Source organism: Moraxella catarrhalis, from assembly GCF_001656295.1.
GTDB lineage: Bacteria > Pseudomonadota > Gammaproteobacteria > Pseudomonadales > Moraxellaceae > Moraxella > Moraxella veridica.
In genome coordinates this window covers 1-57,671 of the sequence record NZ_LXHE01000009.1, presented here as the reverse complement: position 1 = coordinate 57,671, position 57,671 = coordinate 1, and the positions used below count along the sequence as shown (strand labels likewise).

The 57,671-nt window shown below is 43.4% G+C and carries 53 protein-coding genes, 1 tRNA gene and 1 pseudogene; 30 read left to right on the top strand and 25 right to left on the bottom strand.

From position 1 onward, the window contains the following. Positions 1-470 precede the first annotated feature (470 nt). Both ilvD and AO382_RS04765 read left to right on the top strand, forming a co-directional pair. A complete protein-coding gene (gene ilvD / locus AO382_RS04770; protein ID WP_064618616.1) occupies positions 471-2,369 on the top strand; it encodes a dihydroxy-acid dehydratase in 1,899 nt (632 codons plus the stop codon). Between the two features lie 144 nt (positions 2,370-2,513). Then, positions 2,514-2,915, top strand: coding sequence for a hypothetical protein (locus tag AO382_RS04765; protein WP_064618615.1), 402 nt, complete (start codon positions 2,514-2,516; stop codon positions 2,913-2,915). Between the two features lie 59 nt (positions 2,916-2,974). On the opposite strand, the gene hpt is transcribed toward AO382_RS04765, so the two are convergent. From hpt to AO382_RS04745, 4 genes are all read right to left on the bottom strand, one after another. After that, positions 2,975-3,511 (bottom strand): hypoxanthine phosphoribosyltransferase, encoded by a 537-nt coding sequence (hpt, locus tag AO382_RS04760; RefSeq protein WP_064618614.1) that lies wholly within the window; start codon positions 3,509-3,511, stop codon positions 2,975-2,977. A gap of 88 nt (positions 3,512-3,599) precedes the next feature. Beyond that, complete coding sequence (locus tag AO382_RS04755) at positions 3,600-4,859, bottom strand: serine hydrolase domain-containing protein (protein WP_064618613.1); 1,260 nt, start codon at positions 4,857-4,859, stop codon at positions 3,600-3,602. A gap of 76 nt (positions 4,860-4,935) precedes the next feature. Next, the gene (locus AO382_RS04750) at positions 4,936-5,832 is read right to left on the bottom strand and encodes a MaoC family dehydratase (RefSeq protein ID WP_064618612.1); all 897 of its coding nucleotides are present in this window, start codon (positions 5,830-5,832) and stop codon (positions 4,936-4,938) included. Between the two features lie 94 nt (positions 5,833-5,926). Continuing rightward, a complete protein-coding gene (locus AO382_RS04745; protein WP_064618611.1) occupies positions 5,927-7,294 on the bottom strand; it encodes a 3-oxoacyl-ACP reductase in 1,368 nt (455 codons plus the stop codon). A gap of 328 nt (positions 7,295-7,622) precedes the next feature. Here AO382_RS04745 and AO382_RS04740 point away from each other — a divergent pair, with 328 nt between their 5' ends. Then, on the top strand, positions 7,623-8,906 hold the full coding sequence (locus AO382_RS04740) for an acetyl-CoA C-acetyltransferase (protein WP_064610418.1): 1,284 nt from the start codon (positions 7,623-7,625) through the stop codon (positions 8,904-8,906). 107 nt (positions 8,907-9,013) lie between these two features. On the opposite strand, the gene ruvB is transcribed toward AO382_RS04740, so the two are convergent. Next, positions 9,014-10,003, bottom strand: coding sequence for a Holliday junction branch migration DNA helicase RuvB (ruvB, locus tag AO382_RS04735; RefSeq protein WP_064618609.1), 990 nt, complete (start codon positions 10,001-10,003; stop codon positions 9,014-9,016). Between the two features lie 297 nt (positions 10,004-10,300). Between ruvB and AO382_RS04730 the strand changes: the two genes are divergently transcribed. The 6 genes from AO382_RS04730 to AO382_RS04705 all read left to right on the top strand — a co-directional run bounded on the left by AO382_RS04730 (position 10,301) and on the right by AO382_RS04705 (position 18,240). Then, positions 10,301-10,786, top strand: coding sequence for an MCR_0457 family protein (locus AO382_RS04730; protein WP_227513629.1), 486 nt, complete (start codon positions 10,301-10,303; stop codon positions 10,784-10,786). Between the two features lie 100 nt (positions 10,787-10,886). Beyond that, on the top strand, positions 10,887-11,885 hold the full coding sequence (gene hemB / locus AO382_RS04725; RefSeq protein WP_064618605.1) for a porphobilinogen synthase: 999 nt from the start codon (positions 10,887-10,889) through the stop codon (positions 11,883-11,885). A 268-nt stretch (positions 11,886-12,153) separates the two neighbouring features. Beyond that, entirely contained in the window at positions 12,154-14,484 is a 2,331-nt protein-coding gene (locus AO382_RS04720; protein ID WP_064618603.1) for an NADP-dependent malic enzyme, read from the top strand. A gap of 102 nt (positions 14,485-14,586) precedes the next feature. Beyond that, positions 14,587-15,759: a tRNA nucleotidyltransferase gene (locus AO382_RS04715; RefSeq protein ID WP_064618601.1), complete on the top strand. Its 1,173-nt coding sequence runs from the start codon at positions 14,587-14,589 to the stop codon at positions 15,757-15,759. Positions 15,760-15,784: 25 nt separating this feature from the next. Beyond that, positions 15,785-16,552, top strand: a complete 768-nt coding sequence (locus tag AO382_RS04710; RefSeq protein WP_064618599.1) for a pteridine reductase — start codon at positions 15,785-15,787, stop codon at positions 16,550-16,552. A 299-nt stretch (positions 16,553-16,851) separates the two neighbouring features. Next, complete coding sequence (locus AO382_RS04705; RefSeq protein ID WP_064618598.1) at positions 16,852-18,240, top strand: APC family permease; 1,389 nt, start codon at positions 16,852-16,854, stop codon at positions 18,238-18,240. Between the two features lie 118 nt (positions 18,241-18,358). Here AO382_RS04705 and AO382_RS04700 read toward each other — a convergent pair whose 3' ends face one another. Then, on the bottom strand, positions 18,359-19,072 hold the full coding sequence (locus AO382_RS04700; protein WP_181878869.1) for a TetR/AcrR family transcriptional regulator: 714 nt from the start codon (positions 19,070-19,072) through the stop codon (positions 18,359-18,361). 397 nt (positions 19,073-19,469) lie between these two features. Here AO382_RS04700 and AO382_RS04695 point away from each other — a divergent pair, with 397 nt between their 5' ends. The 4 genes from AO382_RS04695 to AO382_RS04680 all read left to right on the top strand — a co-directional run bounded on the left by AO382_RS04695 (position 19,470) and on the right by AO382_RS04680 (position 23,398). After that, positions 19,470-20,648, top strand: coding sequence for a fatty acid desaturase (locus tag AO382_RS04695; RefSeq protein WP_064618597.1), 1,179 nt, complete (start codon positions 19,470-19,472; stop codon positions 20,646-20,648). A gap of 81 nt (positions 20,649-20,729) precedes the next feature. Continuing rightward, on the top strand, positions 20,730-22,226 hold the full coding sequence (locus AO382_RS04690; RefSeq protein ID WP_064618591.1) for a protein adenylyltransferase SelO: 1,497 nt from the start codon (positions 20,730-20,732) through the stop codon (positions 22,224-22,226). A 150-nt stretch (positions 22,227-22,376) separates the two neighbouring features. Next, positions 22,377-22,559, top strand: a complete 183-nt coding sequence (ccoS, locus tag AO382_RS04685; RefSeq protein ID WP_064625159.1) for a cbb3-type cytochrome oxidase assembly protein CcoS — start codon at positions 22,377-22,379, stop codon at positions 22,557-22,559. Next, positions 22,556-23,398 carry a sulfite exporter TauE/SafE family protein gene (locus AO382_RS04680; protein WP_064618590.1) on the top strand — a complete coding sequence of 281 codons (843 nt, stop codon included), beginning with the start codon at positions 22,556-22,558 and terminating at the stop codon, positions 23,396-23,398. The genes ccoS and AO382_RS04680 overlap by 4 nt, the downstream gene beginning before the upstream one ends. Before the next feature lie 40 nt (positions 23,399-23,438). Here AO382_RS04680 and fghA read toward each other — a convergent pair whose 3' ends face one another. The 7 genes from fghA to AO382_RS04650 form a co-directional block, all read right to left on the bottom strand. Further along, positions 23,439-24,269 carry an S-formylglutathione hydrolase gene (gene fghA, locus AO382_RS04675; protein ID WP_064618587.1) on the bottom strand — a complete coding sequence of 277 codons (831 nt, stop codon included), beginning with the start codon at positions 24,267-24,269 and terminating at the stop codon, positions 23,439-23,441. A 12-nt stretch (positions 24,270-24,281) separates the two neighbouring features. Then, entirely contained in the window at positions 24,282-25,400 is a 1,119-nt protein-coding gene (locus AO382_RS04670) for an S-(hydroxymethyl)glutathione dehydrogenase/class III alcohol dehydrogenase (protein WP_064611285.1), read from the bottom strand. 215 nt (positions 25,401-25,615) lie between these two features. Then, positions 25,616-26,956, bottom strand: a complete 1,341-nt coding sequence (gene gdhA, locus AO382_RS04665) for an NADP-specific glutamate dehydrogenase (RefSeq protein ID WP_064618586.1) — start codon at positions 26,954-26,956, stop codon at positions 25,616-25,618. A gap of 306 nt (positions 26,957-27,262) precedes the next feature. After that, on the bottom strand, positions 27,263-28,174 hold the full coding sequence (locus tag AO382_RS11030) for a C13 family peptidase (RefSeq protein ID WP_227513628.1): 912 nt from the start codon (positions 28,172-28,174) through the stop codon (positions 27,263-27,265). Next, complete coding sequence (locus AO382_RS11025; RefSeq protein WP_227513627.1) at positions 28,057-28,692, bottom strand: hypothetical protein; 636 nt, start codon at positions 28,690-28,692, stop codon at positions 28,057-28,059. Before AO382_RS11025 ends, AO382_RS11030 begins: the two co-directional genes overlap by 118 nt. 181 nt (positions 28,693-28,873) lie before the next feature. Next, the gene (htpG, locus tag AO382_RS04655) at positions 28,874-30,808 is read right to left on the bottom strand and encodes a molecular chaperone HtpG (RefSeq protein ID WP_064618585.1); all 1,935 of its coding nucleotides are present in this window, start codon (positions 30,806-30,808) and stop codon (positions 28,874-28,876) included. A 92-nt stretch (positions 30,809-30,900) separates the two neighbouring features. Beyond that, entirely contained in the window at positions 30,901-31,371 is a 471-nt protein-coding gene (locus AO382_RS04650) for a pyrimidine dimer DNA glycosylase/endonuclease V (protein ID WP_064618637.1), read from the bottom strand. A gap of 174 nt (positions 31,372-31,545) precedes the next feature. Between AO382_RS04650 and AO382_RS04645 the strand changes: the two genes are divergently transcribed. Then, positions 31,546-33,906: a penicillin-binding protein 1A gene (locus AO382_RS04645; RefSeq protein ID WP_064618584.1), complete on the top strand. Its 2,361-nt coding sequence runs from the start codon at positions 31,546-31,548 to the stop codon at positions 33,904-33,906. A 46-nt stretch (positions 33,907-33,952) separates the two neighbouring features. Here the strand turns inward: AO382_RS04645 and AO382_RS04640 are convergent, their stop codons facing one another. From AO382_RS04640 to AO382_RS04630, 3 genes are all read right to left on the bottom strand, one after another. Further along, positions 33,953-34,729 carry a lysophospholipid acyltransferase family protein gene (locus AO382_RS04640; protein WP_064618580.1) on the bottom strand — a complete coding sequence of 259 codons (777 nt, stop codon included), beginning with the start codon at positions 34,727-34,729 and terminating at the stop codon, positions 33,953-33,955. 179 nt (positions 34,730-34,908) lie between these two features. Beyond that, entirely contained in the window at positions 34,909-36,813 is a 1,905-nt protein-coding gene (gene ftsH, locus AO382_RS04635) for an ATP-dependent zinc metalloprotease FtsH (protein WP_201030216.1), read from the bottom strand. 111 nt (positions 36,814-36,924) lie between these two features. Further along, entirely contained in the window at positions 36,925-37,557 is a 633-nt protein-coding gene (locus AO382_RS04630; RefSeq protein ID WP_064601865.1) for an RlmE family RNA methyltransferase, read from the bottom strand. 140 nt (positions 37,558-37,697) lie between these two features. Between AO382_RS04630 and AO382_RS04625 the strand changes: the two genes are divergently transcribed. The 3 genes from AO382_RS04625 (at position 37,698) to AO382_RS04615 (ending at position 39,308) form a co-directional block, all read left to right on the top strand. Continuing rightward, positions 37,698-38,015 (top strand): YhbY family RNA-binding protein, encoded by a 318-nt coding sequence (locus AO382_RS04625; protein WP_064618578.1) that lies wholly within the window; start codon positions 37,698-37,700, stop codon positions 38,013-38,015. A 75-nt stretch (positions 38,016-38,090) separates the two neighbouring features. Next, positions 38,091-38,684, top strand: a complete 594-nt coding sequence (locus AO382_RS04620; RefSeq protein WP_227513626.1) for a hypothetical protein — start codon at positions 38,091-38,093, stop codon at positions 38,682-38,684. A gap of 138 nt (positions 38,685-38,822) precedes the next feature. Next, a complete protein-coding gene (locus AO382_RS04615; protein ID WP_064618576.1) occupies positions 38,823-39,308 on the top strand; it encodes a hypothetical protein in 486 nt (161 codons plus the stop codon). Positions 39,309-39,396: 88 nt separating this feature from the next. Here AO382_RS04615 and AO382_RS04610 read toward each other — a convergent pair whose 3' ends face one another. Further along, positions 39,397-40,074, bottom strand: a complete 678-nt coding sequence (locus tag AO382_RS04610; RefSeq protein WP_064611265.1) for a CHAP domain-containing protein — start codon at positions 40,072-40,074, stop codon at positions 39,397-39,399. A 277-nt stretch (positions 40,075-40,351) separates the two neighbouring features. On the opposite strand from AO382_RS04610, the gene AO382_RS04605 reads away from it, so the two are divergent. After that, on the top strand, positions 40,352-40,900 hold the full coding sequence (locus AO382_RS04605) for a DciA family protein (RefSeq protein WP_064618574.1): 549 nt from the start codon (positions 40,352-40,354) through the stop codon (positions 40,898-40,900). Between the two features lie 376 nt (positions 40,901-41,276). Here the strand turns inward: AO382_RS04605 and lpxC are convergent, their stop codons facing one another. Both lpxC and efp read right to left on the bottom strand, forming a co-directional pair. Then, positions 41,277-42,182, bottom strand: coding sequence for a UDP-3-O-acyl-N-acetylglucosamine deacetylase (gene lpxC, locus AO382_RS04600; RefSeq protein WP_064618568.1), 906 nt, complete (start codon positions 42,180-42,182; stop codon positions 41,277-41,279). A gap of 264 nt (positions 42,183-42,446) precedes the next feature. After that, positions 42,447-43,022, bottom strand: a complete 576-nt coding sequence (gene efp, locus AO382_RS04595) for an elongation factor P (protein WP_003659052.1) — start codon at positions 43,020-43,022, stop codon at positions 42,447-42,449. A 129-nt stretch (positions 43,023-43,151) separates the two neighbouring features. On the opposite strand from efp, the gene epmB reads away from it, so the two are divergent. From epmB to fic, 6 genes are all read left to right on the top strand, one after another. Further along, positions 43,152-44,192 (top strand): EF-P beta-lysylation protein EpmB, encoded by a 1,041-nt coding sequence (epmB, locus tag AO382_RS04590; protein WP_064618567.1) that lies wholly within the window; start codon positions 43,152-43,154, stop codon positions 44,190-44,192. A 61-nt stretch (positions 44,193-44,253) separates the two neighbouring features. After that, positions 44,254-44,330: transfer RNA gene (locus tag AO382_RS04585), tRNA-Val, on the top strand. Between the two features lie 111 nt (positions 44,331-44,441). Then, positions 44,442-44,918, top strand: a complete 477-nt coding sequence (locus AO382_RS04580) for an Arm DNA-binding domain-containing protein (RefSeq protein WP_064618566.1) — start codon at positions 44,442-44,444, stop codon at positions 44,916-44,918. A gap of 304 nt (positions 44,919-45,222) precedes the next feature. Then, entirely contained in the window at positions 45,223-45,459 is a 237-nt protein-coding gene (locus AO382_RS04575; protein WP_064611256.1) for an antitoxin, read from the top strand. Further along, complete coding sequence (locus AO382_RS04570; RefSeq protein WP_081261367.1) at positions 45,456-45,833, top strand: type II toxin-antitoxin system VapC family toxin; 378 nt, start codon at positions 45,456-45,458, stop codon at positions 45,831-45,833. Before AO382_RS04575 ends, AO382_RS04570 begins: the two co-directional genes overlap by 4 nt. Before the next feature lie 117 nt (positions 45,834-45,950). After that, entirely contained in the window at positions 45,951-47,024 is a 1,074-nt protein-coding gene (fic, locus tag AO382_RS04565; protein WP_064618564.1) for a protein adenylyltransferase Fic, read from the top strand. 390 nt (positions 47,025-47,414) lie between these two features. On the opposite strand, the gene AO382_RS04560 is transcribed toward fic, so the two are convergent. The 5 genes from AO382_RS04560 to AO382_RS04540 form a co-directional block, all read right to left on the bottom strand. Further along, positions 47,415-47,858, bottom strand: a complete 444-nt coding sequence (locus AO382_RS04560) for a YbjQ family protein (protein ID WP_081261366.1) — start codon at positions 47,856-47,858, stop codon at positions 47,415-47,417. Positions 47,859-47,864: 6 nt separating this feature from the next. After that, complete coding sequence (locus tag AO382_RS04555; protein ID WP_064618634.1) at positions 47,865-48,227, bottom strand: YbjQ family protein; 363 nt, start codon at positions 48,225-48,227, stop codon at positions 47,865-47,867. 109 nt (positions 48,228-48,336) lie between these two features. Next, complete coding sequence (locus AO382_RS04550) at positions 48,337-48,858, bottom strand: YecA family protein (protein WP_064618562.1); 522 nt, start codon at positions 48,856-48,858, stop codon at positions 48,337-48,339. A gap of 104 nt (positions 48,859-48,962) precedes the next feature. Next, on the bottom strand, positions 48,963-49,190 hold the full coding sequence (locus AO382_RS04545) for a PA3496 family putative envelope integrity protein (RefSeq protein ID WP_064618560.1): 228 nt from the start codon (positions 49,188-49,190) through the stop codon (positions 48,963-48,965). Positions 49,191-49,284: 94 nt separating this feature from the next. Next, on the bottom strand, positions 49,285-50,541 hold the full coding sequence (locus AO382_RS04540; protein WP_064618558.1) for a hypothetical protein: 1,257 nt from the start codon (positions 50,539-50,541) through the stop codon (positions 49,285-49,287). Between the two features lie 272 nt (positions 50,542-50,813). On the opposite strand from AO382_RS04540, the gene serB reads away from it, so the two are divergent. From serB to hemJ, 5 genes are all read left to right on the top strand, one after another. Next, complete coding sequence (serB, locus tag AO382_RS04535; RefSeq protein WP_064618556.1) at positions 50,814-51,929, top strand: phosphoserine phosphatase SerB; 1,116 nt, start codon at positions 50,814-50,816, stop codon at positions 51,927-51,929. 58 nt (positions 51,930-51,987) lie between these two features. After that, positions 51,988-52,476: a hypothetical protein gene (locus tag AO382_RS04530; protein WP_064618555.1), complete on the top strand. Its 489-nt coding sequence runs from the start codon at positions 51,988-51,990 to the stop codon at positions 52,474-52,476. A gap of 114 nt (positions 52,477-52,590) precedes the next feature. Further along, positions 52,591-53,631 (top strand): biotin synthase BioB, encoded by a 1,041-nt coding sequence (bioB, locus tag AO382_RS04525; protein WP_064607179.1) that lies wholly within the window; start codon positions 52,591-52,593, stop codon positions 53,629-53,631. A gap of 107 nt (positions 53,632-53,738) precedes the next feature. After that, positions 53,739-55,688 (top strand): autotransporter domain-containing protein, encoded by a 1,950-nt coding sequence (locus AO382_RS04520; RefSeq protein ID WP_064618552.1) that lies wholly within the window; start codon positions 53,739-53,741, stop codon positions 55,686-55,688. A gap of 119 nt (positions 55,689-55,807) precedes the next feature. Further along, complete coding sequence (hemJ, locus tag AO382_RS04515) at positions 55,808-56,233, top strand: protoporphyrinogen oxidase HemJ (protein ID WP_064618550.1); 426 nt, start codon at positions 55,808-55,810, stop codon at positions 56,231-56,233. Between the two features lie 8 nt (positions 56,234-56,241). Here the strand turns inward: hemJ and truC are convergent, their stop codons facing one another. Then, positions 56,242-56,976: a tRNA pseudouridine(65) synthase TruC gene (gene truC / locus AO382_RS04510; protein ID WP_064618549.1), complete on the bottom strand. Its 735-nt coding sequence runs from the start codon at positions 56,974-56,976 to the stop codon at positions 56,242-56,244. 185 nt (positions 56,977-57,161) lie between these two features. Here truC and AO382_RS04505 point away from each other — a divergent pair. Beyond that, positions 57,162-57,671: pseudogene (locus AO382_RS04505) on the top strand (IS5 family transposase); the annotation flags it as partial.

Sequence of the window (57,671 nt, the reverse complement as noted above, 5' to 3'; positions counted from 1 at the left end):
ATATACTATGATTATTCAGTTTAATAAAATGTGTCAATGACAAATCATTGATATTTTGGGACATAAGCCTAACAAGAATACCGTTTTATTGCAAATTTTGTGAGATATTGTTACCCAAATTTATTACCCAAATTGTGAGCAATTTTGACTAAATCCTCATCAGATAAAATCAATAAAATTTTGTTTTTATGACAATTTTTTAAGTTGGGCGTGTGTATTTGGTTTATATGTTTGGCTTTTGTAATTTTATGATATAATCTCATAAATATCATTTGATCAATCAGCCAAAAAAGCAAGGCAAAGTGAATAAGCTGCTATTAATAACTAATAGTTATGTTTATTACAAAAAATCAAACAACTTTTTGGTATCAAACAATGCTAAAATAGCAAAAATTAGCCAAATTATGGGCTGCATAAAAGGTCAACGCTGACAATCAAGCAACCCAAAGCCATCAAATTAAGGAATATGTATGCCAATTTATCGCTCAAAAACTTCCACCGCAGGTCGCAACATGGCAGGGGCTAGGGCTTTGTGGCGTGCCACTGGCATGACCGATGCCGATTTTCAAAAACCCATCATTGCCATTGCCAATTCCTTTACCCAATTTGTTCCAGGGCATGTGCATCTTAAAGACATGGGGCAACTGGTCGCTCGTGAGATTGAAAAGGCAGGCGGGGTGGCAAAAGAGTTTAATACCATCGCTGTTGATGATGGCATTGCCATGGGGCATTCAGGCATGCTCTATAGCTTACCAAGCCGTGATTTGATTGCTGATAGTGTTGAATATATGGTCAATGCCCATTGTGCGGACGCATTGGTGTGTATTTCAAACTGCGATAAAATCACTCCAGGCATGTTGATGGCAGCGATGCGTCTAAATATCCCCACCATCTTTGTGTCTGGCGGTCCGATGGAAGCTGGCAAGGTACTCGCTGACGAAACCAAAGATGGTCACATGGCACACGAAACCATCACCAACGACTCTGGTCAAAAAGTACGCAAACTTGACTTGGTCGATGCGATGATCGATGCGGCAGATGATCTGATCAGCGATGAAGATGTGGCAAATGTGGAGCGCTCTGCCTGCCCAACCTGCGGCTCATGTTCGGGCATGTTTACCGCCAACTCAATGAACTGCCTAACCGAAGCACTGGGCTTATCTTTGCCTGGTAACGGTTCGTTATTAGCGACGCACGCCAAGCGCAAGGACTTATTCTTAGAAGCCGGTCGAATGATCGTTGAGATCACCAAGCGCTATTATGATAACGATGACAGCTCAGTACTGCCAAGAAGCATCACCACCAAAGCCGCCTTTGAAAACGCCATGAGCTTAGACATTGCGATGGGCGGCTCGACCAACACGATCTTACACCTTTTGGCAGCAGCCAGTGAAGCAGGCGTGAACTTTAAGATGGCGGACATTGATCGCCTATCTCGATCAGTGCCCTGCCTATCAAAAGTCGCGCCTGCGACCCAAAAATACCACATGGAAGATGTGCACCGTGCAGGTGGCGTAATGGGCATTTTGGCAGAACTTGACAGAGCCAATCTTTTGGACACCTCTGTACCAACTATCCACGCCCCCACTATGGCAGCGGCGCTGGCGCGCTGGGATGTGATGAATCCTGATAATATAGAAGCGCGCGAACGCTACATCGCTGCGCCTGGTGGTGTACGCACCACCGAAGCCTTTAGCCAAAATAAAGTTTGGGGCAATCTTGACCTAAACCGAGAATCAGGATGCATCCGCTCAAAAGAGCACGCCTATTCTCAGGACGGCGGTTTAGCGGTATTATTTGGTAATATCGCTGAACGCGGCTGCGTGGTCAAGACCGCAGGTGTTGATGAAAGCATTTTGACTTTCACCGGTCGCGCCAGAGTATTTGAAAGCCAAGACTCGGCTGTCGAAGCCATCTTAGCCGATCAAATCGTCGCAGGGGATATTGTGATCATCCGCTATGAAGGTCCAAAAGGCGGACCTGGTATGCAAGAGATGCTCTACCCAACTTCTTATCTTAAATCAAAAGGTCTTGGCAAAGCCTGCGCGCTTTTGACCGACGGTCGATTCTCAGGCGGCACCTCAGGCTTATCCATTGGGCACGCCAGTCCTGAAGCTGCCGAAGGGGGCGCGATTGGCTTGGTCGAAGAGTTTGACACCATTCATATCGATATCCCAAACCGCCGCATTCACTTGGATGTCTCCGATGATGTGCTTGCCGACCGCCGCAGCGCCATGATCGCCAAAGGTAAAAACGCATGGAAACCTGTGAATCGTGAGCGCTATGTTTCCCAAGCGCTGCGCGCCTATGCCACGATGGCGACCAGTGCAGACACTGGTGCGGTGCGTGATGTCAGTCAAGTAGAATAAGCATTCAAGCATTTAGTCACTACAGAAATGACTCAGTAAAACCAAATTCTGACTGGATTTGGTTTTATTTTTAGGTGCGATCTTTTTATCGGCGTCTATCCGTGTTAAGATGTTAAGATAAGTTTCTTTAGATGAAGGATAATCATGAAAGTTTTAAATTTTGCCGCCGCGCTGATGACTGCCTTTGCCTTAGCAAGCTGTGCCAGCACCCCTGATGACAGTCAACAAAATAGCTCGGTCAATTTAGGAACCAGTTTAATAAAGCACGCAGTCAAACAAACTTGCCAAACTCAGCTGACCAATCATCAATATTGGAAAATTGCCACCATGAAATTGTCTTCAGAATCTCAAGCCAAGATTTCAGAGACCACATGTGGCTGCGTCGCTGATAAAGCACCTGAAGCGGTCAGCTTGACTGAACTTAGCATAGCCACCATTGATCCAAATGCGCGCGCTGAAGTTGCTCAAAAAATCGTGCTGCACTCGCTCAGACCCTGCATGCTAGAGACCGTCAATGCCCTGATCATGCCGACCACCACACGCTGATCAATAAAAAACCATCTTAAATTAAGATGGTTTTGGTTTTTAAATGCGCTTTTACTGATTTATAGCCCAATTTCACCGATAAATGGTAAGTGGCGATATTTTTGATCATAATCCAGACCATAGCCCACAATAAAACGATCTTCAACCTCAAAGCCGCAGAAACTCACCGCCATCGGAATCTCGCGGCGCGATGGCTTACTTACCAAGGTACAGATTTCAATAGAGTTCGGCTCGCGCGTTTGTAGGATCTCAACCACTTTTGATAAAGTACGTCCTGAATCGATGATATCTTCAATGATCAGCACATCTTTACCCTTGATCTCGCTATCCAGATCTTTGATAATCTTGACATCGCCGCTAGATACCGTGGTCTTATTGATGTAGCTTGAAACGGTCATAAAGTCAATTTCGTGCAGCTTATCAATCTCACGGCACAAATCCGCCATAAAAATTACCGAACCGCGCAACAGGCCGACCAATACCAGCTCTTTGTCGCTACCTGCATAGCGCGCGTTGATCTGTACGCCTAGCTCTCTGACCTTGGCGGCGATTTCTTCGCTTGAAATCATGACATTTAATTGACGTGGTTCGTTCATGACGACTCCTGATAACAATGATTAAAATAATTTAATAAAAGACAGCCGATTGTGTCAAGTCATCCAAAGACTACTGCAGGCTTTTTATTCATAGATTTGCCAAAGCCATCTCAGATAATGCAAATTGTCGCACATCATTGAGCATGGTAGTATCAAAATTATGGATAAACACAAATGCCAAACGGCGACTGGGATCACAAAAAGCAACCGAGCCATTATAGCCCATATGCCCATAGCCCTCTGGAACATCCTGCAAGCTAAATACTCGATGAAATCCCATCCGCCAGCGCATATTTGCCGGCATGACCGCATCATAGCCATCTGTCTGAATCGTACGCATTTTGGATAATGTATCCGCCCCAATAATCGTGCGCCCTTGCCAGACGCCATCAGCCGCGTGTATGGCATAGATGCGCGCCAAAGCATTGGCAGTTGAGACGCCATTTGCGGCAGGTACGGTGGCTGTCAGCACATCACGGCGATGGTACTCTAGCCCATCTTTGGCATTTGGCATGAGTGCATTTTTATAATTAGCAAGGTTCATGTAAGCCGTATCAAAATATAAGCGATTGATATTGGCAGTGCTGATCGGCTTATCGCCCAATGCCTCACGCCATAAATGACTGGCTGGCAGATTTGCCAAAGTGCTTAGGATTTGATCACTGTCAGGCTTAAGAACAGGCTTACGGCGAGGGGAGTTTTTGCTGGGCTGTTCATAAAAATAGCGCTCAGGTTTAGCAATTTGATGAACCAAAGCGTCATCTACACCAAAATACAGCTCGCCAACCACCCCTAAGGGCTGAGCCAAATACTCATTGAGCGCTTCATTGAGTGACATGCCGGTGACACGTTCGATTAGCCCACCAAGCACCCAGCCTGAGACCAGCGCACTATAAGCACTAACATACTGGTGCTCTTCTTGCGACTTAGGAACCTTAGTAGGCATGGCTGCGATGCGCTCTAGCATCCCATCCCAATCAAGCAGTACATCAGCATCCGTCGTCACTGAGCTGATATCAAATAGCCCTGCGGTATGAGATAAAATTTGCTTAAGGAGAATATCGCTCTTACCATTTTGGGCAAACTCTTGCCAATAATCGCTCACATGCGCTTCATAATCCAACAGACCTTGATGGACAAGAGCGGCAACCAAAGTTGCCAGCACCCCTTTACCGATCGAGAAATTCACCGATAAAGTTTGCGATGACCATGGCAAATCTGGCAATGCAAGCCCCGTGGCAGTATTAACCACCTCTTGACCATCTTTATAAATGACCAATGCCCCACCAGCAGGCACATCATCAAACTGTAGTGCCTTTAGCACCTGTGTAAAGTCTTGTTCAAGCATAGCTGTGGTAGATATCAATTTTTATGAACCAAAGCGCTTAAATGAATGTAAATCAAGCGCTTACATAAATCACTCATCATAAATAGGCAAGCGTGCCCACCAAGTGCACTTTTTCGCTGTCTTTGGCATATAGCCCAAATTCGATGCCAAGCTCATCAGGCGTATCGGTCATCAGCTCAATTTTTGATGGCAAAAATACAGGCAATTTAAACGACACATCCACACGATATGCTGTAGGTAGCCCAAAATGACGACTCATGGCAGCCAGGGAGCGCGCCTTGGTCCACATGCCATGAGCGATCGCCTTGGGAAAGCCAAAAGCACGCGCCGACAGAGGGTGCAAGTGAATCAAGTTAAAATCACCAGATACAAAGGCGTATCTACGACCGATATCCTCTTCAACATTGATCGCCAAAAACAGCCCCTCATCCGATTTGGCAGGCTTTGAAAAAACAGGCTTAGCAGCCTCTGGCTTGGCGGCTTGTCTTTGCTCTTTAGATTTTTTTTGACGAGACAGATAAGTGGATACGCCTTCCCATACCACTTCTTCATCCACCCAGACAGTGGTCACAAAATCAAACTGCTGACCTTTATCATGCGCACGCAAATTATCCAAGCGCACTGACAGACGCACCGTTTCTGTATCAAAAATCACACGATGCTGAGTGACGCTGTTTTCGACATGCACCAGTCCAAGCATGGCAAAAGGAAAATCTGGTTTTGCCATCATGTTCATTTGCAAAGTTTGTGACAGCACCGCAAAATAAGTTGCTGGCACACGCCCATCATCCAAAAAGCCACAAATCTTACGATATTCGCGCAAGTTATTTTGATCAATGGCAAGCTTATCTACTGTATAGACTGAGCTTGGCAGGTCTTTTGCCTTGGTGTCCGAAGACGGCAGTAAGCTTTTGATGACATTGGCGTAGGTCGTGTGCATTTTTGGCAATTCGCTAAAATGTTTGTCCGACATAATTTTTTCCTTCATGACCTATGATGGCTTAATAAATGATAAATTAGCAAGGCATTGGATGGTCAATACCCTCCAATGCCAAGCTTAAAGCAAATTAGGCGCCAAGTACGCTTTGACCACAGACGCGCACCACATTACCGTTGAGACCGCCAGCCTTTGGTGACAATAGCCAAGCGATGGTTTCTGCCACATCCACAGGCTCACCGCCTTGGCTCATGGAGTTCATGCGGCGACCTGCTTCACGGATGGCAAATGGGATTTGACCTGTCATTTTGGTCTCAATAAAGCCAGGCGCCACCGCATTAATGGTGCGTGCTGAGTCTTCAAATACCTTGGCAGTCGCCTCAACCAGACCAATAACGCCTGCTTTACTCATGGCATAATTTGACTGACCCAAGTTACCAGCGATGCCTGAAATGGATGATACGCACACGATACGTGCAGCGTCACTCAGCCCATTGTGATTGATCAAATAATCATTCACGCGGTGGATGGCGCCTAAGTTGATGTTCATGACCAAATTCCATTTATCTTCGGTCATCTTAGCCAAAGTTTTATCACGAGTAACACCGGCATTATGCACCACGCCATCAAGCGCACCGCAAGCACGCACGATCTGCTCACCGGCATCTTCAGCTGTGATGTCCAGCGGCAGCGCATGACCACCAATCTGACCTGCGACTTTTTGTAGATTGGCGAGACTGGCAGGCACATCTAGGCAGTACACCTTGGCGCCATCACGAGCCAGCACCTCTGCGATCGCCTGACCGATGCCACGGCTTGCGCCTGTGACTAGGATTTTTTTGCCTTGAAGAGACTCCTCAGTTTGGGCTAAAGCTTTGGTCAAATAAATCGGCTGACCCGAAACGTAGGCAGATTTGGCTGACATAAAAAATTCAAGCGTATGCGCAAGCTCGCTTTCAGCGCCTTTTTGAACATAAATCACTTGTGCGGTGATACCACGCTTAAATTCTTTGGCGATAGATTTGACAAAGCCAAGCACCGCACGCTGCGCCAAGCTAAAGCCAATGTCATCACCTGTGCAGCAGTCAGGACGCGCAATGACAAGGACTCTGCCCGACGCCTTGATACGGCGAGCAATCGGATGAAAAAAGTCATACACTTGCTTAAGCTCATCAGTGCTTTTGATATTCGTGGCATCAAAGATCGCCACCTTAAAACGAGCATTGTCATCTTTTAGGCGATCGCTGAGCGAAGTGGTTTTTAGGTTGGTGAAAGTGGCATCGGTATTGACTTTGGCTTCATAACCACCCAAAATCTCAGCCAAAGCACTCTGCACAGCGGCATCTTCACCACTTGCCACACCCAGGGCAACTTCGCCGCGCACCACAGGCTGACCTGATTCATAACGGTCAAGCTTCATCGGCATCGGCAAACCTAAATTTTTGGCAACTTTTTTACCTAATGGTGATTGAACCAATTCTCCATAACGATCGCTCATAAGCGGACTCCTAATTTTAATGTTTAATGAATGATATGATTGCTTGGTCACGGAGGCGCATTGTGCTCACAGCGTAACGAAACGATGAAATATGACAATTTATTGTACCATAAAATCATGAATTTGAAGAAATCGGTACAAACTTAATACTCAAAAACTGCCATTTATTTACATTTGGTTATACAAAATATTTTTTGTATAATAATTTGTAATTAAAGCCCGAAAATTTCCCACAGGGCGCGCTAATAATGCTAAGCTAAGCCGTGAATTGCTCAAGCTTCGATATGATTCGGCTTTTCATTTTTATTAACGATATTAAGGATATTTTATGAGCTTAAATAAAGTTGCCGTTTTGGGCGGTAATCGCATTCCTTTTGCACGCAGTAATGGCGTGTATGCTGACGCCAGTAACACAGATATGCTGACCGCCGCCTTAGATGGTTTGGTCGCGCGTTTTGATTTGGCAGGCAAAGAAATTGGTGAAGTCGTGGCAGGTACTGTACTTAAGCACAGCCGAGACTTAAACCTAACCCGTGAAGCGGTACTTAATACTGATCTGCCTGCGACAACGCCTGCCTATGATCTGTCTCAGGCGTGTGGCACTGGACTACAAGCAGCATTTGCGGTGGCGAATAAAATCGCGCTTGGTCTGATCGACAGCGGCATTGCAGGTGGTACCGATACCACGTCTGATGCACCGATTGAGCTAGGTGATGGTCTGCGTAAGCCGCTACTTCGTTTAGGTAATGCCAAAACTGCCAAACAGCGCCTATCTGCAATCAGTACAATCAATCCAAAAGATTTATTAGCTTTTCCTCAAAATGGTGAGCCGCGCACTCGTCTATCGATGGGTGAGCATCAAGCCATCACCGCCCTTGAGTGGAACATTAGCCGCGCTGATCAAGATGAGCTTGCTTATAAAAGCCATCAAAACTTGGCGCGCGCATACGAATCAGGCTTTTTTGATGATTTGATCACGCCATACAAAGGCTTGACCAAAGATAATAATCTGCGTCCTGATACCACACTTGAAAAATTGGCAAGCCTAAAACCTGCTTTCGGCAAGAAAAACGCCAACCCAACCATGACCGCGGGCAACTCTACGCCGCTGACCGATGGCGCCTCTGCGGTACTGCTATCAAATGAAGCATGGGCAAAAGAACATGGCTATGAGCCGCTTGCCTATATCACTCATCAGCAAACAGCGGCAGTGGATTTTATTGGTAAAGAAGGTTTGACCGAAGGTCTATTGATGGCGCCTGCTTATGCAGTGCCTAAGATGCTCAAGCGTGCAGGTTTGACTTTGCAAGATTTTGATTTTTATGAAATTCATGAAGCTTTTGCCTCACAAGTGCTGTCAACTCTAGCCGCTTGGGAAGATGAGACTTTCTGTAAAACTCGCTTAGGCTTAGATGCACCACTGGGCAGCATCGATCGTAGCAAGCTCAATGTCAATGGCTCAAGCTTAGCAGCAGGGCATCCATTTGCAGCGACAGGCGGACGCATCTTAGCAAGTGCCGCCAAACTATTGGCTCAAAAAGGCTCAGGCAGAGCGCTTATCTCTATCTGTGCTGCTGGCGGTCAAGGCGTCGTGTGTATCTTAGAAAGATGATTGATTAACATTCAAATAAAACCCCCATTATCCTACTGGATGATGGGGGTTTTATTGATAAAAAATTGATCTAATAAACCATTATTTTATAGCAATTTTAAACAATATCACTCAAGCACATCCATCTTTACCACCTTGTCTGAGATAATCCGCCCTTTACTGGTGCGCTGGATATAGCCTTGCTGTAATAAATATGGCTCAATCACATCCTCAAGCGTCCCTCGATCCTCAGCCATCGCCGCCGCGAGAGCCTCCACGCCTGCAGGACCACCATGAAATCTTTGGGACAGCACCGCCAAATAACGGCGATCCAGCTGATCTAGCCCCTGCTTATCCACAGCCAACATATCTAGCGCTGCAGAAGCAATATCTGCCGTCACCACACCATTCCCCTTGATCTCAGCATAGTCGCGTACGCGTCTTAGCAAGCGATTGGCAATGCGCGGCGTCCCTCGGCTACGATGCGCCACTTCTAACGCCCCACCGTCATCCATCGCAACCCCCAAGAGTCTGGCTGAACGCTTGACGATCGTGGTCAAATCCTCAACATTATAAAATTCAAGTCTTTGAACAATCCCAAAACGGTCAAATAAAGGTGCCGACAAAAGCCCTGCGCGTGTGGTGGCAGCCACCAAAGTAAAGGGCGGCAAATCCAGCTTAATCGATCGAGCAGCAGGACCCTCACCGATCATGATATCTAGCTGATAATCCTCCATCGCAGGGTATAATATCTCCTCAATCACGGGGCTGAGTCGATGAATCTCATCAATAAACAGCACATCGCCCGCCTCAAGATTGGTCAAGATCGCCGCCAAATCCCCTGCTCGCTCAAGCACAGGTCCTGAAGTTGAGCGCAAATTACCGCCCATCTCGCGCGCGATGATATTTGCCAAAGTAGTCTTGCCCAAGCCTGGCGGACCAAAAATCAGCGTATGATCCAACGCCTCTCCGCGCGCTCTAGCAGCAGGAATAAAGACCTGCATCTGCTCACGCACTTTTGGCTGTCCGATATATTCATCCAAACTGCTGGGACGAATGGCGCGGTCAGCGGCGTCGTCTTTTTTGGCATTTGGGTCAATTAAGCGATTTTCTAACATAATTTTTATTTTAAATGAGAATATAAAAGTCTATTTTAGCACAAATCCTTATCCAAAACCGATCCACCAAAATGTCAAAAATCAAGCATTTTTATCAAAAAATTGAAAAATAAGCGTATCAAGCGAAAGAAATCTCCCCAACTTTTGCCAATGTGTTACCAAATCAGAAGATATGCTACAATACACATACATATTGTGTGGGATTTTTTTACTAAAAAAACTTATCATAGGCACTTATCATAAGCCAGCCCAAAATTGATTGATTTGATAATGAAAGTGCTTTTTAAAGCCCCTCTTATGACGATAACGCCTCGGCTTGAGGTCACGACGCTACGAGATAACGCTCGTTTGTTTTTGAGCTGCACACAAAGTAACGCTCATAGACTTGGGATGATGCTCATTGTGATGCTAAGTTTGGGTGTGTGCGCTGCTGCCTCGGCAAATAATACCACGCCTCGCTATCAGCGCATCTCAAGCCCTCAAGCCGTCAGCACTCAAGAGATTTATCTAACAGCGACACAGTATGAGCTGGCATTGATTCAAGTTCTATCCGAGATTTGCCCACCTGTGCTCAATGCTCGCCAAAAAGCCAATTTTAATCGTGCTTATGACAGACAGTTGCGTATTTTTATGCCGTACTCAGCTGACCCCTATCAAAGCTTAAGACAGCTTAGTGCTCAGCGTGAGTATCGCATCATTTTGCATAATGTGCGTGCATGGACAGCCAGCTTTCCTGCTAGCGAAAATCGGGCACTTTGCTATGAGTTTGCTGCTGCCGCTTAAAAGTTCGCTCCACGCTATTTAATTTGATATAATAATATTTGATAATATAATAGATAATATAATATAAATCACTCAAACACGCTAAGATCTGAGAGCTTTTATGTATACTTTTAATCGTCAATTTCCCCATACTCGCCTGCGTCGGCTACGCATCTCTGATGGTATTCGTGAGATGGTGCGTGAGACAAATTTAGCACCGTGTCATTTGATTGCACCTGTCTTTGTCATTGAAGGCATGAGCCAAAAACAATCCATTCACAGCATGCCAAATGTCTATCGCTACTCGATTGATTTGTTGATTGATTATGTGCGTGAATTATATGCCGCTGGCGTGCGTATGATTGATATTTTTCCTGTCATTAACCCCAAGCTAAAAACGCCTGATGGTCAAGATGCCTATCACAACGATACGCTGGCGGTGCGTGCGGTGCGCGCTATCAAAGACGCGGTGCCGCAGATGATTGTCATGACAGATGTTGCACTTGATCCTTATACCACACATGGTCAAGACGGCATCATCGATGAGTCAGGCTATGTCATCAATGATATCACCACCGAAGCACTGATTAAGCAGACCCTAGCACACGCACAGGCTGGCGCCGACATCATCTCCCCAAGTGATATGATGGATGGACGCATCCAAGCAATGAGACAAGCACTTGAAAATGGTGGCTATGTCAATACTGCTATCATGGCGTACTCTGCCAAATATGCCTCCGCCTACTATGGGCCATTTCGTGATGCGGTCGGTTCATCAGGCAATTTAAAAGGTCACAAAAAACAATACCAAATGGATCCTGCCAACCGTGCAGAAGCATTGCATGAGGTTGCACTAGATATCCAAGAAGGGGCGGATATGGTGATGGTAAAACCTGGACAGCCGTACTTAGATATCGTGCGTGAGGTCAAAGATGCTTTTGGTGTGCCAACCTTTGCCTATCAAGTCTCGGGAGAATATGCCATGCATATGGCAGCCATCCAAAATGGCTGGCTCACCGATGCAGTTATTTTAGAAAGTTTAATCGGCTTTCGCCGTGCTGGTTGCGATGGTATTTTGACATATTTTGCACTTGATGCTGCCCGTATGCTAAACGACTAATACCCCCAAATACGCACCTAAAATCGCTTCAGCAACACTGAAGCGATTTTTATTGTGATGCGTTTTTTAATCATAAGTATGCAAAAGATAAGTTTGATATCACCTGAAAATTTTTCATATAATCAATAGGGTTTCACCTACCGCAAGTCTAAAAATCATGCTAGAATAACCAAAGTTTACCAAAAAATCGTGATATTTGGCGACGAAGAATAGCGGCTACTAACGCTATTTAAATCTGCTAAATTAACCCAATTATAATGGATATATTATGACCTCAGCAACAAGAGACCAAAAGGTTGACGATACCGCTTTTAATACCAATGCCGACCTACAAAAACAACAATTTGAACAAGCCGCATTACACTATCATGAGCACCCACGCCCGGGTAAAATCTCTATTACACCGACCAAAAAAATTGCCAACCAGCGGGATTTGGCATTAGCATACTCGCCTGGTGTTGCTGTTCCTTGCCTTGAAATTGAAAAAAACCCCAAACTTGCCGCCAAATATACCGCACGAAACAATTTAGTTGGTGTCATCACCAATGGTACTGCTGTGCTTGGCTTGGGTAATATCGGTGCATTAGCCTCAAAACCTGTTATGGAAGGCAAAGGTGTCTTATTTAAAAAATTTGCTGGTATCGATGTTTTTGATATTGAGATTAATCAAAATGACCCAGATAAGTTTATCGAAGCGGTCGCAAGCCTTGAGCCAACCTTTGGGGGCATTAACCTAGAAGACATCAAAGCACCAGAGTGCTTTAAGATTGAGCGTGAATTGCGTGAACGCATGAATATTCCTGTATTTCATGATGACCAGCATGGTACAGCCATCATTGCTGCCGCTGCTTTATTAAACGCTCTAAAACTGGTGAATAAAGATATCGCAGACATTAAAATTGTCTGCTCGGGTGCTGGTGCTGCTGCAATCAGTTGCCTTGAGCTTATCATCGCACTTGGTGCCAAACGCTCAAATATCTATGTGCTTGATTCTCGAGGCGTTATCACGACACGCCGTGACAACCTAGACGCCTCAAAACAGCTATTTGCCCAAGATACCGATGCGACTACTTTAAGCGAAGTGATTGATGATGCTGACTTTTTCTTGGGTCTGTCAGGTCCAGGTATTCTAACCCAAGATATGGTTAAACGCATGGCAGGCAATCCAATCATTTTTGCGCTTGCCAATCCAAATCCTGAGATTATGCCAGAGCTTGCCCATGCCGCTCGCCCAGATGTCATCATGGCAACAGGTCGCTCAGATTACCCCAACCAGGTCAATAATGCTTTGTGCTTCCCATACATCTTCCGCGGTGCGCTAGATGTGGGTGCTACCATCGTAAACGAAGAAATGAAGATCGCGTGTGTGCATGCCATCGCTGCCATGGCTCACACTGAAGTGTCACTCTTCGAAACCGATAAGAACACCGAAAACAAGCAATTTGGTCGTGAGTATCTGATCCCTGGACCGCTTGAGCCAAATTTGATCCTTAATATCGCCCCTGCTGTCGCAAAAGCTGCCATGGATTCTGGCGTGGCGACTTTACCCATCGAAGACTTTGATGCGTATCGCCAAACGCTGTCTGAATTTGTCTATAATTCAGCCTTGGCGATGAAGCCTGTCTTTACCCAAGCCAAGCAATCACCAAAACGCATCGTCTATGCCGAAGGCGAAGATGCTAACGTTTTACGTGCAGTGCAGGTCGTTGTTGATGAAAATATGGCAAAACCAATCGTCATCGGTCGCCCTGATGTCATTGAAGCAAAAATCAAAGAGTTGGGTCTGCGTTTAACAATGGGTGAGCATGTTGAGGTGGTTGATATCAATAATAACCCAAAACATGAACAATACTGGCAACACTACCATCAAGCCAACCATCGCTTGGGCGTATCTGCCGAACTTGCTCGCCGTGATATGCGCCGCAAAAGCTCGTTATTAGGTGCCATGATGGTTGAACAAGGCGACGCTGACGGCCTATTGTGCGGTACATTTGGTTATTATGATTTACACTTAAACTATGTCCGCCGCGTGATCGGTAAGCGCGAAGGCGTGAGCGACTACTACGCCATGAGCGGTGTGATTCTCCAAGATCGTACACTGTTTATTGCAGATCCTTATATTCATGAAGACCCAACGGCAGAGCAGATCGCCGAGATGACTGTGTTAGCAGCCCAAAGCGTGCGCCGATTTGGTGTTGAGCCACGTGTTGCGCTGCTGTCGCACTCTGATTTTGGTACTTCTCAGCGCGCCTCAGCGGTCAAGATGCGTGAAGCTTATCAGATCCTGCGTGGCATGAATGTAGATTTTGAGTTTGATGGTGAGATGCATGGTGATGCCGCTCTAGATGTACGCGTCCGCGAACAAAGCCATCCGTTTAGCACCCTACAAGGCTCAGCCAACCTATTGATCATGCCGACACTGGATGCGGCACACATCACCTTTAACTTGCTTAAATCAAGCAGTGGTGGCTCAGCCATCGGTCCGATCCTGCTAGGTGCAGATAAGCCTGTGCATATCCTGGTACCTGCATCGACAGCGCGCCGTATCGTCAATATGACCGCCGTCGTCGTCACAGACGCCCAAAAAGCAGATGCCTAAACTGCCTCACACCAAAATGCCAGCTGAATTGCTGGCATTTTTTATTGGATTTTTGGAAAATTATTGCTATATTTAATTTTTTCATCTTTATAAGGATTATCCATGCAAGTATATTTGGTTGGTGGTGCTGTGCGTGATGGCGTGCTTGGATTACCCGTCAAGGATAAAGATTTTATGGTTGTGGGTGCCACGCCTCAGATGCTGCTTGATCTGGGTTTTATACAAGTTGGGGCGGATTTTCCTGTATTTTTACATCCAAAGACGCACGCAGAGTATGCTTTAGCCCGCATTGAAAGAAAGTCAGGTATAGGGCACACAGCTTTTAAGGTGCATGCTGACCCAAGCGTCAGTCTTGAAGAGGACTTAATTCGACGGGATTTGACCATCAATGCACTGGCGATAGAGGTCAAAGATCTATTCGATGATACGCCCATGACCGGTGAAGTGCTTGATTTTTATGGTGGGCTAAAAGATGTCCAAGATCGCACCCTTCGGCATGTCTCACCTGCTTTTAGTGAAGACCCGCTCAGAGTTTTGCGCGTGGCAAGATTCTTTGCCCGCTTTGCACCACTTGACTTTAGCATTCATGATAGCACCGCTGCCCTCATGCAGACGATCGCAAGCTCAGGCGAGATGAGCAGTTTGAGTCGTGAGCGGCTGTACTCTGAATTTGCCAGGGCACTGATGGAAAATCAAGGCGACCAGTTCATTCGCTGCCTACATGACCTTGATATTTTATCATCCGTGCTGCCTGCACTATCCCAACATTTTATCAATTTCGATAATTATCAAGCCGCTATGACGCGCTTGACAAAAGCATGTCAGCTTAATCTGCCACTTGCATCGCGGCTGGCGGTACTTTTAAATGAATTGCCAGCAACAGATGCGGCAGATTGTCTGACACGGCTTAATGCTCCAAAGCACATCTGCCAATTTGTAAAAGCTTTTCAAAACCTGCATGATGCGCTGATCGCTCTGCCAGCGATTGACACTAAAGCGCTGCTGACTTTGATCGAACGCACGCAAGCACATAAAGACAGCGCCCAGCTCATACAGCTTTATGATACTTGCCATGCGTATCAAGGCAGTCCTTTGACTTATCCCAAGCAGTGGCTATTTGACGCCATTGCGCGCTATCAAAGCGTGACGATTGCTGACATTGATCCTGCCTTGACAGGCAAAGCCATCGGCGATGAGATGTCACGCCTGCGTGCCCAAGCTTTGCATGGGCTTTTGGGGAATTTTCAAACGGCATCTGCACTGACCGATTTTTAAATATAACAACAATCAAGGAATCGACATGACCAAAACTGCTCTAATCACGGGCGGTGCCAAGCGTATTGGTGCTGCCATTACAAATCTACTACACCAACATGGCTTTAATGTCATCATTCATTACTATACCAGTCAAGCTGAGGCGGACAAATTAAGCCACACACTCAACCAAATTCGACCAAATTCTGCAACAACGCTTTGTGCAAATTTAGACATCATTCATCACCAAGAACAACTGTCTGAATTTGGCAAACTGTGCATTGCCCAATTTGGTCGTATTGATGCGCTCATCCATAATGCATCTAGTTTTTATCCAAGTGATTTAAACGATACACATCAAACCCTGCTTAAGCATTGGGATAATTTATTCTTAACCAATGCTAAAGCACCGTTACTACTTAGTCATGCCTTATTGCCTGCCCTCAAAAAATCACACGGCTGTATCGTAAGTTTATTGGATATTCATGCTGATGCTAAGCCTTTTATTGGCTATCCCATCTATAATATGGCAAAAGCAGCACACCGCATGATGGTACAAAGCCTAGCCCTCGAGCTTGCCCCCGAGATTCGGATTAATGGGGTGTCGCCTGGTGTGAATATTTTCCCTGAAAATCATCATTCTTCATTTAGCCATCAAATAAAATCCGACCTCATCGCCTCTATTCCACTTGCTCGTATTGGCACCCCAGAAGAGATTGCTCAGGCTGTCTTATTTTTACTAAAAAGCTCCTACATAACAGGTCAAATTATTGCCATCGATGGCGGTCGCAGCCTGACCTTAAAGGGTGGCTGATACACAGATGTTAGACAGTTGGCTTAAATTTAAGATAAGATTTTTAACAATAAACCACTAAAATAACGCAAAAAATTGCTGACAAATTAAAGATTTTAGGCTAAAATTCACACACGCTTACATGGTTATCAATTTACCGTTACATTAGGTCAAATTGGTAGCCTCTTTATTTTGTTTAACCCTTGAAATTTTCGGAGCAGATAGCCTAATCGAACAACCGCCAAATCTTTTGGCACGATGAAGCTAAGTTCTCTTTTGTGTTCGCTGCATTTATGCACACTTAAAAGGAAATACCATCGTTGAATACCTCCTCTACCCCCAATGTCGCTCGCCTGCAGCGTAATTTAAGTTTGTGGCATGTGATCATTATTGGCCTTGCCTACATTCAGCCCATGACTTTACTAGATACTTTTGGCATGGTCTCTAAAGACAGTGGCGGTCATGTACCCATGTCATATATTTTTGCATTGGTGGCAATTTTGCTCACCTCGATCAGTTATGGTCATATGATTCGTGCTTATCCATCATCAGGTTCTGCTTATACTTATACCCAAAAATCTATTAATCCTTCCATGGGCTTTATGGTCGGTTGGTCAAGTTGGCTTGATTATTTATTATCTCCGTTAGTAAATATCATTTTGGCGGTAATTTATTTAGAAGCATTATTCCCTGCGGTCAATCATTGGGTTTGGGTTATTGGTTTGACGGCACTGATGACAGGCGTTAATCTTTTTGGCTCAAAAGCTGTGGCCTATTTTAACAGCTGGATTGTTTTTGTACAGCTGGCTGTCATTGCAGTCTTTGTTTTTTTAACTTACAATGCTCTGTCCGCAGGTCAAAATGCCGATGGCATCATTAGCCCTGAAAATGCTTATCATCTTTGGAGCATGGCACCCTTTTGGGACAGCATGACCTCTGTTGCAGCACTCATTACAGGTGCAACCATTTTGTGCTTCTCATTTACAGGATTTGACGCACTCTCAACATTAGCTGAAGAAACCAAAGACGCCAAAAACACTCTACCAAAAGCAATGATTTTAACGACTTTTATTGCTGGCGTTGTATTTATTATCAGCACTTATTTTATGCAACTGTATTTCCCAAATCATCCAGAAACTTATTTTAAACTCGTTGATGAAACACAACCTGAAATTTTAGAGGCTGTTGGTGGTGCGGTATTTAAGGCGGTGGTACTTGGATTTGCCATCGTTACAGTCATGGCATCAGGAATCTCAGCCCATGCAGGCGTTTCTCGCTTGATGTATGTGATGGGTCGTGATGGCGTGATTAGCAAAAATATTTTTGGTAAAATTCACCCAACTTTATTTACACCCGTCAATAATATTCTCATCGCTGGTGTTGTCGCACTAACCGCTGGCTTTGTCACACTTGAATCGGTGGTAAATCTAATCAGTTTTGGTGCTTTGACAGCATTTAGCTTTGTCAATATTTCTGTGTTATTCCATTATGTCTTTAGAAATAAATATGTGCATAATGCAAAAGATGTATTAAGCTATATCATCGTACCAATTGCAGGCTTTATCAGTGTGTTTTTAATGTGGTTGAAGGTTGACAAACTAACCTTTGAAGTGGGTCTATTTTGGGCTGCCATTGGCTTTATCTGGCTTGGCGTCAAAACTCGTGGTTTTAAAGCACCTGTCCCACAGTTTAAAGAAGAAGATGTTTAATCTTTGACAAAAAATATCCCAAATACTTTTGGGATATTTTTTATTAATAGATTGGTCAAATCATCATCTTGTTAGTCTTTGTACAGTCAATCAGATTTGACCGATTGTAAATCAAGGCTTAAGGCATGATGGTCTGCCCAATCGCCTCTGCCAGCTCAAGAATTTCTGCTTCGCTCATATCTTGGCTGGTCGCCAATAATCTTTGTGAAATCTCATCTGCTGGCTGATTATCCGCCTTGGGATATAATTTTGGTAAATCCAGCATCTGCCGCACCAAAGCACTCTTTAGGGTATCACGCCGACCCAAATAACGCTGATAAAAGCTTGAATTTAACAAACTTGCACCACCTTGCCCAACCGCATACAAGGTTGCCATATAGTCACGAATATTCATCTGACTGTTTTGTTCGGTCAAATATCTTTGAACAATACAAGACATACGAACCATTCGTTCTCGGCGTACATGGTATAATTGGGCAAACATCTTGTTTAATCCAGAAGTTGTTGATGACAGGCGTTCTTCAATATGATTAAATAAAATCGCACGGTGCGGTAAATTGACCAACTGAAGTACCAATCGGGCCACGCCAGCCCCAGCACCGTCTTCAACAATAATCATATCAAGTTTTCGCTTTTCATAATCAATCAAAATCCGTAACAGCAGTTCATCTTTACTGGCAAAATGCTTATAAAGCGTTCCTTTTGCCAAATCCAATGCCAAAGCTAAGCTATCTAGTGTCAAATCCCCCTCGCCAGAGTCAAGCAATAATTGCTCAGCTGTTTGCAAAATACGCATCTCCCGCAACTCAAATTGTTGCTTGCGATTGGTCATGATATGTCCTTTATTCAATACAAATATTTAATACAAAAATAACTATCCAAGATTATAGCAAAACACAATAAAAATGGGTGATACTTTTTTACCTCGTGCATTATTAAACCATTGTTATTGATGATTTGATGATGAATAAAACACAAAATATCAAACAAATGATGCCGTGATTGTTACAATTTTACCCACAAATGATGTGAATAATTGTTCACATTTGGACGGTTTTGTGTTAGCATATTTTCGTATAGAAATTCTTCTGAATATATTGATAATACTTGCCTGACAACATATAATTATCATCAATGTTATGTAAATATTCAAAATGAATTTTCTATTATTTACAAACTTTATCTAAATTATACCAGTTTGTTACCTTTATTATAGGATACTTACCTTTATGAGTATTGAGCGTAATTCTGAAGCGTTTGAGCAAGCACCCATCAACTGGGTACCTGCCATTGTGCTGTTATCCACCTTGTTTCTTGCCATTGCTATCGTGCCTTGGTATCTATGGACGCATGGTGTGGGCATGGGCGTTTGGGTGGCTTTTGCTATTTTAATGGCTTGGACGGGTCTGTCTATCACCGCTGGCTACCATCGTTTGTGGTCACATAAATCCTATGAAGCCCATCCTGTTGTCAAATATATTTTATTACTTGGTGCGACTTTGGCGGTTGAAAGCTCAGTATTTGACTGGTGTTCAGGGCATCGCTCACACCATCGCCATGTTGATGATGAATATGACGACCCGTATTCTTCTCGTCGTGGTTTTTGGTTTAGCCACATGGGCTGGATGCTACGCAAATACCCAAGCGGTCAATATGATTACAAAAATATCCCCGACCTAAAAAAAGATAAGCTACTTGCCCTACAACACAAGTATTATGGTTTTTGGGTAATTGCTACCAATGTTGTTGTTCTGGCGATGATTGGCTGGATCACAGGGGATATGCTGGGTACATTTTTGATTGCAGGTCTTCTACGCTTGGTGTTGACACATCATTTTACCTTTTTTATCAACTCGCTGTGCCATATGTTTGGTACACGCCCTTATACCGATGAGAATACCGCACGGGACAATGGCCTACTTGCCATCGTGACTTGGGGTGAAGGTTATCATAACTATCATCACTATTTTCAATATGACTACCGTAATGGCGTCAAATGGTGGCAATATGACCCAACCAAATGGATCATCGGTCTGCTTGCCAAAGTAGGCTTAGCCAGTAATTTAAAGCGTGTCGATGATTTGACCATCAAACATGCAGAGCTGACCATGCAGTTTAAACGCGCCCAAGAACGCATCGCCACAGGGGGCGAACCAAGTTTAGATGAGCGTTTGGCTGCCTTTAAAGAGCGTATCAGTGCCGAGTATGATGAATTTACCAAAACAGTTGAAGAATGGCATGCCCTAAAAGCCAAAGCGATTGAGCTAAAGCGTGCAGAATTAGCCGACCGATTAAATGAAGCAGATGAAAAGCTCAAAGCACAGCTTGCCCAAATTGAAACTAAAATCTTAGAGCAAAGTAAGCGTGTTGAGCAGGCATATCTACAACTCAAAGGTAAAGCTGTTTAATATCCAAGCCTTGTTTTCTCCACCCTTTATCTATATATTGGATAAAGGGTTTTCTTTTTAATAATAAATAACGGCTCACTTATGAAATTTGTGCATGATTATCTAAAACATGACGAGCGACTATACCGCCACATCACACCCACACCACTGGATAATCCAAAACTCATCGCGCTCAACCATCCGCTCATTGATCAGCTGGGATTGACAGCGCTTAGCGATGACGATTGGCTGTCAGTGATTTCAGGTATTTTGGCACCACTCAGCGACATCGCACCTCATGCGCTACAGCCGATCGCCATGGCTTATGCAGGACATCAATTTGGTCAATGGGCAGGTCAATTGGGCGACGGTCGCGGTTTATTGATCGCCCAATTACAAGATGCAAAAACGGGTCGATTGATTGATTTACATCTTAAAGGTGCAGGACTTACGCCCTATTCACGGCGCGGAGATGGGCGTGCGATGATGGCAAGCTCTATCCGTGAGTATTTGGGTGGCCATGCGCTCAATGGCTTAAATATCCCTGCTTCAGATGCCATCGGTGTCATCGTGTCTGACACCCGCATTCAGCGCCAATATATCGAAAATGCCGCCGCTCTACTTCGTGTCAGCGACTGCCATGTACGCCTTGGTCATTTTGAGTGGGTATCGATGTATGCGGCTGATTATTTTGAAGAATTTGTCATTAAAATTATTCAAAGTTATTACCCGCACTTGTATGATGATGTGCAAAATACTGCTAATATCGCTGAATTTTTAACCGAAATTGCTGCCAATACCGCGCGTATAATTGCCAAATGGCAGCTGGTTGGCTTTTGTCATGGTGTCATGAATACCGATAATCTTAATATCACGGGCTCTACGCTGGACTTTGGACCCTTTGCCTTTATGGAAGGTTTTGACCCAACTTGGATCAATAACCACTCAGACCATACAGGTCGTTATATTTATCAAAATCAGCCCATGATCGGACGCTGGAATCTATCAACGGTCTATCGCACTTTTGGTCTGCTTATCACCCAAGATGAGATTGATCACGCCTTGACCACCTATGAAACAGTCTTTACCGACACTTATCATGATGGACTGTGTCAAAAGCTTGGTCTTAAGATGTCCGAGCCCGCCATACAGCTTGGCTATCGCTTGCTAACTTTGATGCAGGCGCACCGTTTGGATTATACCAACAGCTTTCGTGCGCTGATTGCTTTGATGGATCAAGATGATCATAGCAAGCAATTTGAGCATGAGTATGGGCTACTGACCAATCTGATGCACAGCCTGCCTCATGCTGCACACAACCAGTGGCATGAGTGGGTACATGATTATTTAAATTATGTTCAGAAAACGACCACCAAAGCTGACGCCATTTCGCTCATGCAGTCGGTCAATCCAATCTATGTTCTTAGAAATCACATGGCAGAGCGCGCCATTGAGTCTGCGCATCGTGATGATTTTTCTGAAGTGGCACGATTATTTGCATTACTAGATAACCCCTATCAACAGCAAACCATTGCAACCGTTGATGATACTCGCATGGCGTTTGCCAATGAGGCTGTCGCAGTCAGTTGCTTGTCTTAATCAGCTTATCCAAATTTAGATATATCAAATTTTAAAGCCAAACCCATCAGCCATTTATTGGTAAAAAACCAAAATGATGAAGTAATTTATATATCAAATAAAATCATTTATGCTATAATGGGATTAATTTTTTATAAACTGAGGCATGCCATGCTCAGTATTTATCTGTTAATCCCATTAAGCCTGATGCTGTTTGTAGTGGCGATTTGGGCAATTTATTATGCAGTTAAGTCTAATCAATTTGAAGATTTGGATAACGCCTCTGAACAAATCATTTTAGACGATCGACAAGCACGCCGAAAAACAAATCGTATTCATAAGGAACAGCGATGACATTTGCACTAATTTTTGCTGCTTTTAGTATGGGTCTGCTTGGCTCACCACATTGTTTGGGTATGTGTGGCGGCATCGTAGCAGCCTTTGGCATCTCCATGAAAAATACCTCGCCCGCCAAGCGAACTTTATTGATGTTAGGCTATCATGTGGGACGGTTGGGCAGCTATACGATTTTAGGCTTACTGGTTGCAGCCTTGGGTAAGCACATTTTAGCACCTTTAATGGCCAACAGCGCCTTACCCAAATATTTATTGGGCGGTGCTTTGGTTTTTGCTGCACTGCTCATGTTGGGGCTACCAGTACTCAATCGCCTTGAAAAAGCAGGCCTAAGATTTTGGAATACACTGGCACCTTTACGCGCCAAAGTTTTACCGATGGATAGCTTGCCTAAGGCACTGATTGCAGGTCTGCTTTGGGGATTTTTACCCTGTGGGCTGGTTTATGGTGCATTAGGCGTGGCACTGGGACTTGCCTCTGACAGTCAAGTAGGATTGACAGCGACAACCTTTATGGTATTTTTTTGGCTTGGTACTTTACCCATGCTACTTGCCACAGGCACAGTCATCGCTTGGCTAAAATCCAAAATCCACGCATTTAATCTACGCAAATTCAGCGGTGTGGTCATGCTCATATCAGGATTGGCAATTGCCTTTAGTATGCCAATCATGCACAGATTGCATGGCGACCACGCAGAACATGGTCACCATCACCATACCAGCGACGAGCATGTTCATGATCAAGCGGGTCATCACAGCCATCAACATCACGGTGAAGCACCTGCCCACGAACACGATCACTCATCGCATTCAGATCAAAGCCATTCGCATCATCATTAATTAAATAGATGCTTTATCATGCAAATCACCTTATCCCAATTTAGGCATTAAGATGGTTTGCATGAAACTTAATATGCGCCTCAATAAAACTTGCAATAAAAAAGTAACTGTGGTCATAGCCATCATGCAAGTTTAGCTCTACCTTAATACCGTTTTCTTGGGCAGCGGCAACGAACTGTTCAGGTTGCAGCTGATTTGGATAAAAATCATCTGCCAAGCCTTGATCAATGCGAATGGGTGGAGCTTTGGTTGCTTTGGCTACCAAATAGGTGCTGTCATACTCACACCAATCAGACTCTTTTTCACCCAAATACGCTGTAAATGCTTTTTGACCCCAAGGCGTCTTAGACGGATTGACAATCGGCGCAAAAGCAGAAATACTGGTATAAGCGTCAGGGTTTTTTAGTCCAATTTGTAGAGCACCATGACCGCCCATGCTATGCCCACAGATTGCCTTTTGTCCGACATTGAAGTTCTTCTCAACCAGCCTAGGTAGCTCATCAACAATATAATCATACATTTGATAATGTGCTGACCAAGGGCTGGCGGTTGCATTGACATAAAATCCAGCACCTTGGCCCAAGTCATAAGCTTCATCATCAGGTACGGTTTCTCCACGAGGTGATGTATCAGGTATCACCAAGATTATACCGTACTTAGCAGCATACTGCTGAGCGCCTGATTTGGTCGAAAAATTCTCATCATTACAGGTTAACCCTGATAAATAATATAATACAGGTAAACAGGCACCTTTAAGTGCCTGCTTTGGCAGATAGACTGCAAAGGTCATCTCGCTTTGGACTGCTTTAGAAACATGGCGATAACGGCGATGCTCGCCATCAAACATTTTATGATAGCTGATTAATTCCATAAGTCACCCAAGTTAAAAATGGATTACACTGCGAATTGATTTGCCTTCATGCATCAGATCAAAAGCGGCATTGATTTGGTCAAGTGGCATGGTATGGGTGATAAAATCACTCAATGCAAAATCACCTTGCATATATTGGCTGACAATACCAGGCAGCTCACTACGACCTTTCACATCACCAAATGCCGAACCTCGCCACACACGCCCAGTTACCAGTTGAAATGGGCGTGTCGAAATCTCAGCACCTGCTGGTGCGACACCGATAATCACGCTCTCACCCCACCCTTTATGACAGCATTCAAGTGCTGCTCGCATGACATCCACATTACCAATACATTCAAATGAAAAATCCACACCGCCATCAGTCATCTCGATGATAACTTGCTGAATGGGTTTGTCAAATTTATTAGGATTAACACAGTCTGTCGCCCCAAGCTCTTGTGCTTTGGCAAACTTATCTTCATTAATATCAACAACAATAATGCGGCCAGCCCCTGCCATGCGAGCACCAATCACCGCAGCAAGTCCAATACCACCCAAACCAAAAATTGCCACCGTATCACCCGGCTTTACTTTGGCTGTTTTTAAAACTGCGCCCATGCCCGTGGTAACACCACAACCAAGCAAGCAGACCTCTTCTAAGGGCGCATCTTTTTGAATCTTTGCCAATGAATACTGAGATACCACGGTATACTCTGAAAAAGTCGATGTACCCATATAATGATAAATTGGCTTACCCTCTTTAAAAAAGCGAACAGTACCGTCTGGCATTAAGCCTTTACCTTGGGTTTCACGCACTGCCGAACAAAGGTTGGTTTTATTAGATAAGCACATTTTGCACTGACCACATTCGGCTGTATATAGCGGAATCACATGGTCACCAACCGCAAAATCAGTTACGCCCTCACCGACAGCTTCAACGATACCTGCACCTTCATGACCAAGCACACAAGGAAAAACACCTTCAGGATCAGCACCTGATAAGGTATAAGCATCTGTATGACAAACACCTGTTGCTACGATGCGAACCAATACCTCACCAGCTTGTGGCGGCATCAAATCCAACTCTTCAATTACCAGCGGTTCATTTGCCGCCCAAGCAACTGCGGCTCGTGTTTTAATAAAGTCCATCATCAGCTCCTTTGGTTAATACATATGTCACACAAAAATGCATGTGTCACACAAATTGATTACCCTTGGTCATATTCGTTTAAGGGGTTGATTATACTTGATTAAACCGAAAATAAAAACCGCCAGTTACATTCATCTAAAATAAAAACAACCTGTATTGACACAGGTTGTTTTTTGATCAGCGATGATAAAACAATCGATGATAAAATAATCAATCACAAAATGCCATAAGCGACTAACGCATTGGCAACTTTTAAAAAGCCTGCCACATTAGCACCTGTCATATAATCAACCACATCTTTGGTTTTACCGTACTCTTTTGCTGCAGACAATAAATCATCATGGATATTTTTCATGATGCCTTGTAGTTTTTCATCCAACTCTGAGAAACTTTTATATTGGCGTACAGAGTTTTGGCTCATCTCAAGACCCGAAACAGCCACACCACCAGCATTAGCTGCTTTGCCTGGTGCATAAGTGATGCCGTGACTGCGTACGATATCGATCGCTTGGGCATCTAATGGCATATTTGCCCCTTCTACAACATATTTGACACCACTTTCGACCAACTGCTTAGCCTCTTGTTCACAGACTTCATTTTGCGTAGCACATGGCAATGCGATATCAGCAGCAAACTGCCAAGGTTTTGTATCTGGCAACCATTCACCACCAAATTTTTCGACATAATCACTTAGCGGTTTGCGTGCATCTTTTTGAGCTTTCACCCAGTCAATTTTTTCTTGAGTGAAACCTTCATCGTCATGTAGCGTGCCTTGAGAGTCAGAAAGAGTGATGACTTTACCGCCAAGATGCAAGGCTTTTTCGGCAGCATGTTGGGCAACATTACCCGCACCTGAAACCAAAACAGTTTTACCCTCTAAGGTATCGTCATTGGCTTTGAGCATATTATCCAAAAAATACACCAAGCCATAGCCTGTTGCTTCATTACGAATCAAGCTACCGCCAAAACCTACGCCCTTACCTGTCAACACGCCTTCATGCTTACGCGTCAGATTTTTATACATCGCAAACATATAGTTTACCTCACGGCTGCCAACACCGATATCACCTGCTGGAACATCCATATCCTTGCCGATATTTTTGTGTAATTCACGCATAAAAGCATAGCAAAAACGGCGGATTTCAGCATCTGATTTACCCTTAGGGTCAAAGTCAGAACCGCCTTTACCGCCGCCCATCGGTAAGCCTGTCAAAGCATTTTTAAAAATCTGCTCAAATCCTAAAAATTTTAGCACGCTTTCGTTCACGGTTGGATGAAAACGCAAACCGCCTTTATAAGGTCCAATGGCGTTACTAAACTGCACACGCCAGCCACGATTAATCTCAACCTCACCTTGGTCATTTTCCCAATTCACACGAAAGTTAATAATGCGGTCTGGCTCACAAAGACGCTCAAATACCTTTAACTCTACAAACTTAGGATTACTCTCATAAGCTTCTTCAATCGTCATAGCGACTTCTTGAACCGCTTGGATAAATTCGGGTTGATGGGCGTAATTTTTTTCTATTTTTTTTACAACAGATTGGATACTCATGTGATAAATCCCTTAGATTAATGGAAACAAGGTTCGCCCAATGTGATTTGACGAACAGTTTTTGGCTTTTATTGATAAGTAAAATACACTTTATCAATTATAAATCATAAAAAATTGTGATATTATAAGCAAAGGTAATATACCGAAATTTCGGGCAAATTACAAGCGGTTTTTGGGGGAATACTCGCCATTTTAAACAAAAATAGTTGGTCAAATACTCCGCCAATACCGCCTTTGAATGACAAAAAAAACCGCCGTTTGCTTTAGCATAACAGCGGTAGTTAAAGACATGATGAAAACAGTCAATTAATTTGGGGCAGGCTCAGTATCAGGCGCTTTATTAATCAATCCATAAGGAATGTTGATGCTTGGATTGTCCTGATGATGAAATAACGCCTTTTGAAGCTCAGGCAAGGCAAGCTGCATCGCTTCACCAATGACCATTTGCGGCTCAGAAGGCTCAAAACCCATCAAAATCTCACGCTCTTTAATCTTGGGCAGGGCATCATAAAAAGCTGTCATTATCCCATCTGAGCGTGGCAGACTTTCATTAAAAAATGCTCGACCAAAATAAGTCATATCCGCATCATCGGTACAGCCAAAAGAAGCTTTATCCGCCTTAGACGCTGTGATAATCATCGTATAGGGATCTTTTAATGCATTGATAAAAGTGCCTGAATAGCACGCCGAAACAACAATGACACGCCAACGAATGCCTGATTTATCCAAAGCAGATTTTAACCAAAATGGATCAATCTGACGCAAATTCATTGGGGGATTTGTTACCGCCAATTCACCAATCGGCTCGCCATGTTCATCGACCGACCCGTGTGAGCTTAATACCAAAAATAAAGCATCTTCATCAGGGTTCATCAGTCCGCCGATATGCTCAAGGCTTCGCTCAATGCTGGTGCGTGTGGCAATGGGGTACTCGCCCCAAGTGCTTGGGTTGTTAATCAAAGCAATCGAACGCCCTGCCGTATCAAATCTGACATCAAATAATTGGCGTGCTTGAATGATCTCACTGGCAAAGACATCTTGCTCGCTGTAGCTGGCTGCCCCCAAAAAATACCATTCATGCCGACCCTTACGACCCGCCTTCATCGCTTGCAGCTGATCAGGTAGAAGCGCTGCTTGTTCATAAAATGCCAATTCATCAAGCTCCACCACCACTTCATCCATCTTAAAAATAGGCTGATTGATGGTATTTTTTGCCAAACAACCAATAAGACAATGCTTGCAATCAACATCAAGACGGTTTCATACCAAGGCCAATCAAAACGCTTAGCAAAAATCAGCAAAAGTGCCGCTGTCTGCCACACAAATAATAATAAAAATAAAGTGGGTAAGATGCTGTGCAGCCAAAACGGCAATAGACTTTCATTTTCAAGAAACTGAATGCCACTTTGAAATAGCACAAGCAAGGTATCCGCCGCCAACCATAAAATTGCCGGCACAAACAACAATGAGTAATTCAGTGAACGCTGAGCAATGATGATGCCTGCGGCGACAATGATGGTTGGCCAAACCAAGTAACTGATCAGACCTTGTTCATTAAAATAGCTGTCACTTGGTGCAGCAAGCCAAGCAAATAAAATATTTGCCGATAACGCCACCACCATAAAAGCAGCCGCTTGCGCAAATGTTGGCTTGACAAGCTTAAACGCTCGCTCGCTGCCCACAAGCATCCATAAAGACGCGCCCAGATTTGAGAAAAAATTTGAGAAAAAACCCATTGAACTCTCGAAAGTCAGTTTCAAAAAGTCTGACCATTGTAGCATATTGCAAAATTACACTGGGCAGAAATTTTGTATCTTATCCGACATGTTTTTGGCTTAGCATTTGTTGATTTAATGACCAAATACGCACTAAAAAACTGCCATGGTATTCCACAGCAGTTTGGCAAATCAACTTTAATTAGCCCATCAAAAGCTTATTAACGCGCTTTAGATAGCCTGCTGGATCTTCAAGCTGACCACCATCAGCCAACAATGCTTGATCAAAGATGACTTGTGCTAAGTCGTCAAAATCGCCACTGGTTTCAAGCTTATTGATCAGCGGATGATTCGGATTAATCTCAAGCACAGGCTTGACATCAGGCACGCTTTGACCCATGGCTTTGAGCATTTGTGCCATCTGCGGCGTGAGCTCACCGTCACCCACGACCAAGCACGCTGGGCTATCCACCAGTCGGCTTGACACTCTGACATCTTTGGTGCGATCGCCTAGCGTAGCTTTAAGTTTTTCAACCACAGGCTGCATTTTTTCTTCGGCTTGTTTGGCTTCTTGCTTTTCATTTTCGTCAGTCAAGTCGCCCAGATCAACCGCACCTTTGGCGATATTTTGCAATGGCGTACCATCAAATTCATGCAAAAAGTTCATCGCCCACTCATCGACGCGCGCAGTCATCAAAATCACTTCGATGCCTTTTTTATTAAACAGCTCAAGCTGTGGGCTGTTTTTGGCAGCAGCCAAATTATCAGCCGTCAGATAATAGATGGCTTTTTGACCCTCTTTCATGCGGGCTTTATAATCAGCAAAACCTGTCGCGACCGCTTCATCGGTGCTGGTTGCGTAGCGTAAAAGCTTGGCAATGCGTGCTTGGTTGGCTTGATCTTCACCCAAACCTTCTTTAAGCACATCGCCAAATTCTTGATAAAAATCGGCAAATTTTTGTTGCTTATCGGCATCTTCAGAGTTGGCAAGACTTGACAGTAGCGTCAATACACGGCGAGCATTACCCTCACGAATTGCCTTAACATCTCGTGATTCTTGCAAGATTTCACGGCTAACATTAAGTGGCAAATCAGCAGTATCAATCACCCCCTTGACAAAGCGTAAATACATGGGCAATAACTGCTCAGCATCTTCCATGATAAATACTCGTTTGACATACAATTTTAGCCCATGTTGCTGTTCACGAGCGTACAAGTCCATGGGTGCTTTACTTGGAATAAATAAAAGCTGTGTATATTGCACTCGCCCCTCAACACGATTATGCGTATAGGCTAGGGGCTTGGCATAATCATAGCTTAAGTTTTTATAAAATTCATGATACTCATCGTCGCTAATATCGCTTGGGCTTTTTGTCCATAACGCATTGGCTTGGTTGACTGTTTCGTAGTCATCGGCAGTAATGTATTCACCTTTGCCTGTCGGCTCACCATCTTCACCCAGCTCATCTTGCCAAATTTGCTTACGCATTTGAATCGGCAGGCTGATATGGTCAGAGTATTTATTTACCAGTGATTTTATGTGATGGTCGTTTAAATAATTTGTCTCACTCTCGCTACCGCCAGCATACTCATCTTTAAGATATAGCGTAATTGATGTTCCACGATTGGGTTTATGAATACTCTCGGTGGTAAATTGCCCCGTACCATCAGACACCCAACGCACGCCTTTATCAGCAGATTCGCCTGCTTTACGGCTTTCAACGACGATCTTATCTGCAACAATAAACCCTGAATAAAAGCCCACGCCGAATTGACCGATCAAATGACCGTCTTTTTTATCGCTTTCTGATAATTTTTCCAAAAAGGCTTTGGTGCCTGATTTGGCGATCGTGCCCAAATGCTCAATGGCATCATCTTCATTCATACCGATGCCATTATCGCTAAAGGTAATGGTTTTGGCAGTATTATCAATATCAATACGAATCGCAAGTTCGCCATCATTTTCATACAAGCTATCATCAGAGGTTGCCAAAAATCTCAGCTTATCACAAGCATCAGAGGCATTTGACACCAGTTCACGCACAAAAATATCAGCATTTGAGTATAAAGAGTGCGTCACCAAATGCAAAAGCTGCGCAACTTCAGCTTCAAAATGATGGGCGGTCGGATTAGTCATAGTTGTCTCCCTATCAAAGTTTCATCTTTCAAGATAGGGATGGTGCCTATTTTTTCAAGCACTGATTGTACAAAGTTATTTGAACGGATGACTTAATTACAATCAGTGATTAAATTTTTTAGTCCCTCTTGATACACTGTATCGTCAATCACATTGCCCTGCTTGCGATACCACTGCGGTTTGGCAGCGATTTTTTCAAGTAATCGCTCAATGGAGAGTGTTAAATCCGCTTTGGTGGGCGTATAGTCTTGATAAAACCTTGAATCAATGCTTTGGCGAAATCCCACGATGCTGTCTTTGGGCGTGAATTGATAATCGCGCGCGATCAGCTCCTCTTTGAGCGCAAAATAACGCTTTTCAATAAAGCCCAGCTTATCATAAAAAAACAGCACATGACCTGCACCCAACCGATAGCTTGAAGGAATCTTTTTAAGCGTGTCGCTGATCCCATGCTTGGCGACAGCGGATTGTACAAGCTTAAAAATACGCGTAATTTCTCGAAATTCGGCAAACAAATGCTGATCTGTTAAATCCTTTGGGGCGATCAAATTAATGCGAGTCATAGGGTGTCTGCACATCTCAAGCATTGATAAAGTGGCTTTAGCATAACACAAAATGGTAAAAATTTATCCAACACACAAATAATCATCTCTACACGAAATTACCAATAAAAACTAGCTATTCTATCTACAACCTAGTAAAATAAGAAATTAGGTCTATAGCAAGCAAAAGAATTTATGTCTAAAAACACTTTTTCTGCGTCATTCATCGCCATTTTATCAAAAGTTATTTTGGGCGTATTGGCATTATTTGCAATCTTAATTTTAGCATTTCCCATTGGGTTTTATGGCATGGCAATGTATCTTGAGCCAACTTTGCCTGATGTCAATAATTTGGACAATTCCCGCTTTGAGATGCCGCTACAGATTTATACTGCCGACAACAAACTGATCGGACAATATGGTAATCGCTATTCTTTGCCTGTCACCTTTGACGAAATTCCTGAGCGTATGATTCAGGCATTTTTGGCGGCAGAAGACGATACTTTTTTTGAACACAGTGGTATCAGTGTTAAAGGCATGGGGCGAGCGTTGACCGAAGTTGTCAGCGATAATGACGCTCAAACTGGTGGTTCAACCATTACCATGCAAGTGGCAAAAAACTATTTTTTAAGCCCTGAGCGTACCATTAATCGTAAGCTGACCGAACTTTTCATCGCCCGCAAAATTGAAAATGAACTCACAAAAAATGAAATTTTAACGCTATATGTTAATAAAATTTATTTGGGTGAAGGTACTTATGGCATTCAAGCTGCAGCACGCCGCTATTATTCCAAAAATCTAGAAAGTTTGACCATTGCCCAAATGGCGATGATTGCAGGCTTACCCAAAGCCCCTTCAGCCTATAATCCTGTGGTTAATCCCGATCGAGCCATGGAGCGACGCAACTGGATTATCGGACGCATGCACCAAGAAGGTTTTATTACCGCTTCTGAAAAAGATGCTGCCATTGCCGAACCAATGGGGCTAAATATCTATCAAGAAAAACTTGACCTAAATATGCCTTATGTTGCAGAGATGGTACGCTCCACTTTGGTTGAACGCTATGGTGAGGCGGTGATGGATTCAGGTTGGCGTGTTCAAACCACAATCAATAGCAGCTCACAACTTGCAGCCAATACTGCCTTGGTGAGGGGTTTGCGTGATTATGACCGTCGTCATGGTTGGCGAGGTGTTGAAGCAGAAGAAGGAACGCTTGAAGGTCGTAGAAATTTTGATCATATTTATCCTGCCAAAGTCACCAAGGTCAATAACCAAAGCTTTGAAGCTGAGCTTCAATCTGGAGAAACTGTGACCATCGGTTGGTCAGGTATGAATTGGGCGCGTCGCTACTATGATGCTAACCGTGTCGGTGGTGGCTATAGTAATGCGCATCAGATGGTCAAGGTTGGTAATATTGTGCGAATCTCTCCGCTCAATGAATCTAAAACTGCTTGGCGTATGGAATCCATTCCTAAGGTTCAAGGTGCACTGATCTCTTTGGATCCTGAAAATGGCGCCTTGCGTGCTGTTGTTGGCGGTTTTCATTTTAATCACAGCAAATTTAATCGCGCCATCCAAGGATATCGCCAACCAGGGTCAATCATTAAGCCTTTTGTTTTTGCTGCAGCTCTTGAATCAGGCAAACACACGCCAGACAGTTTGGTCTCTGATGCAGAGATTCGTGTTGGCAGTTGGCAACCAAAAAATGCCGATGGACGCTACACAGGCGATATGACACTACGCCGTGCACTGGCTTTATCACGCAATACGCCTTCTATTCGCCTACTACGCTCGGCGGGCATCGATGAGACTCGCCACCTGATGAATGCCATGGGCGGACTTGAGATGGAGCGCATGCCATCCACCTTGGCATTGGCACTGGGCGCTGCTGACGCCACACCGCTACAAATGGCAACGGGGTTTGCCACCATCATCAATGGTGGACATCGCATTCAGCCTTACTTTATCGAAAGAATCTATGATTTTGGCAATGACATCATTTATCAAGCCAATCCACAGCAAGCTTGTGCGCTTTGCTTTAATGAAAATCTTTCAGCAACCAATGCCAAATTACTTGAATCATTTGAAGCCAATAGATCACAAGAGCCAGCAGGCGAGCTTGGCACACCAGCTGGCGATAGACTACACCCAAGAAGCGCGCCACAATATGTAGCTGCCACCCAAGCGCCTCGCGTACTTTCTCACCAAACAGCTTACAATATCTCCAATATGATGCGTGAAGTCATCACCAGCGGTACAGGTCGTAGAGCTCGTGCTTTGGGTCGTGGTGATGTTGGTGGTAAGACTGGTACGACCAACCTTGCTAAGGATGCTTGGTTTGCAGGGTTTCATCCGACCAATGTGGCTGTAGTTTGGGTGGGCTTTGATACGCCGTCGACTTTGGGAAATAGTGAGTACGGTGGCGTCGCTGCACTGCCAATTTGGGTGAATTTTATGAGCCATGAGCTTCGCGGCACTCCTTCACAATGGATCAGCCCAGAAGATCGGTCAAAAGCCGTCAAAGCGACCCAACAAGTCATTGATTTAAAAGATTAATCAAACAGCCCCAATGGTCATCATTGGGGCTTTTTTTATTGATGGATTAAGCTGTCAGTACACGCTCATGTAGGTCTTTGAGACCTCTTTGCATCACTGCTTGCAAAACTTCGGTCAATTCGCGCTGATCTCGACCCTCGGGATAAATGGGCTCAAGCGGCAACACATACGCAGTAATCCCTCGGGCATCTGCCACCGACTTTAAGCTTTGTACCATGGTTCGCTCACCGTAATAAGCGGCTTTATCAGACAGTTTACCCTCTTTATCCACATATGCAATCACCATCGGACAGATTGGTAAGTCGGTGTCTATCGCAGCTTTTAACAATTTACCGTATATTTTCTTAATCTGCTTACCGTCTGTCGTTGTCGCTTCGGGAAAAAAGACGACCGATGATCCTTCACTCAAAAACTCTGCAATTTGATCACTCACCGAGCCCACATCCCCTGAGCCGCGCTGAATAAACAATGTTCCGCCCGCTTTTGCCAAACGTCCAAAAATTGGCCATTCGCCAATTTCAGCCTTAGATAAGAAAAAAACAGGCGCAACGCTGCCGACGACAGGAATGTCTAGCCAAGAGACGTGATTGCTAACCCAAAGCCCGTGCCTTTGTGGAACTGGCTCAACTTGAACGACGTTTACACCAAATGAATTCGCCATCTTTCGACAAAATTTTTGCACATAAGGCGTCAATCGATTGCGTGGTACATCGGAACGATATGCCTTTGCTTCATAAACCATCTGAAAACCATTCAATAAAGTATTTGTTAATCCAAATGCGGCTTTAGTACGATGATATTGATTGCTAATGAAATTTGACATAAATAAACTCAATGCATTTCTTTGCCATACAGACTAAACCCAAACACAAAAAAAATCAAGTGCTTTGGTGAACATTTATAAACTAAGTTCAAAATAAAAAATGTGTATAAAAAATCTCCAAAGCAGACACTTTGGAGATTTTTCTATGATTTAATCAGACATGCTTGATAAGGTACTAATCACGCTGGCAATGGCGGCGGCAAAGCATCGTCATCAGCAGGCTCTTCGGCTACCACAGGTGTCTGCACGATGTGCTGATAATTCTTAGGCTCACGCGGCGCCTCACCTGCCATGATTTGTAAGAGCTGCTCACGATCAATGGTTTCCCATTTCATCAACGCCTCAACCATAGCATGCATTTTGTCATGATTTTCGTCAATGAGCTGATAAGCAACACCATACTGAGCTTCTAAGATATGACGAATCTCGTCATCGACTTTTTGCTGTGTTGCCTCTGAGATCGTGCGGGTGCTGCCGCCAAAATAACCGCCATGCTCTTCGGCTTCGTAGACCATCACCCCCAATTCATCCGACATGCCATAGCGAGTTACCATAGCACGCGCCAATTTGGTAGCACGTTCAAAGTCATTAGATGCACCAGTTGATTTGCGGTTTACAAAAATCTCTTCAGCAATTCGTCCGCCAAACAAAATAGAAATTTCATTGAGCATTTTGTCTTTATAATTGCTGATCGCATCTTGTTCAGGCAGCTGCCAAGTCACACCCAAAGCCCAACCACGCGGCATGATGGTAACTTTGTGCACAGGATCCGTACCTGGCAGCAGCTCTGCCACCAACGCATGTCCTGCTTCATGATATGCTGTCGCACGGCGTTCTTCTTCACGAAGTACCATTGATTTACGCTCAGGACCCATAAACAGCTTATCTTTGGCATCTTCAAAGTCATTCATATCAACGCTGTCTTTATTGCGGCGGGCAGCAAATAAGGCGGCTTCATTGACTAAATTGGCAAGCTGAGCACCGCTAAATCCAGGCGTGCCTCGTGCCAAGGCATTGACATCCACGCCGATGGTCGCAGGGAGTTTTTTGAGGTGCACCATCAAAATTTGCTCACGACCTTTGATGTCGGGCAAGCCAACTGAGACTTGACGGTCAAAACGACCAGGGCGTAGCAACGCCTTATCTAAAACATCAACACGGTTTGTGGCAGCAATGACAATCACGCCATCATTACCCTCAAAACCGTCCATTTCTACCAGCAGTTGGTTTAGGGTTTGTTCACGCTCATCATGACCACCGCCCATGCCTGAACCACGATGACGCCCCACGGCATCAATTTCATCAATAAAGATGATGCAAGGTGCATTTTTTTTGGCTTGCTCAAACATATCACGCACACGAGATGCACCAACACCCACAAACATCTCAACAAAATCTGAACCTGAAATACTAAAAAACGGTACTTTGGCTTCACCTGCGATTGCCTTGGCTAGCAAAGTTTTACCCGTCCCTGGAGGACCAACCATTAAAACACCACGAGGAATGGTTGCACCCAACTTGGTAAATTTGCTTGGATCTCTTAAGAAATCAACAATCTCAGCAACCTCCTGCTTGGATTCTTCGACGCCAGCCACATCAGCAAAAGTTACCTTTACTTGATCTTCTGACAGCATTTTGGCTTTGGATTTACCAAAACTCATTGGGTTACGACCACCCATGCCGCCGCCAGCACCGCCGCCGCTCATACCTCGCATGATCAGCCAAAACAAACCGACAATTAAGAGAATTGGGAATGCTGCCATCAGAAGCTGCATGCCAACGCCTTGGCGTTCAGGTAGCGTACCTTGAACTTCAACATTGTGCTCACGCAGTAGCGGCATCAATTCATTGTCAGTAATTTCAGGGCGTACTGTCTCAAATTCAGAGCCATTGACCTTAGTACCGGTAATCTCTTCGCCACTGATTTTTACATCTTTAATTTCGCCTTGTGACACTGCGGTCACAAATGCCGAATAATTCATCGTATCGGCATCAGCTTTACCGCTATCAAGATTGCTAAAAATCACAACCACGATACCGATGATCGCCAGCCACAATAAGGTATTCTTCACCATGTCGCTCAAACTTTTCTCATCCTTAGCTTATGGATATTGGGGAGCAATCCCCCCAATGCTGATTAATTATATATAATATATTGATGAATTTATCTATTTCAAGTAAACTCTATGATTGATTTATTTAATCGCCACCCAAAACATCTCTTTTGAGCGTGGGCGAGAGGCAGCAGGCTTAATGCTTTTAATTTTGCTAAATTGCTTTTGCATCTGAGCACGCAGCTCTTGAGAGCCCTCACCCTGAAACACCTTCATGATCAACGCACCGCCTTCTGGGAGCACTTTGAGCGCAAAATCCACCGCAAGTTCGCACAAATACATCATGCGAGGCTGATCCACCGCAGCCATACCAGAGGTATTTGGTGCCATATCCGATAATACCACATCCACAGCACGCCCACCAACTTCGTTCATAATTTGGTTAAAAACAGCTTCTTCACGAAAATCACCTTGAATAAAAGTGACATTTTCAAGGGTATCCATTGGCAAAATATCTGATGCAATCAGTGTACCTGCATCACCAACAAGCTGACCTGCCACTTGTGACCAGCTGCCTGGTGCTGAACCCAAGTCCACGACCGTCATACCTTTTTTAATCAGACCTGTTTTTTCATTAATTTCAAGAAGCTTATAAGCAGCTCGGGCTCGATAACCTTCTTTTTGAGCTTTTTGCACATAAAAATCATCAATGTGCTCTTTCATCCAAGCACGGCTTGACTTCGACAGTTTTTTGTTTTTAATTCGGGTTGCCATGAATTTTAAATTGCACCTAATCAATAAGTCTAATCCAATCAATTAGTTTACCATTAATGAGAACAAATTTGGTGAAATTCTGCTATAATAGCGTAATTATTTATCACTGCCATCTATCTTTTGGCAATTTTGGAACGCTTATGAATAAAAAAGCAAAACCACAAGACATCAAAGCCCTGCGTGGCATTGGTCATCAGCTGAGCCCGATTGTGACGATCGGTGGTAATGGCATCACACCAAATCTGGTCGAGGAAGTGTCGCGTGCGCTTCATGACCATGAATTGATTAAGATTAAAATCCCTGCTGGTACAGCCGATGAACGCAAGGACTGTGCGGCTGCCATCGCGGAGGCGACCGAGTCTGAGGTCATCCACCATATTGGGCGTATGGTACTACTTCTGCGCGCCAATCCTGAGCCAAACCCTAAGCTGTCCAATTTGGTGCGATTCGGATTTTAAGCGAATCGATGAGCTGCAATACATTACATCAGGCTATGGAGGCTGTCGCGCAGCTTTCGCCTGATGATTTTTTTTGTGTATGAATTACTGCCTATCACTGATAGCAGCACTTGTGATCGTGATATTGTTCGTTCGGGCGACGCTTTCACTCCGCCCAAGATATACGCTCACATTGCTCAGGATCGTGATGGTATTAACATCAGTTTTTTTATTGAGAAAACCACGCACACCCAAGAGATTTTTGATAAACACATCAAAAGTACCTCAATACAGCGCGCTGATTATTTGTGGTTGTCTGATTGTTTTGAGTGTTTCTTGGCAAACAAAAAGTCTGCAGAATATATTGAAATAAATTTTGCTCCCGATGGGCGTTATAACATCTACCGATTTGACAGCTATCGCGCGCCCGATCAGATGCCTCCTATCTCAGACACTGGGCACGCTCTATCCATGCGTCAAATAACTGCACTGGATGATGGTTATGTTTTAGCATTTCATATTCATCATCACAATCAGGCGCTTAGATTGAGTCAATATCAATTTAATTTAACTGCCATTTTATATCCAACCATCTTATATCCAACCATCCACTCAACGCCCTTAACCATTTATTATGCCGTTAAGCACGCAAGCCCGCCTGATTTTCATGACCGAACATATTGGTTGTAAACGCATTTATCTTAGCCATTATTAATATTAAGCATATTTATTACTATTTTAAGCTTTACCTGCCTATCCATAAAATCATTTTAAAATAAAAAATATATGCTATGATAAGCATATCTTAGCGATCATTTAGGATGAATTATGAAAAAGGTACTTAAAAAGACAGCTTTTTTATTAGCGCTCGCGCCACTTGCCATCACATACGGGCATGCTAATCCATCAGACAACCAAAGCAAAATCGCCATCGCCAAAAAAGTCATCAGTAATTTAGATCAACGAATTCCAACCATCTTAAGGCACGCCGATAACGATTTTTCCACCATCGCCAACTATGCCGACTTCGTTGCCAAAAGAGATAACTATATTTCATGCGCGTCTTGGGATAGGATCGGCGGTCAAGATTATGTCCAAAGCCGCATTAATCGTTCGGCAAATTACACCCTGCTAAAAAACGGTCAGGTAAGAGCACGGTTTAATGTAGGTGTACAGGGCGGTAAACCAGTAGAAATTGTTGATTTTGCATTTATCAAACAAAATGGTCGTTATGTCATTTCCGATATCATTGTGGATGACACATCATTCATTCAAGCAACGATCGAATGCTTACAAGAGTCTGACTATATTTAATTCACTCAGACAATTTGGACTCTTTTAAACAAAAAAAACTAAGCCCAGTTTAACTTAACTGGGCTTTTATCATGTCTAAACGTACAGTTTACTGTTCGTTCAAAGCAAGCATAGTACCTGTATTTGCAGACGCATCATTATAACGAGCGTCACGCCATACACTGTAGCCGTTATGCTGGCTATATGGGCTGAATTTTGGCTGACGGAAATCTGATACCCACTGGCTGCCGTCATAAATTTGGATATGACCATGCGGATTTTTTGAAGTGCGGTTGAAAACAGCAATATCACCAACTTGTGGGACGTAGTTATCATTGCTGATTTTTACAAAGCCTGCGCTTGCCAATGTACCGTTTGCATATTGATAAGCAGATGGCTGCGGTGTGAATTCATAACCTGCAGATTGTAATGCTTTACGCACATACAACGCACACCGCCCCACCGACCGACCCAGTGCCGCACGCGATGCCACAGCAGCAGCGACACTTGGAGCGCTGCTTGCTGTCAAGCGTTCAACCGCCGAAACTGGCGACTGAAAATTAGCGCTAAAGTTTTGGATGGTGGTTGTACTGGTGGGCTGATGATAAGTACGAACTTGAGCGTTTTGACTGCTTGCTATCAAGCCATTAATGACGCTGTCAATATCGTCTGGAATACTAGCCACATAAGGGGTTTGGGTAGAGCTATTTGAATACGCACTTTGTGCCGCACTTGATTGTGCAACGGTCAGACCGACGGCTGACAGCAGCCAAAATACTCGTTTCATTTAGATTCCTCACACCTCAAAAGCTTGCTTTGGCATTGCTATCACAGACAGCGCTCATCCTATGGGTTGGTTGGTGGATGATTAGCCCCATTGCATCACTTCATCGGCGTACATTTGATTGGTTTTGATTAAAGCTTGTGGCACACAGCGCACATCCTTGGTACACTAGAAAAATAGTAATCTCGATAAGGCTGAAATTACCATTTTCTCAAAAGGCGTGATACACTTGCTCTGCGGACACCATGTCCATAGATCTTTTTATCATTTTAGGTGAGCCATGTCTGATCATACAAAAACCACGCCAATCAATGATTTGGTCGCCAAAGTTCGCAAACCCAATCATCTTGCAAGCCGTGTCGAAAAACAAGCGGCTGCCGGCGCTGCTATTCCAAAACATTTGTTGTATCGATATCGTCATCTACAACACCACACACAGCTCGTTCGTCAAGCATGGGCAGGTGTATTGCCCAACGACATACTTCAGACCTGTCAAGTGGTTAATGTCTCGCCGGTGGAGATAACTCTAGCAATGAGCTCGCCAACCGCTGCCAATCACGCACGATATATGATGGAAAATTGTGTTCAAGCTTTACGTGCTTATGATCAGCGTTTTTGCCAGTTACAATCAATCAAGCTGATCATCTCATCAAAGACAACTTCGCCAAAATTGGTGCAATCAGACGCTCGCCCAGATGATTCAAAAAAGATCCTAAGCGAAAACACAAGACAAATGATAACACAGACAGCACAATTTGTCACACAAAATGAACGGCTAAATCAAGCTTTAACGCAGCTTGCAAGCTCAAATAACGATCAAAAAAAATAATTTTATTAATTAAATTTAAACAGTTTATCTGAGTAAATTTTGTATGAACTCAGGGCGTGAATCGTAATAAAACACATATTTTTGTAATTTTTTGTAATTTTAAATGAATAACTTTAGTTAGGTGGCAGGTTTTAACCGATAAAATTTTGGTGACGTATGATGATTAAGACTCATATTGATTCGCCGCCATCATCAATCCCATCATAAGATTTATTTTCCCACCCCAAAAAAATGCACCCAATCAGTCGTTTTTGATTAGGTGCAATGACGAGGCTAAGATCGACACTATGCAAAAACTAAAATATGTCTGTTACCTTACAAATACTTTGCCAAAAAATTAAATGCTTTAGTTTTTGCTCATTAACTTACACTTTGGCTAAACAGCTTCGACATAATCAATCGGGTAAGATTCTTTGTCATAAAATGTTACAATTTCATAGCAACTTTTATCAGCTAGTACCGCTCGGATGAGCGCATTGTTGAGTGCGTGCCCCGATTTATAAGCAGAAAACTTGGCAAGCAAAGGATGCCCAATCACGAATAAATCACCCACAGCATCTAACATTTTATGGCGCACAAACTCATTGGGATAGCGTAAGCCATCTTGATTGACCACAGAATCTTCATCAAGTACGACAGCATTATCTAAGCTACCACCCAGTGCCAAATTATTTTTTTGAAGATATTCGATGTCTTTTAGAAAGCCAAAAGTACGCGCCTGCCCCACTTCTACGGCAAAATTCGCGGTATTAAAATCAAGCTGTGTTGTTTGTTCAGTAGCGGCGATGGCAGCATGGTTAAAATCAATCTCAAAATCAAGCAAAAAACCCTCATCATAAGGCTCAAGGCGTGCCCATTTGTCACCATCATTGACTTCGATCGGTGAGATAATTTTAATGAATTTTTTAGGCTTATCTTGCTCGACGATGCCTGCTTGATCAATCAAATACAAAAAAGGTGCCGCTGAACCATCCATGATCGGAATCTCTGGCGCATCAACTTGAATGATTAAATTATCCAGCCCATAAGCTGCAATGGCTGACAACAAATGCTCAACTGTACCAATTCTGACATCGCCCAAAACCAGATTAGATGACATCATGGTATCCTGTACAAGCTCAGCTGCCATCGGAACCGCTGCGCCCAAATCGGTGCGCTCAAAGACGACGCCTGTATCAGGCTCGGCTGGCGCCAAAGTGAGCGTCACTTTTTGGCCGCTGTGTAGTCCGATACCTGTTGCTGTGATCGCTTTGGCTACCGTTCTTTGGTAGAGTTTTGTCATAATTATTCTCGTTATAAATTTTCAGTCAAAACTGACAAAAAGTATTTCAAAATGTGTCATGGTAGTTTAACATTATGCAAGTTTTTTGTCATCTGTTGTTATGAGTAGATTATCAATCATTCTGTTTAATTTATCTGATGATTTGTAAGCTGTGTCAAATTTTAGTGATGATAGATAATACAAAAGCAGCAAAGATTCAAACTTAAAACCATTCAAATAAAAAAGCAGTGCTCAAAAGAACACTGCTTTTCATAGGGCGATCTATCAGGCGGTGACACGCGTTTGATATTCACCAGTACGCGTATCTACACGCACCACTTCATTTTGTTGAACAAATAAAGGTACACGCACCGTCGCCCCTGTTTCAAGGCGTGCTGGCTTACCGCCGCCACCTGAAGTATCACCGCGGACGCCTGGATCGGTTTCAACGATTTCAAGCTCGACAAAGTTTGGTGGCGTAACTGACAGTGGCGCACCATTAAACAGCGTCAAAGTACACAAAGCATTTGAATTTTCTTTTAGCCACTGCGCTGCATCGCCCATTGCGGTTTTATCTGCTTGCAATTGCTCAAAAGTCTCAGGGTGCATAAAATGCCAAAATTCGCCATCGTTATACAGATAGTTCATTTCCACATCCACCACATCAGCACCTTCAAGTGAATCGCCTGACTTAAAAGTCTGCTCAAGCACTTTGCCCGTGCGTAGGTTGCGCAGCTTAACGCGGTTGAAAGCTTGACCTTTACCTGGTTTTACATATTCATTTTCAAGGATGGAACATGGGTTACCATCCAACATCACCTTCAAACCTGCTTTAAAATCGTTTGTAGAAAAACTTGCCATTATTTACCTGCCAGTTGTCAATCGGAGCGTCGCTCAGTTAAAATTCAAATCGTTATTTAAAAAATGCGCTATAATGCGGCGCAACACTTCATTATATAAAGTTTTAGTAATTTTTGTCAAAACAAAACCATGATTTCTACAAAAAAAATTTATCACTCTGCATCATCTGATGACTTTCAAGATTGGCAAGCTGAGCTATCAGGAGCGGTCAGCGATCTAGACACTTTATTTGACTTGCTTGATTTGCCAAAACAGGCTCAGATACATACCCCCAAACAATTTGGCTTACGAGTGCCACACGCCTTTATCAAAAAAATGAAAAAAGGCGATATCAATGACCCGCTACTTCGTCAAGTCCTACCCGATACCAAAGAAACGTGGACGATCGGTGGCTACAGCACCGACCCTTTGGATGAAAATAATCATAATCCCATCAAGGGCTTATTGCATAAATATCAATCTCGTGTGCTGCTGACCGTCACAGGTGCGTGTGCGGTGCATTGCCGCTATTGTTTTCGTCAGCATTTTGATTATCATGCTAATCAGCCAAGCACGCACGAGATGGATGCGGTCATGGATTACATCACCAAGCATACGGAAGTTGATGAAGTGATTTTAAGCGGCGGTGATCCTTTGAGCCTAAGCAACAAGCGGCTTAAGCTTTGGCTAGATAAGATTGGCGATATCGCTCATATTCGCACGGTGCGACTTCACACTCGCCTGCCGGTGGTGCTGCCCAATCGTGTGGATGATGAGCTGATTACGCTGATCCGCCACTATCAAAAAAATATCGTGATCGTGCTCCACATCAATCATCCCAATGAAATTGACGAGCAGCTGATCGCCAAATCAAAACAGCTCAAAGATGCCGGCGTAACTTTATTAAATCAAAGCGTGCTACTTGCCGATATTAATGATGACATTCATACTTTGAGTAAGCTTAGCCAAGATCTGTTTGGTGCCGGGATTTTGCCCTACTACCTGCACATCCTTGATAGAGTGCAAGGTGCGGCACACTTTGACATCGCTATTAGTGACGCCATTCAGCTATATTGGCAGCTGCTTGAAGTCTTGCCGGGTTATTTAGTGCCTAAATTGGTTCAGGAGCTGCCAAACCGCCCATTTAAGACGCCGATTGATATTTATCAGCATTCAAATGAGAAAAATTAAATTAATGATAAAAAATGCTTGCAATCTATAAAAAATTTGGTAAAATAGCGTCCTATTACACAGGCGTATAGCTCAGTTGGTTAGAGCACCACCTTGACATGGTGGGGGTCGATGGTTCGAGTCCGTTTACGCCTACCAAATATTAGTTTAAGGGTGTCCATTTCAGTGGGACACCCTTTTATTTTCAATGCTTTAAGCCTTTTTTCTTGTCCTACATAGTCCTATGCAATCCCTTTAAATCCGAATAAAATGTTGGTATCATTGTTGGTATCGTTTTTTATCGATACTCAAATAAAGAAACTTAAGCCATCTAACAAATGCACACATGGCAAAGTAGATAAATACACGGATGGAAACGGCTTACAATTATGGGTAAGACATACAGGCGTCAAGTCTTGGGTGATTGCCTATCGTTGGCATGGTAAACAGCAAAGCATGACGCTTGGCACATATCCAAGTATCAGCCTACAACAGGCACGCTTGCACGCCCTAACCATCAAAGAGAAAATCAAACAAGGCATTGATCCAAAGCACACCAAGCCATCAACGGTGCTATTTGGTGATGTGGCTAATGACTATCACGCTAAACGAGATCCAAACAATCCAGCCAATGCAGGCAGGCACACCGTCACCATTGGCACATACAATAGAGATTATAGATCGTATATTAACGACATAGCCCCAAAGATTGCACATATCGCCATAAAAATAAATATAAAACCCTAAAAAAGGGGAAAGTGGGAAAGTAACCCACGCAAAGCCTTTAATAACAATGCTTTTCAAGCTTTCCCCCTGCTAGGAAAGTAAGGGAAAGTAGGGGAAAGTAGGGAAAGTTAGCCCAACACCTTTTAAAATCCGCTACATTTTGACAGGTTGATTTGTGGATTAGATCGTTTTAGATTGACAAAATCTAAATTAGACAACGACAATCTAACGCCATCTAATGCCTTTGGGCAGCCCTTTGACCTTGTTATGCTTGATAAAATCCCTTATAATGTAACTACAAATAATCATTACTTAGGGGATCATCATGCCAACCATACACACCAAGCCGATCATGGCGGGTAATTCTCAAGCGGTAAGATTGCCCAAAGAGTTTGCCTATCCTGCCAACACCCCATTAATTCTTAGTAAAGAAAATGGCGTGATCACTATTAGACCAGTCACCACCTTAGGTGAAGTGCCACAGATTTTTAAAGCCTTGGGCGATAAGATGGGTGATGAATTTGAACGCATGGATTTAGATGATGTGGAGCGTGACTGGTGAAATATCTGCTTGATACCAATATTTGTATTTATCTTTTAAAACACCAACCAAAAAGCGTGCTAGATCGTTTTGCCAGTTGTCATGTGGGAGAAGTTGCCATTAGTGCGATCACATGGGCGGAGCTATTAAGGGGCTTGGATAAGTACGAGCCAAAAGCAGAGTTTGAGCGTTTGCGTGGCTTACTTCAGGTACTGCCGTTTGATGAAAAATCTGCCGTATGTTTTGGTGAATATATGAAAACCGCCAACCACAAAGCTAGTTTTGACACGCTGATTGCTTGCCATGCCAAAGCTCACCAATTAACCCTAGTAACCAACAATACCAAAGATTTTGAGCGGTATGGGGTGAGCTTGGAGAATTGGACACAGGCGTGATTATAATATTAAAAAAAACCAATTTTCTTAACATTTAATTGGTGCAATGTTAAATGATTTAACATAGGTATGGTATAATGTTAGAAAAATCCAATTTTCTTAACATGGACTAGAACAATGACCTTTGACGCAGAAAAACCATTTAATGATCTGCCACGCCTGCCACCTACCAAAGATATAGAAACACGCACCATCTTAAAAATGTGCGTCGAAGCACGGGCAAGCCTAGCAGGACTAAAGCAAGCAGGTGAACTAATCCCAAACCAAACCATGCTAATCAATGCCATTCCCATGCTAGAAGCCAAAGGCAGTAGTGAAATAGAAAACATTGTTACTACCACGGATAAGCTATTTCAGCACGCATTTGATGACGATCATGCAGATAATGCCACCAAAGAAGCGTTAAGATACCGAACAGCGCTTTATGATGGCATACAAGCAATTAAGGATAGACCCTTGTCAAGTCAAACCGCCTTACAAATCTGCCAAACAATTAAAGGCGTATCGCTTGGCGTAAGAAAAACCACAGGCACAAAGCTACAAAATAGCCTAGGACAAACCATTTACACGCCACCAGATGATCCCATAGCCATTAATGAACTTTTGGCGAATTGGGATAATTTCTTACACGCTGATGATGATTTAGATCCATTGGTTAAAATGGCAATCGCTCATTATCAATTTGAAGCCATTCATCCATTTTTTGATGGGAATGGACGCACAGGGCGGATTATCAATATTTTATATTTGATAGATAAAGGGTTATTAGATCTTCCGATATTCTATCTTAGTCGCTATATCATTAACCATAAAGCGGGCTATTATGATGCGCTTTTAACTGTCACTACAAAAGGCGATTGGGAAACATGGCTAGTATATATGCTAAATGCCATCAAAGATACCAGCGATTGGACAACCGCCAAGATATTAAGCATTAAGCAACTACACCAAGATACAGGCGAAACCATCAAGGCAGAAGCGCCAAAGATTTATAGCCGTGATTTATTGGATGCTATCTTTGAAATGCCATATTGCCGTATTGCTAATTTGGTACAAAAAGGACTTGGCGCACGCCAAACGGTGAGTAATTATTTAAAAAAGTTATGTGATATTGGTGTGCTTGAGATGGTGACAGTTGGTAATGAAAAGATTTTTATCAATCCTAAATTAATGGATTTATTAAAAACATAAAACAGTTTTAGCAGGCTAGGAGTAGCTACCGAACAGCGGTTATTTTTGCACCTTAGACCGCCACGCCTGCTATCTTTTATTTGGTAAGGTATGAGAGATGGGACTTTTAGATAAAATCAAAAAGCCATTAGATGATTATATTGCAGTCAGTCACTTTATTAAAAAATTGTCAGGAATTAATAATTTCCCAGTTTTTGATGTTATCACCTACCTTAATCATTATGATTTTGTGGGGAAAATAAACGCTTTTTATATAGATATGGATTTCAAAATCATTCCTTTTCATAGTGTAGATTATCAGAATTTAGAGTCTAAATTGAATAAATTGCAAGCGGAGTGTCTTTTTACTGATTTTGTTTGGGCTTCACCAATACAAACTGAGCCTAGGCATTATTTGACTGCCACACCGTACGCCAACACCTCAACGCCCCCTTCTACCTCAGTCATCTCAAATCTTAAACCGTACAATGCCCGGCAGCCTGCATCATCCGCCTGACGCTTAGCGCGCACCACTGCTTCTCGGCGAGCACGATCAAGCAGCGTCTCATAGACAGTTAAATTTTTGCCAAATAAGCTTAAAATCGACGCCGCGACGCTTTTGAACTGATCTTGAGCGATTACCACACTGCCAACCACTAAGGCTGACTCATTGACGCCTTCGGGCTCATAAAACCGCTCACTAGAGACTTGAATGTGCTGATATTTGTGTTCATCTGCCGTTAGGCTTTCTAAATGGCGACGCTCAGCACGTGTGCCAAAATACCAACCAACCACAATCAAAACAAGCCCAATAATCCAATCAAAGCGCTGCATCAAAAACTCTTCAAGGCTCATAAACACTCACCCTGCCGGCAACTCATCTGAGCTTTGCCCAAAAGGATTAAACTTCTTTTGTACCTTGACCGCCGTACCATAAACAAAAAGTTCTGATGCCCCCGCGGCGATATTTGATGTTGAAAAACGAATACCGACAATCGCATCAGCGCCCAATGCTTGGGCTTTGGTAATCATACGATTCATTGCTTCTTGGCGTGCTTCTTCAAGAAGCTCTGTATAAGCGGTCAGCTCACCACCAACGATGTTTTTTAGCCCTGCCAAAAAATCTTTGCCCACATGTTTACTACGCACAGTGCTGCCGTAAACCACATCCAATCTTTCGGTAATGATATGGTTAGGCAGGTGTTCTAAATTTGATAATTGCATGATCATTCTCTGTGTTAGCTTAGATTTATCATAGTAATTTCATCATCTTAAGATAATAAAACAGGGCAAAGACAGCTGTCCTCACCCTGTCTAACTGATCCAAGAGTCCTCAGTCATCAGTATGAAATAATAAAAACAGCTCTGTGATATTATCTTCAAGTGCATTTGCCATTTGGGCTAGGGTTTCATCATCACGCATTTTATCCATTTCTTCATCAATGCCTGATAATAACACCATCGGTAAAGTTAGCATCGCCACATCTTCTTCGGTCGCTGCATCATCAAACCAATCCACATTTTCATCCGAATACATCGCATCAACAAAACCAATTGCCCATGCTGCCAAGTCGCCATCTTCGCTAAAATCTTCCGCCTCTTCACTGGCATCAAAGGGCAACTCGATGGGTTGCTCTGATTTTAGGGTGTCGATCAGCTCTTGTTGCCATGCCTTTAAAGCTTCTTTCACCTCATCTGGCACTTGTGCATCCGCACCTTCAAAAAATGCTGATATCCAATTAGGCAGTGGCTTGCCCACCACAGTCGCTGTCAAAAATCCATGGGCTGCGATTGGATCTAAGCCCATTTCGTTAGCTGATGATTCTAAATACTCAAACAATTCTTGTCTATTCATAACAAACTCATTACTATTGTGGGTCAAATATTGTCGCCCAAAGGTGATTATGACAGCTTAATTTTATATCCAAAACAATCATTAGATTTTAAAAACTTTAGATGTTAAAAATCGTCATCCAGATCGTCAAACTCATCATCCAGATCATCAAATTCAGCAAAATCATCGCCATCTTCTAAGGCGCGCTTTAACTTATTTAGACGCTGCTCTTCAAGCAAAGCATCAATTTTTAGGCGTTTTTCAAGGGGTTTTGCCTTACCTTCATCAACCAAAATGGCATCAGCATCTTCATCAAAATTGTCATCATCAAAATCATCATTAATATCACTCATAATGACTCCCAGTGTGTTGAAATTTGTATGTGACCCGACGCTTTATAAAAATCAGGTCTTTACTGTAGCCTTATAAAGCCAATTGAATATTTTGTCAAGCATTATCATCACCAAGCAGCGTTTTATCTCGTGCAATTTTTAGTCGATCAGCGGTGGCACTCGTCATTCCAACAACTTCTCGACCATCTCGTTCATGTACCGTACTTGGGTGCGTGATGGCGGCTAAAGTCATATACATGGCGGCTTGATTACGCCCAGCCTCTGCAAAAATAATCAGTGATTTTTCTTTGCGGATGGCTAAGATGGATTTGGCAACATCTGACAATTCTGAATCACTGGTAACGGTTTTGATGGGCAAGGCAAAGCGTTTTAGTTCACGGTGCTTTTGATATACTACTTCATTGACCATCAATAAAAGCTGAGAAAGTAGTGCCGCCGCTGCCGCTGTTTTGGCATGATCATCCGTGGCATAAAGTGTCACTGATGCTCCTTGCTCGGTGAATGGGTTTTGGTCAATCATTGCCACGCCTGCAAATAAAGGCAACTCAAGCAGTGCATGACACGCTCTTTCAAACAACTGATCACATAAAGCAAAATATGCATCTTTAGACTCAATGCTGACCGTTGTCAATAAGCTGTACGGATCTTGGAACTGAACTTGAACGGTATAAGCAGCAGCAAGCTCAAGCTTGGTATGATTTGGATCACTTTGGTTTTCGGTTGATATTGATGCGGTTATCTCGTCATCAGATACCACATCGTTATCTTCAGTTGATTGAATGTGTGTCGCAGGTTCGTCTGTAATTTGCTCGGACAAAATGCCTTTAGAAAGTAGCTCGGTACGCACTTCTTTGGCAATCTGGGATTTAAGCGCCTCGGTTGGACGCGCCACATAGCCATAAATCAGCCACAAGATGATATGTAGCCCAATCACGCTCAATAAAAATACCCAATTGCCTGACAAAATCTTGGCACGGCTGACTGTTTTGGCTTGTACAACCACTTTACCAAGCACCTGATCCCCTGATGTCACCACCTCTTCGGCACGATAGCCTTCTGCCATCTCTCCAAGCGGTACCAATACGCCGCCTTGGCTGTCATAAATACCCACATAAGCAATCATAGGCTCATCAACATAAGGCTCTGCAATGACGCTCATACTAACACGATCATAAGCTGCCAGTGGTGCTGCGATTTCCTGACTTAGCATCATAACACTGCGTTCAACCGCCTGTTGATTTTGTGTACTGATACCTCGCTCGGCACTGATGACAAAAAATAATAAATGCAAAACCAAGCTCGCCAAAACGATTGCCGCAAAAATACCCTGTCTGGGTGCTAAGTATGTCATGAGAGTTGCCAAATCATAAAAATTAAATCCTAGTATTATAGCATTAATTATTTCAATAGCTATGGGCTTGACAGGATTTTATCAGCTTATCAATGAAAATTTGAGCAATATCATCGTGGCTATCTCAGTATTTTTTAAAAATTAAAAAATCAGTTTGATGGATTAAAGCCATCTTGCACCTAGAAAATTCGCTTTAAGTCTTTTAAAATGCCTGATTAACTGCTAATATGTAAAATTCTATTCAATCATAATAGCTGCCCCAAAGGTTTGATATGTCTTTTACTTATGCTCTGCCCAAAAATAGCCAAGCATGGCAAACCGCCTTAAATACCGTTGCTCATCATTTACCAAATGAGGTGATTGGTTATGATTTTACCGCCAATGACATCACAGCAAAACTATCACAACTGCCTTTATTTGCTATCATTGTGGTGACACCATCGAGCCAAGAAGCTGATATTGATACTCTGATGCAAAACTGGGTAGATACCGAAGCTCATTGGCAACTGTCTGTTGTTGAAGATGATGATATTGCCAAGGCTCACGCACATCTGATCAGTATCGATTACCCATTAGCCAAAGTGAACATTCATCGTTATTTATTAGCACCAAAGCATGATATGGGTCAAATCAGCAAAACTGTGGCGGCACATATCATTGATGACCAAATCACCAGTTATTTATCAAATATTATTCATGCCGATGTCCATATTTTATCAGCAGACAAGATGCTCACACGCCATCGCTTGGCATGTTTTGATATGGATTCAACACTCATTGAAGAAGAGGTGATTGTTGAATTGGCAAAATTTTGTGGTGTCGAAGAGCAAGTTTCTATCATCACCGAACAAGCCATGCGTGGTGAGATTGATTTTGCCACAAGTTTTGCCCGCCGTGTGGCACTTTTAGAGGGCATACCTTTAGATAGCATTGATGAGATTATCGCCAAACACATTCACATTCAGCCAGGTGCTGTTGCTGCCATGCGTGCGCTTCAGGCCATTGGCTATCATACAGTACTCATTTCAGGTGGGTTTGAACCCTTTGCCAAACACATCAGCCAAGTTCTTGGTATGGATGAATATTATGCAAACCCTTTACTTCATGATGGCAACGCCTTAACAGGCATGGTAGATGATAATATTTTAGATGGTCATCAAAAAGCCATTATCGTCAAAAAAGTGGCTGAACGCTTAGGTTTGCCCATGCAACAAGTCATCTGCATTGGCGATGGTGCCAATGATTTACCCATGATGGCAAATAGCGACCTTGGCATTGCCTATCATGCCAAGCCGATTGTGCAAGCCAAAGCATCGGCTGCGGTTAATATCACAGGGCTTGAAGGTGTGATTTATGCCTTAGGTCATAGGCTGGATTACCAATCTTGATTTGCGTTTTATACAATTTAATTTAATTTCATTTAATTTCAAATTTTAAGGAAATATCATGTTTACCCTGCCTATCATTCATGTAAAAACTGACCCTTTAGATGCATTATTGGCAATCATGGGTTTGCGATTACAAAACCTTGCCAAATCACGCAATAATGAAGCATTCAACCAGCTTATCAAGGATAAATCATTGTGCATTCAATTTACCGCACCCAATGTTGAGCGTTATTTTCGCTTTGAGCAAGGATATTTTGGACAGGCTTTAGGTAAAGCTGATCATCCTGATTTGACGATTGACTTTAAAGATTCGCTAACAGGTGCAAAATTATTCACCAAAGGCGATGTTGCGGCATTAATGACTGCCATTCAAGATGGTGATGTTAAAATCACGGGTGATTACAAGTTGGTGCTTTGGCTTGCAGGTATTGGTAAGCAAGCCGCCAGTATTCCCAAAGAATATCAAGGATATATTGACGCCATTAAGCCATACGCCAAACACACCAAAGGTTTTTTTGACGGCATCAAGCAAAAAATGACCAAATAATTGACTTAAAAAACCATCAGCGTTAAAGTTGCGTGAGAAATGCCCATGAAATGCGGTTGCTATTTGGCAAATTTTTGAGTACAATTGTTTACCAAATTTAAGCGAGATTGATTAATGAAGATACTTATTTCAAAGGAAGAAATCGCACGCTTATTCGAGCTACCTTTGATGGATTTGCTGATGCAAGCACAAACGGTACACCGTGAGCATTTCAACGCCAATGAAGTACAAATTAGTACGCTATTATCTATCAAAACAGGTAATTGCCCTGAAGACTGTGGCTATTGCTCCCAATCGGGTCATTATCGGGATAAAACGGGTCTGACCGCCGAAAAGCGTTTAGAAATCAAAAAAGTGCTTGCCGCTGCTCGCCGTGCCAAATCACAAGGTTCATCACGCTTTTGTATGGGTGCAGCTTGGAAACATCCCAGCGAAAAAGACATGCCTTATTTGGTGGATTTAATCAGTGAAGTTAAGGCCATGGGGCTTGAGACTTGCATGACTTTGGGCATGCTAAAGCCCGAACAAGCCAAAACTTTGGCAGATGCAGGCCTTGATTATTATAACCACAATCTTGACACCTCTCGCAATTACTATGATACGGTAACAAGCACACGCACTTATGATGAACGGTTGGCAACCATTAGCCATGTGCGTGATGCAGGCATTAATGTTTGTTCAGGATCGATTGTTGGTATGGGTGAGAGTCGTGAAGACCGCATTGATTGGGTGTATGAGCTGACCCAAATGCCTGTTCCACCGCAGTCCATTCCTGTGAATTTGCTTGTGCCAATTGCTGGTACGCCACTTGGTGATAAAGTCATTGCCGAAGGTCGATTATCAATCATTGAATGGATTCGTACCATTGCGGTAACTCGTATCTGTTGCCCAACAAGCTATGTCCGCCTATCTGCTGGGCGTGAAAGTTTGAGTGATGGTGAACAAGCATTGGCATTTATGGCAGGTGCAAACTCATTTTTTTATGGTGACAAATTACTAACCACAGGCAATCAGTCCACATCACACGATGACCGCCTGATGGCTGAGCTTGGGTTAACGCCCTCTAAACCTACCCCAAAGCCCAAAATTATTGACGCTATGAGCGGTGCAGTAATGACTACCGAGATGCCCCACAATTGCCCGCTGTCAGCATAACTTTAATGCTTTATCTTTAAAATAACCAAAGCATAAACAATAGCAATAAATATCACCATGCTTGATTGTGGTGGATTTTATTTAATGTAGCCAATAAGGAAACCGTGATGATTCATCATCTTTCTCCCAAAATGACTGATGCCAAAAGTGTTCATACTAAAAATATCGCCCAAAGAACGCTCAAAGCGGTGGCTCATACATACCGCCCTTTATCAATGGCGATTGCACTGATGGGCTTAAGCAGCATCGCCACCGCCCAAAAATTTAGCCAAACAGTATTTTTTGGGGATAGCCTAACTGACACAGGACGCTTGGCACAGATTGGCAAAAACAGTCTGGCGGCTTCTGTTTTTAATCAAGCCCAACCATCTTTTACGACCAATACCGATCCAGTTTGGTCAAGCGTATTGGCAAAATCTTATGGACATACCGCCGATGCCAATGATGGGACAACCTTAACTGGTACAAACTATGCCGTTGGTGGTGCAAGAACCAAAGAAGATGTGGTCAAAAATGCACCTGTTCCTTTTTTCACCATTCCTTTATTTACCATCCCATCAGCACAAACCCAAATCAATCGCCACCTGACCTTAAATAATCATCAAGCCGATCCCAAAGCATTGTATACTGTTTGGACAGGTGCCAATGATTTGTTTGAAGCAGCCAAAGCACCAACCCAGTTGCAAGCAGCCGAAATCATTACCACCGCTGCCAATGACCAAGCCAACTTGGTTGGGCAGCTTGGACAAGCAGGTGCAAAACACATTTTAGTACCCAGTCTTCCTGATGTTGGCGTCACGCCAGAATACGCCCAAGATCCGACCAAATCTGCCACAGCGTCATTGTCTGCTCATATTTACAACCAAACTTTATATCAAAGTTTAAACAACCAAACCACCAATGTCATTGCTGCCAATACCTTTGCCCTACTCAAAGAAGCGGTTAGCAATCCAGCAGGATTTGGGTTTAGTAATGTGACCGAACCTGCTTGCCAAAACCTAGATGCCAATTTATCATCGTTAGCATGCAAACCAAGCGACTGGCAACAAACCGCCGCCAATGCCAATGAAACTTATGCGTTTGCTGATAAAATTCACCCTTCAGGGCGTACGCATCGCATTTTGGCTCAGTATTATCGCTCTTTGATTGATAGTCCAGTCCAAATGGGACAATTGCCCAAGCTCATCATCCAACAAGGCAAGCAAAACACCCAGCAGCTGTCGCGCCGCTTAAATGGCTTAAGCGGTGATCAGTCATCTGTATGGATTGACGGCGCTATCAGCAATCATCGGCTTGATGAGCAAAATAAATCTGATCAGCCCAATATCATGCTTGGCTTTGATATCGCCAATCAAAATCGGCATTCAGGGGCATATTTGACTTATCAAAAGCAAGATCATACGCTTAGCGATACCATCAATACCGATGTCAAACAAGTGGGTGTTGGTCTGTACCACCGTCATGACTTGGATCGTCTGCGCATTACTGGCAATATCGGACTTGATCGCTTGAGTGTAGACAGCGATCGGCGCATCGCTTGGGATGGTGAAAGCCGCAATCATCAAGCTCAGGCCACAGGTAAGCGGATTTATGCAGGACTTCAAGGCAGCTATGACTTTACCCAAGGCAATGTCACCTATCGCCCCTATCTTGGCATCCGTGCCCAAGAAGTTAAGCTCAATACGCTGATTGAAAATCAGCCTACGCTTTCAACCGCTCTAAGCTATGAGCTACCCAAGCAGCAATCCCTCCAAGGCGACATTGGTATCATGGTGGACTATGCGATGAATGACAAGGTCAGCGTTTTGGCGGGATTGGGCTATCAGCACGAATTCAAGGATGGTGATAAAACCGTTCATTCAACCATCTTATCCAATCGAAGCTATCATCACAGCTATGCCATGCCTGTGTCATTTGATCAACAAAATAGCACACACGCCCATCTGGGTGCGACGATCAAACTTGGCAAAACCAACTTAACTACTGGCATCAATGCCACGCATCAAGATGGCGATACCAATATCGGCGGCTTCGTGGGTGCACAGATGGCATTTTAAGCTTACTACCTACACAAAAAGATGATATTTCATATATCGTCTTTTTTTTATAATGGATGGTTTGGTGGTAAAATAAGCTCATCAAACATCTAACATCTAACATCTAACAAGGTAGCACCATGTTTTTATACATCAAAGCTTTTCATATCATTTCGATGGTCTGCTGGTTTGCAGGGATTTTTTATTTGCCCAGATTATTTGTCTATCATGCCATGAGCCAAGACACAACCAGTATCGAACGATTTAGCCTGATGGAGCGTAAGTTGTATCGGGGTATCATGACGCCTTCGATGATCGCCACTTGGTGCTTTGGGCTTTGGATGATTAGCCTTGCACCCAGTGTGTATTTGTCCCAAGGCTGGCTACACGCCAAGCTGTTATTGGTTATTTTACTTAGCATCTATCATTTAGCGTGTGGTAAATTTCGCCTAAAGCTGGCTCAAAACCCGCACTATAAGAGCCATGTTTATTGGCGATGGTTTAATGAAATTCCTGTTGTCATATTAATTGCAGTGGTGATTTTGGTGATTGTCAAGCCCTTTTGATATTGTTTTTAAGCCATCAAGTCCACATCAGACCATCCAAATGCTGCCATTACTTGACAAAAGTCCGCATCCAAAGGTGCAACAATACGGATCATCTCATCATGTAATGGATGACAAAACTGCAATTGATGGGCATGCAACAACAGTCTTTTGACGCCAACATGTGCAAGCACAGCACGATTTTGTACTTTATCGCCATAAGTGGTATCGCCAACAATGGGATGAAAAATATGCTTCATATGGCGACGCAACTGATGCTTTCGCCCTGTGATTGGTGTTAAGCGAACCAAAGAATACCGAGAGCTATCAAAACGCTGACACGATACAAATGGTTGCTGCGTTGTGGCAAGAACCTGATAATCGGTTATGGCAGATTTGGGTGCTTTATTGGGATTGCTAAACTTATCGGCAATTTTATCAAGGCGTGGTTTTAGTGCATAATCAATCCGCCCAGCACCAATAATACCACGCACCACCGCCAAGTAAGATTTTTGGATGTGTTGATTCTCAAACTGCTCTGTCAATGATCGCGCCATTTCACTATCTAGCGCAAAAACCAAAACACCTGAGGTCGGTCTGTCAAGCCGATGCACAGGGTAGACATGTTGATTGATCTGATCGCGCAAGATTTGCATCACAAATGTGGTTTCATGCTTATCCAGCCAAGAGCGATGCACCAACATACCAGCAGGCTTATTAATGACAATGATGCGCTCATCTTGATAAAGAATCGGTAGGGTCATAGGTCAAATCCTGGATAAAATTTTGGCAAATATACCAACTTGACCAAAAAAAGACTAGGGCGTGTTGAACATTGAAAAAGAAAATTTTGCCAAAAAAAAATAGCGAGATAGTACACTTTAAGCTCTGAACCAAAAAGAGAACTACTCGCTATGACTAAGCCCAAACTCATGCTAAATGATAAGCGCTAAATGATAAGCAATGGAAAAGACTTAAACCCATTTCACTTGAAATTGGATTGTATGACAAACCCAACTTACGAAAGACTGTAGAAGGTGTATTGTATCGAATGCAATTAGGCTTACCATGGCGAGACCTACCCAGATATTTTTAGAAACACAATACAGTTTACAAAGCCTTCAACCGTTGGTCAGCCAATAACAAGCTCATTTTACTGTTTAACAAAGTAATAAACCAACCAGACATGGAATGGGTCTTTATTGATGGTAGCCACATCAAAGCCCATCAACATAGCAGTGGAGCAAACCCTAAAGACCAAGCGATTGCTAAAAGTCATGGGGGTAATACAACTAAAATACATTTAGCCGTTGATGCTCATGGTAATCCAATGACCTTTATCATCACTGATGGCACAACCCATGACATCAAAATGGCAAAAGACTTGATAGATAAAGTTGATTTAAGCAATGTTGTCATGCTAAGTGCTGATAAAGGCTATGATTCACAGGATTTTCGT

Bases quoted from the DNA above. Each gene is read 5' to 3' on its own strand.
- AO382_RS04605 (WP_064618574.1), top strand. From the start codon at position 40,352: ATGTCTGATCATACAAAAACCACGCCAATCAATGATTTGGTCGCCAAA.
- AO382_RS04540 (WP_064618558.1), bottom strand. From the start codon at position 50,541: ATGACATACTTAGCACCCAGACAGGGTATTTTTGCGGCAATCGTTTTG.
- AO382_RS04640 (WP_064618580.1), bottom strand. From the start codon at position 34,729: ATGTCAAATTTCATTAGCAATCAATATCATCGTACTAAAGCCGCATTT.
- lpxC (WP_064618568.1), bottom strand. From the start codon at position 42,182: ATGACAAAACTCTACCAAAGAACGGTAGCCAAAGCGATCACAGCAACA.
- truC (WP_064618549.1), bottom strand. From the start codon at position 56,976: ATGACCCTACCGATTCTTTATCAAGATGAGCGCATCATTGTCATTAAT.
- AO382_RS04765 (WP_064618615.1), top strand. From the start codon at position 2,514: ATGAAAGTTTTAAATTTTGCCGCCGCGCTGATGACTGCCTTTGCCTTA.
- AO382_RS11025 (WP_227513627.1), bottom strand. From the start codon at position 28,692: ATGGGTTTTTTCTCAAATTTTTTCTCAAATCTGGGCGCGTCTTTATGG.
- AO382_RS04555 (WP_064618634.1), bottom strand. From the start codon at position 48,227: ATGCAATTATCAAATTTAGAACACCTGCCTAACCATATCATTACCGAA.
- AO382_RS04545 (WP_064618560.1), bottom strand. From the start codon at position 49,190: ATGAGTGATATTAATGATGATTTTGATGATGACAATTTTGATGAAGAT.
- gdhA (WP_064618586.1), bottom strand. From the start codon at position 26,956: ATGAGTATCCAATCTGTTGTAAAAAAAATAGAAAAAAATTACGCCCAT.
- AO382_RS04560 (WP_081261366.1), bottom strand. From the start codon at position 47,858: ATGAGCCTTGAAGAGTTTTTGATGCAGCGCTTTGATTGGATTATTGGG.
- AO382_RS04715 (WP_064618601.1), top strand. From the start codon at position 14,587: ATGCAAGTATATTTGGTTGGTGGTGCTGTGCGTGATGGCGTGCTTGGA.
- AO382_RS04615 (WP_064618576.1), top strand. From the start codon at position 38,823: ATGAAAAAGGTACTTAAAAAGACAGCTTTTTTATTAGCGCTCGCGCCA.
- ccoS (WP_064625159.1), top strand. From the start codon at position 22,377: ATGCTCAGTATTTATCTGTTAATCCCATTAAGCCTGATGCTGTTTGTA.
- AO382_RS04625 (WP_064618578.1), top strand. From the start codon at position 37,698: ATGAATAAAAAAGCAAAACCACAAGACATCAAAGCCCTGCGTGGCATT.
- AO382_RS04650 (WP_064618637.1), bottom strand. From the start codon at position 31,371: ATGACTCGCATTAATTTGATCGCCCCAAAGGATTTAACAGATCAGCAT.
- serB (WP_064618556.1), top strand. From the start codon at position 50,814: ATGTCTTTTACTTATGCTCTGCCCAAAAATAGCCAAGCATGGCAAACC.
- ilvD (WP_064618616.1), top strand. From the start codon at position 471: ATGCCAATTTATCGCTCAAAAACTTCCACCGCAGGTCGCAACATGGCA.
- AO382_RS04730 (WP_227513629.1), top strand. From the start codon at position 10,301: ATGACGATAACGCCTCGGCTTGAGGTCACGACGCTACGAGATAACGCT.
- AO382_RS04695 (WP_064618597.1), top strand. From the start codon at position 19,470: ATGAGTATTGAGCGTAATTCTGAAGCGTTTGAGCAAGCACCCATCAAC.
- bioB (WP_064607179.1), top strand. From the start codon at position 52,591: ATGAAGATACTTATTTCAAAGGAAGAAATCGCACGCTTATTCGAGCTA.
- AO382_RS04645 (WP_064618584.1), top strand. From the start codon at position 31,546: ATGTCTAAAAACACTTTTTCTGCGTCATTCATCGCCATTTTATCAAAA.
- ruvB (WP_064618609.1), bottom strand. From the start codon at position 10,003: ATGTTAGAAAATCGCTTAATTGACCCAAATGCCAAAAAAGACGACGCC.
- fic (WP_064618564.1), top strand. From the start codon at position 45,951: ATGACCTTTGACGCAGAAAAACCATTTAATGATCTGCCACGCCTGCCA.
- hemB (WP_064618605.1), top strand. From the start codon at position 10,887: ATGTATACTTTTAATCGTCAATTTCCCCATACTCGCCTGCGTCGGCTA.
- htpG (WP_064618585.1), bottom strand. From the start codon at position 30,808: ATGACTAATCCGACCGCCCATCATTTTGAAGCTGAAGTTGCGCAGCTT.
- hemJ (WP_064618550.1), top strand. From the start codon at position 55,808: ATGTTTTTATACATCAAAGCTTTTCATATCATTTCGATGGTCTGCTGG.
- AO382_RS04520 (WP_064618552.1), top strand. From the start codon at position 53,739: ATGATTCATCATCTTTCTCCCAAAATGACTGATGCCAAAAGTGTTCAT.
- AO382_RS04700 (WP_181878869.1), bottom strand. From the start codon at position 19,072: ATGACCAATCGCAAGCAACAATTTGAGTTGCGGGAGATGCGTATTTTG.
- AO382_RS04740 (WP_064610418.1), top strand. From the start codon at position 7,623: ATGAGCTTAAATAAAGTTGCCGTTTTGGGCGGTAATCGCATTCCTTTT.
- fghA (WP_064618587.1), bottom strand. From the start codon at position 24,269: ATGGAATTAATCAGCTATCATAAAATGTTTGATGGCGAGCATCGCCGT.
- AO382_RS04755 (WP_064618613.1), bottom strand. From the start codon at position 4,859: ATGCTTGAACAAGACTTTACACAGGTGCTAAAGGCACTACAGTTTGAT.
- AO382_RS04630 (WP_064601865.1), bottom strand. From the start codon at position 37,557: ATGGCAACCCGAATTAAAAACAAAAAACTGTCGAAGTCAAGCCGTGCT.
- hpt (WP_064618614.1), bottom strand. From the start codon at position 3,511: ATGAACGAACCACGTCAATTAAATGTCATGATTTCAAGCGAAGAAATC.
- AO382_RS04690 (WP_064618591.1), top strand. From the start codon at position 20,730: ATGAAATTTGTGCATGATTATCTAAAACATGACGAGCGACTATACCGC.
- AO382_RS04670 (WP_064611285.1), bottom strand. From the start codon at position 25,400: ATGGACTTTATTAAAACACGAGCCGCAGTTGCTTGGGCGGCAAATGAA.
- AO382_RS04710 (WP_064618599.1), top strand. From the start codon at position 15,785: ATGACCAAAACTGCTCTAATCACGGGCGGTGCCAAGCGTATTGGTGCT.
- AO382_RS04745 (WP_064618611.1), bottom strand. From the start codon at position 7,294: ATGAGCGATCGTTATGGAGAATTGGTTCAATCACCATTAGGTAAAAAA.
- AO382_RS04550 (WP_064618562.1), bottom strand. From the start codon at position 48,858: ATGAATAGACAAGAATTGTTTGAGTATTTAGAATCATCAGCTAACGAA.
- AO382_RS04575 (WP_064611256.1), top strand. From the start codon at position 45,223: ATGCCAACCATACACACCAAGCCGATCATGGCGGGTAATTCTCAAGCG.
- AO382_RS04720 (WP_064618603.1), top strand. From the start codon at position 12,154: ATGACCTCAGCAACAAGAGACCAAAAGGTTGACGATACCGCTTTTAAT.
- AO382_RS04580 (WP_064618566.1), top strand. From the start codon at position 44,442: ATGTTGGTATCATTGTTGGTATCGTTTTTTATCGATACTCAAATAAAG.
- AO382_RS04750 (WP_064618612.1), bottom strand. From the start codon at position 5,832: ATGTCGGACAAACATTTTAGCGAATTGCCAAAAATGCACACGACCTAC.
- epmB (WP_064618567.1), top strand. From the start codon at position 43,152: ATGATTTCTACAAAAAAAATTTATCACTCTGCATCATCTGATGACTTT.
- AO382_RS04530 (WP_064618555.1), top strand. From the start codon at position 51,988: ATGTTTACCCTGCCTATCATTCATGTAAAAACTGACCCTTTAGATGCA.
- AO382_RS04680 (WP_064618590.1), top strand. From the start codon at position 22,556: ATGACATTTGCACTAATTTTTGCTGCTTTTAGTATGGGTCTGCTTGGC.
- AO382_RS04610 (WP_064611265.1), bottom strand. From the start codon at position 40,074: ATGAAACGAGTATTTTGGCTGCTGTCAGCCGTCGGTCTGACCGTTGCA.
- efp (WP_003659052.1), bottom strand. From the start codon at position 43,022: ATGGCAAGTTTTTCTACAAACGATTTTAAAGCAGGTTTGAAGGTGATG.